Origin of the sequence: Tabrizicola flagellatus, from assembly GCF_046295235.1 — a bacterium.
GTDB lineage: Bacteria > Pseudomonadota > Alphaproteobacteria > Rhodobacterales > Rhodobacteraceae > Tabrizicola > Tabrizicola flagellata_A.
In genome coordinates, this window is record NZ_JBKBLV010000013.1 from 1 (window position 1) to 56,476 (window position 56,476).

At 67.9% G+C, this 56,476-nt stretch carries 52 protein-coding genes and 1 tRNA gene (1 of these 53 cut by a window edge); 27 read left to right on the forward strand and 26 right to left on the reverse strand.

The genetic code is table 11. The features are described from left to right. On the reverse strand, positions 1-826 hold an 826-nt coding region (locus ACK4IU_RS07380), incomplete at its 3' end, for an NAD(P)/FAD-dependent oxidoreductase (RefSeq protein ID WP_409733205.1). 159 nt (positions 827-985) lie between these two features. Here ACK4IU_RS07380 and ACK4IU_RS07385 point away from each other — a divergent pair. The 5 genes from ACK4IU_RS07385 (at position 986) to ACK4IU_RS07405 (ending at position 7,386) form a co-directional block, all read left to right on the forward strand. Next, positions 986-1,744 carry a DeoR/GlpR family DNA-binding transcription regulator gene (locus ACK4IU_RS07385; protein WP_409733207.1) on the forward strand — a complete coding sequence of 253 codons (759 nt, stop codon included), beginning with the start codon at positions 986-988 and terminating at the stop codon, positions 1,742-1,744. A gap of 19 nt (positions 1,745-1,763) precedes the next feature. Beyond that, a complete protein-coding gene (locus ACK4IU_RS07390) occupies positions 1,764-2,273 on the forward strand; it encodes a TRAP transporter small permease subunit (protein WP_409733209.1) in 510 nt (169 codons plus the stop codon). 1 nt (position 2,274) lies between these two features. Continuing rightward, positions 2,275-3,612, forward strand: coding sequence for a TRAP transporter large permease subunit (locus ACK4IU_RS07395; protein ID WP_409733211.1), 1,338 nt, complete (start codon positions 2,275-2,277; stop codon positions 3,610-3,612). Between the two features lie 45 nt (positions 3,613-3,657). Next, positions 3,658-4,746 carry a C4-dicarboxylate ABC transporter gene (locus ACK4IU_RS07400; RefSeq protein WP_409733213.1) on the forward strand — a complete coding sequence of 363 codons (1,089 nt, stop codon included), beginning with the start codon at positions 3,658-3,660 and terminating at the stop codon, positions 4,744-4,746. A 144-nt stretch (positions 4,747-4,890) separates the two neighbouring features. Beyond that, a complete protein-coding gene (locus ACK4IU_RS07405; protein WP_409733215.1) occupies positions 4,891-7,386 on the forward strand; it encodes a cation:proton antiporter in 2,496 nt (831 codons plus the stop codon). 12 nt (positions 7,387-7,398) lie between these two features. On the opposite strand, the gene ACK4IU_RS07410 is transcribed toward ACK4IU_RS07405, so the two are convergent. Both ACK4IU_RS07410 and ACK4IU_RS07415 read right to left on the reverse strand, forming a co-directional pair. Beyond that, a complete protein-coding gene (locus ACK4IU_RS07410; protein ID WP_409733217.1) occupies positions 7,399-9,645 on the reverse strand; it encodes a molybdopterin cofactor-binding domain-containing protein in 2,247 nt (748 codons plus the stop codon). Between the two features lie 2 nt (positions 9,646-9,647). Beyond that, positions 9,648-10,112: a (2Fe-2S)-binding protein gene (locus tag ACK4IU_RS07415; protein WP_409733220.1), complete on the reverse strand. Its 465-nt coding sequence runs from the start codon at positions 10,110-10,112 to the stop codon at positions 9,648-9,650. Between the two features lie 93 nt (positions 10,113-10,205). Here ACK4IU_RS07415 and ACK4IU_RS07420 point away from each other — a divergent pair, with 93 nt between their 5' ends. The 6 genes from ACK4IU_RS07420 (at position 10,206) to ACK4IU_RS07445 (ending at position 16,138) form a co-directional block, all read left to right on the forward strand. Next, the gene (locus ACK4IU_RS07420; RefSeq protein ID WP_409733222.1) at positions 10,206-10,802 is read left to right on the forward strand and encodes a TetR family transcriptional regulator; all 597 of its coding nucleotides are present in this window, start codon (positions 10,206-10,208) and stop codon (positions 10,800-10,802) included. Positions 10,803-10,884: 82 nt separating this feature from the next. Then, positions 10,885-12,324: a serine protease gene (locus tag ACK4IU_RS07425; protein WP_409733225.1), complete on the forward strand. Its 1,440-nt coding sequence runs from the start codon at positions 10,885-10,887 to the stop codon at positions 12,322-12,324. Positions 12,325-12,365: 41 nt separating this feature from the next. After that, the gene (locus tag ACK4IU_RS07430; RefSeq protein WP_409733227.1) at positions 12,366-13,499 is read left to right on the forward strand and encodes a DNA polymerase III subunit delta'; all 1,134 of its coding nucleotides are present in this window, start codon (positions 12,366-12,368) and stop codon (positions 13,497-13,499) included. A gap of 5 nt (positions 13,500-13,504) precedes the next feature. Further along, positions 13,505-14,323: a TatD family hydrolase gene (locus tag ACK4IU_RS07435; protein ID WP_409733230.1), complete on the forward strand. Its 819-nt coding sequence runs from the start codon at positions 13,505-13,507 to the stop codon at positions 14,321-14,323. Then, positions 14,323-15,126, forward strand: a complete 804-nt coding sequence (locus tag ACK4IU_RS07440; protein ID WP_409733232.1) for an MBL fold metallo-hydrolase — start codon at positions 14,323-14,325, stop codon at positions 15,124-15,126. Before ACK4IU_RS07435 ends, ACK4IU_RS07440 begins: the two co-directional genes overlap by 1 nt. A gap of 73 nt (positions 15,127-15,199) precedes the next feature. Beyond that, positions 15,200-16,138 (forward strand): AEC family transporter, encoded by a 939-nt coding sequence (locus ACK4IU_RS07445; protein WP_409733234.1) that lies wholly within the window; start codon positions 15,200-15,202, stop codon positions 16,136-16,138. Between the two features lie 75 nt (positions 16,139-16,213). Here the strand turns inward: ACK4IU_RS07445 and ACK4IU_RS07450 are convergent, their stop codons facing one another. The 6 genes from ACK4IU_RS07450 to ACK4IU_RS07475 form a co-directional block, all read right to left on the reverse strand. Next, positions 16,214-17,185: an ABC transporter permease gene (locus ACK4IU_RS07450; protein WP_409733236.1), complete on the reverse strand. Its 972-nt coding sequence runs from the start codon at positions 17,183-17,185 to the stop codon at positions 16,214-16,216. Positions 17,186-17,195: 10 nt separating this feature from the next. Beyond that, positions 17,196-18,449, reverse strand: coding sequence for an ABC transporter permease (locus tag ACK4IU_RS07455; protein WP_409733238.1), 1,254 nt, complete (start codon positions 18,447-18,449; stop codon positions 17,196-17,198). A 61-nt stretch (positions 18,450-18,510) separates the two neighbouring features. Beyond that, complete coding sequence (locus ACK4IU_RS07460) at positions 18,511-19,578, reverse strand: ABC transporter substrate-binding protein (protein WP_409733241.1); 1,068 nt, start codon at positions 19,576-19,578, stop codon at positions 18,511-18,513. A gap of 54 nt (positions 19,579-19,632) precedes the next feature. After that, on the reverse strand, positions 19,633-20,733 hold the full coding sequence (locus tag ACK4IU_RS07465) for an ABC transporter ATP-binding protein (RefSeq protein WP_409733244.1): 1,101 nt from the start codon (positions 20,731-20,733) through the stop codon (positions 19,633-19,635). A gap of 285 nt (positions 20,734-21,018) precedes the next feature. Then, a tRNA-Leu gene (locus ACK4IU_RS07470) sits at positions 21,019-21,105 on the reverse strand. Positions 21,106-21,191: 86 nt separating this feature from the next. Further along, positions 21,192-22,763, reverse strand: a complete 1,572-nt coding sequence (locus ACK4IU_RS07475) for a peptidoglycan-binding domain-containing protein (RefSeq protein ID WP_409733246.1) — start codon at positions 22,761-22,763, stop codon at positions 21,192-21,194. 18 nt (positions 22,764-22,781) lie between these two features. Between ACK4IU_RS07475 and lipB the strand changes: the two genes are divergently transcribed. From lipB to ACK4IU_RS07510, 7 genes are all read left to right on the forward strand, one after another. Then, positions 22,782-23,540, forward strand: a complete 759-nt coding sequence (gene lipB / locus ACK4IU_RS07480; protein WP_409733418.1) for a lipoyl(octanoyl) transferase LipB — start codon at positions 22,782-22,784, stop codon at positions 23,538-23,540. A gap of 93 nt (positions 23,541-23,633) precedes the next feature. Further along, on the forward strand, positions 23,634-24,044 hold the full coding sequence (locus ACK4IU_RS07485; protein WP_409733249.1) for a c-type cytochrome: 411 nt from the start codon (positions 23,634-23,636) through the stop codon (positions 24,042-24,044). A gap of 207 nt (positions 24,045-24,251) precedes the next feature. Then, positions 24,252-25,931, forward strand: a complete 1,680-nt coding sequence (gene ctaD / locus ACK4IU_RS07490; protein ID WP_409733251.1) for a cytochrome c oxidase subunit I — start codon at positions 24,252-24,254, stop codon at positions 25,929-25,931. Between the two features lie 74 nt (positions 25,932-26,005). Next, positions 26,006-26,956 (forward strand): alpha/beta hydrolase, encoded by a 951-nt coding sequence (locus ACK4IU_RS07495; protein WP_409733254.1) that lies wholly within the window; start codon positions 26,006-26,008, stop codon positions 26,954-26,956. A gap of 17 nt (positions 26,957-26,973) precedes the next feature. Then, complete coding sequence (locus ACK4IU_RS07500; RefSeq protein WP_409733257.1) at positions 26,974-27,459, forward strand: DUF2244 domain-containing protein; 486 nt, start codon at positions 26,974-26,976, stop codon at positions 27,457-27,459. A 73-nt stretch (positions 27,460-27,532) separates the two neighbouring features. After that, positions 27,533-28,302 (forward strand): IS5 family transposase gene (locus ACK4IU_RS07505; protein ID WP_409733259.1). Its coding sequence is split into 2 segments (ribosomal slippage): positions 27,533-27,869 and positions 27,869-28,302, totalling 771 coding nucleotides; the frame shifts between segments, so codons are not numbered across the junction. A 116-nt stretch (positions 28,303-28,418) separates the two neighbouring features. Next, complete coding sequence (locus ACK4IU_RS07510) at positions 28,419-28,811, forward strand: hypothetical protein (protein WP_409733262.1); 393 nt, start codon at positions 28,419-28,421, stop codon at positions 28,809-28,811. 72 nt (positions 28,812-28,883) lie between these two features. On the opposite strand, the gene ACK4IU_RS07515 is transcribed toward ACK4IU_RS07510, so the two are convergent. After that, positions 28,884-29,342 (reverse strand): GatB/YqeY domain-containing protein, encoded by a 459-nt coding sequence (locus tag ACK4IU_RS07515; RefSeq protein ID WP_409733265.1) that lies wholly within the window; start codon positions 29,340-29,342, stop codon positions 28,884-28,886. 181 nt (positions 29,343-29,523) lie between these two features. Between ACK4IU_RS07515 and carA the strand changes: the two genes are divergently transcribed. Both carA and ACK4IU_RS07525 read left to right on the forward strand, forming a co-directional pair. Next, entirely contained in the window at positions 29,524-30,678 is a 1,155-nt protein-coding gene (gene carA / locus ACK4IU_RS07520) for a glutamine-hydrolyzing carbamoyl-phosphate synthase small subunit (RefSeq protein WP_409733267.1), read from the forward strand. Between the two features lie 169 nt (positions 30,679-30,847). Further along, positions 30,848-32,620: a glycosyltransferase gene (locus ACK4IU_RS07525; protein WP_409733269.1), complete on the forward strand. Its 1,773-nt coding sequence runs from the start codon at positions 30,848-30,850 to the stop codon at positions 32,618-32,620. A 47-nt stretch (positions 32,621-32,667) separates the two neighbouring features. On the opposite strand, the gene ACK4IU_RS07530 is transcribed toward ACK4IU_RS07525, so the two are convergent. Then, positions 32,668-33,303 carry a GntR family transcriptional regulator gene (locus ACK4IU_RS07530; protein ID WP_409733271.1) on the reverse strand — a complete coding sequence of 212 codons (636 nt, stop codon included), beginning with the start codon at positions 33,301-33,303 and terminating at the stop codon, positions 32,668-32,670. Positions 33,304-33,399: 96 nt separating this feature from the next. Here ACK4IU_RS07530 and ACK4IU_RS07535 point away from each other — a divergent pair, with 96 nt between their 5' ends. From ACK4IU_RS07535 to ACK4IU_RS07545, 3 genes are all read left to right on the forward strand, one after another. Next, positions 33,400-34,047 (forward strand): pyrimidine 5'-nucleotidase, encoded by a 648-nt coding sequence (locus ACK4IU_RS07535; RefSeq protein ID WP_409733275.1) that lies wholly within the window; start codon positions 33,400-33,402, stop codon positions 34,045-34,047. Between the two features lie 70 nt (positions 34,048-34,117). Further along, complete coding sequence (locus tag ACK4IU_RS07540; RefSeq protein ID WP_409733278.1) at positions 34,118-34,369, forward strand: hypothetical protein; 252 nt, start codon at positions 34,118-34,120, stop codon at positions 34,367-34,369. A 64-nt stretch (positions 34,370-34,433) separates the two neighbouring features. Then, positions 34,434-35,639, forward strand: a complete 1,206-nt coding sequence (locus ACK4IU_RS07545) for a UbiH/UbiF family hydroxylase (protein WP_409733280.1) — start codon at positions 34,434-34,436, stop codon at positions 35,637-35,639. On the opposite strand, the gene ACK4IU_RS07550 is transcribed toward ACK4IU_RS07545, so the two are convergent. The 4 genes from ACK4IU_RS07550 to ACK4IU_RS07565 all read right to left on the reverse strand — a co-directional run bounded on the left by ACK4IU_RS07550 (position 35,636) and on the right by ACK4IU_RS07565 (position 38,906). Continuing rightward, entirely contained in the window at positions 35,636-36,760 is a 1,125-nt protein-coding gene (locus ACK4IU_RS07550) for an aminotransferase class V-fold PLP-dependent enzyme (protein ID WP_409733283.1), read from the reverse strand. The two genes, ACK4IU_RS07545 and ACK4IU_RS07550, sit on opposite strands and share 4 nt — an antisense overlap. 1 nt (position 36,761) lies before the next feature. Continuing rightward, positions 36,762-37,865, reverse strand: a complete 1,104-nt coding sequence (locus tag ACK4IU_RS07555; protein WP_409733285.1) for a mandelate racemase/muconate lactonizing enzyme family protein — start codon at positions 37,863-37,865, stop codon at positions 36,762-36,764. A 103-nt stretch (positions 37,866-37,968) separates the two neighbouring features. Further along, positions 37,969-38,451: an Lrp/AsnC family transcriptional regulator gene (locus ACK4IU_RS07560; RefSeq protein ID WP_409733287.1), complete on the reverse strand. Its 483-nt coding sequence runs from the start codon at positions 38,449-38,451 to the stop codon at positions 37,969-37,971. Further along, entirely contained in the window at positions 38,448-38,906 is a 459-nt protein-coding gene (locus tag ACK4IU_RS07565) for an Lrp/AsnC family transcriptional regulator (RefSeq protein ID WP_149589152.1), read from the reverse strand. Before ACK4IU_RS07565 ends, ACK4IU_RS07560 begins: the two co-directional genes overlap by 4 nt. Before the next feature lie 127 nt (positions 38,907-39,033). Between ACK4IU_RS07565 and ilvC the strand changes: the two genes are divergently transcribed. Together ilvC and ACK4IU_RS07575 are read left to right on the forward strand one after the other, a co-directional pair. Further along, positions 39,034-40,056, forward strand: a complete 1,023-nt coding sequence (ilvC, locus tag ACK4IU_RS07570) for a ketol-acid reductoisomerase (RefSeq protein WP_409733289.1) — start codon at positions 39,034-39,036, stop codon at positions 40,054-40,056. A gap of 103 nt (positions 40,057-40,159) precedes the next feature. Further along, positions 40,160-40,471, forward strand: a complete 312-nt coding sequence (locus ACK4IU_RS07575; RefSeq protein ID WP_409733291.1) for a hypothetical protein — start codon at positions 40,160-40,162, stop codon at positions 40,469-40,471. Here the strand turns inward: ACK4IU_RS07575 and ACK4IU_RS07580 are convergent. Beyond that, the gene (locus tag ACK4IU_RS07580; RefSeq protein WP_409733293.1) at positions 40,468-40,698 is read right to left on the reverse strand and encodes a hypothetical protein; all 231 of its coding nucleotides are present in this window, start codon (positions 40,696-40,698) and stop codon (positions 40,468-40,470) included. The two genes, ACK4IU_RS07575 and ACK4IU_RS07580, sit on opposite strands and share 4 nt — an antisense overlap. Positions 40,699-40,869: 171 nt before the next feature. Here ACK4IU_RS07580 and ACK4IU_RS07585 point away from each other — a divergent pair, with 171 nt between their 5' ends. Beyond that, entirely contained in the window at positions 40,870-41,646 is a 777-nt protein-coding gene (locus tag ACK4IU_RS07585) for a hypothetical protein (protein ID WP_409733296.1), read from the forward strand. A gap of 129 nt (positions 41,647-41,775) precedes the next feature. Here the strand turns inward: ACK4IU_RS07585 and ACK4IU_RS07590 are convergent, their stop codons facing one another. The 9 genes from ACK4IU_RS07590 to ACK4IU_RS07630 all read right to left on the reverse strand — a co-directional run bounded on the left by ACK4IU_RS07590 (position 41,776) and on the right by ACK4IU_RS07630 (position 53,301). Further along, complete coding sequence (locus ACK4IU_RS07590; protein ID WP_409733298.1) at positions 41,776-42,588, reverse strand: hypothetical protein; 813 nt, start codon at positions 42,586-42,588, stop codon at positions 41,776-41,778. A gap of 175 nt (positions 42,589-42,763) precedes the next feature. Next, positions 42,764-44,107, reverse strand: coding sequence for a phosphoglucosamine mutase (glmM, locus tag ACK4IU_RS07595; protein WP_409733300.1), 1,344 nt, complete (start codon positions 44,105-44,107; stop codon positions 42,764-42,766). Continuing rightward, positions 44,104-45,123 (reverse strand): dihydropteroate synthase, encoded by a 1,020-nt coding sequence (folP, locus tag ACK4IU_RS07600; RefSeq protein ID WP_409733302.1) that lies wholly within the window; start codon positions 45,121-45,123, stop codon positions 44,104-44,106. The genes glmM and folP overlap by 4 nt, the downstream gene beginning before the upstream one ends. 45 nt (positions 45,124-45,168) lie before the next feature. Further along, the gene (locus ACK4IU_RS07605) at positions 45,169-46,071 is read right to left on the reverse strand and encodes a dihydroneopterin aldolase (protein ID WP_409733304.1); all 903 of its coding nucleotides are present in this window, start codon (positions 46,069-46,071) and stop codon (positions 45,169-45,171) included. An 86-nt stretch (positions 46,072-46,157) separates the two neighbouring features. Beyond that, positions 46,158-46,781 (reverse strand): cell wall hydrolase, encoded by a 624-nt coding sequence (locus ACK4IU_RS07610; RefSeq protein WP_409733306.1) that lies wholly within the window; start codon positions 46,779-46,781, stop codon positions 46,158-46,160. Positions 46,782-46,957: 176 nt separating this feature from the next. Next, the gene (locus ACK4IU_RS07615) at positions 46,958-49,504 is read right to left on the reverse strand and encodes a putative PEP-binding protein (RefSeq protein WP_409733308.1); all 2,547 of its coding nucleotides are present in this window, start codon (positions 49,502-49,504) and stop codon (positions 46,958-46,960) included. A gap of 235 nt (positions 49,505-49,739) precedes the next feature. Then, positions 49,740-51,896: a glycine--tRNA ligase subunit beta gene (gene glyS / locus ACK4IU_RS07620; RefSeq protein WP_409733311.1), complete on the reverse strand. Its 2,157-nt coding sequence runs from the start codon at positions 51,894-51,896 to the stop codon at positions 49,740-49,742. 2 nt (positions 51,897-51,898) lie between these two features. Then, entirely contained in the window at positions 51,899-52,375 is a 477-nt protein-coding gene (locus ACK4IU_RS07625; protein ID WP_354001256.1) for a DUF6446 family protein, read from the reverse strand. After that, on the reverse strand, positions 52,372-53,301 hold the full coding sequence (locus ACK4IU_RS07630; RefSeq protein WP_409733313.1) for a glycine--tRNA ligase subunit alpha: 930 nt from the start codon (positions 53,299-53,301) through the stop codon (positions 52,372-52,374). The genes ACK4IU_RS07625 and ACK4IU_RS07630 overlap by 4 nt, the downstream gene beginning before the upstream one ends. A gap of 129 nt (positions 53,302-53,430) precedes the next feature. On the opposite strand from ACK4IU_RS07630, the gene ACK4IU_RS07635 reads away from it, so the two are divergent. Next, the gene (locus ACK4IU_RS07635; RefSeq protein ID WP_409733315.1) at positions 53,431-55,236 is read left to right on the forward strand and encodes a serine protease; all 1,806 of its coding nucleotides are present in this window, start codon (positions 53,431-53,433) and stop codon (positions 55,234-55,236) included. Between the two features lie 96 nt (positions 55,237-55,332). Here ACK4IU_RS07635 and ACK4IU_RS07640 read toward each other — a convergent pair whose 3' ends face one another. Next, on the reverse strand, positions 55,333-56,476 hold the 3' portion of the coding sequence (locus ACK4IU_RS07640; RefSeq protein ID WP_409733317.1) for a TrkH family potassium uptake protein. 305 nt of this gene lie beyond the right edge of the window; the window shows 1,144 of its 1,449 coding nt (coding positions 306-1,449); its start codon lies off the right edge, out of view; the stop codon is at positions 55,333-55,335.

The window sequence follows — 56,476 nt, forward strand, 5'->3', positions numbered from 1 at the left end:
CTTCGGCGGTCGGGCCGACGAGGAGGTTGCCGAAGGCGGTGCGGCAGACAACGATGCCCTTGGTGATCTTCGTCGGCACCGGCAAGAGGATGTGCCCGGCCAGCGCGGCGGCGGTCTTGTCGTAGACGACGAACTGGCCCTTGCGCGGCTTGATGGTGAACCAGCTTTCCCCGGTTACGCGACGGTCCACCTCGTCGCCGAAAAGCCCGGCGGCGTTGATGACCAGCCCCGCCGTCACCTGCCCCGCCGTGGTCGCCAGATGCCAGACATCGCCAGACCGCCGGCCGGTCAGCACCTCGGCCTGCCGCATCAGCACCGCGCCGTTGGCCAGGGCCTGCAAGAGATAGCCATGCGCAGCCGACCAGGGGTCGATCAGATGTTCGCTCGGCACACGGAAACCGGCAAGCACCCGGTCCGACAGCGCCGGCTCCAGCGCCCGCGCCTCGGCCGCCGTGACCGGGTGGATGTCCGTCACCCCATTCGCCAGCGCCTGATCCATCAGCGCCGGCAGGCCCGCGACCTCTTCCTCGGTCCAGGCCAGCACCATGGCGCCCGCCCGCACCAAGGGCAGGCCCAGCCTTTCGCGGATCTCGTGATAAAGCGTGTAACCCTCGCGGATGCAGGCCAGTTCCAGGCTGCCCTCGGGCGCGTCGAAGCCGGTGTGCAGGATCGCGCTGTTGCCCTTCGAGGCGCCGTCCAGGACCTCGACTGCCTTCTCCAGCACCACGACCCGGGCACCCGCCAGCGTGAAGGCGCGGGCAAGCGCACAGCCGACCACTCCGGCGCCGATCACCGCCACATCGTATCCGGGATGAGAGGCGCTCACGGAGTTCCCCAGAAGTCGGCTGTGCATTTCAACAGGAATTGACTGTTCGGTCATTCCTGTCAAGCTGCCCCAGACGGCAGTGCAGATTTTTCACCGTCCGGTCAAGAAACCTGTTGACCTGAGCGGTCGGGCTTGGTCGGCTGGCTTTTGGGGAAGGTCATGAAGCCGAACGAACGACAGCCTCAGATCGAGGCGATCATCCGGCGCGAAGGGGAAGTCTCGGTCGAGATGCTGGCAGCTCGCTTCGACGTTTCGGCCGAAACGATCCGGCGCGACCTGGGCCTTCTGGCCGAGCGCGGCCGGATCCAGAAGGTGCATGGCGGGGCGCGACGGCCGATGCTGGTGGTCGAGCCCAGCCATGGCGAGCGCGAGATCGCCTCGGCGGCCGAGAAGGCGATGATCGGCCACAGGCTTGCGGATGCCGTTGCGCCCGGCGAGACGCTGTTCATCGACACCGGCTCGACCACGCTGGCCACGGCGCCTGCGCTGGCGACGGTTCCCGGGCTGACGGTGATCACCAATTCCTGCCGCCTCGTCGAGCGGCTGGCGCAGGCGGGGTCGGATGCGGCGATCCATCTGCTGGGCGGCCGCTACGGGGCCGACAACGCCCAGACCATCGGCGGAACGACGATGGAGCAGATCGCCCAGTTCCGCGCCGACCGGGCGGTGTTGACGGTGGCGGCGGTGGATCCTGCGGTGGGGGCGATGGATGCAAGCCTTGACGAATCCCAGGTCGCCCGGGCCATGATCCGCCACGCCCGGACGGTCACGCTGCTTGCCGATGCCACGAAATTCGGCCGACACGCGGCTTTTGCCGTCTGCGGCATGGAAGAAGTCGATCTCGTGATCAGCGACGGTCGGTTGGACAAGGCGCACAGAGAGGCGCTGCAGGACAAGGGAGTGGAAGTGTGGATCTGATCGAAATGGTGGGTGCGACATGCCGCATCTGATCCGGGCCTATGTGCGGATCGTCGACAAGGTCTCGGACTATGTCGGCTACCTGGCCGCATCGCTGATCTTCTTCATGGGGGCGACGCTGCTTCTGGACGCGGTCACGCGCAACGTGCTGAACATCCCCGTCCACTGGGCGATCGAGCTGACCCAGTTCACGCTGGCGGCCTATTACTTCATGGGCGGGCCGATCACGCTGAAGAACAACGAACATGTGCGGATGGACCTGTGGTACGCAAACCTGTCGGACCGAGGGAAGGCGAAGCTGGATCTGGTCACCGTCTGGTGCATGATCTTCTACCTGGGCGTGATGCTGGTCGGTTCGATCTCGTCGCTGCAATACGCCATCCAGACCAACGAACGGCGGTTCTCGATGTGGAACCCTTCGGTCATCCCGATCAAGGCGCTTCTGACCGTCTGCCTCGTCCTCATGCTGCTCCAGGCCTTCTCGCTGGTGTTCAAGCACATCGCCACGCTGCGCGGAAAGCCGCTCTGACATGTCCTACGAACTGATCGCCCTTCTGATGTTCGCCACAATGGCGCTGCTTCTGGTCACGGGCCAGCGGGTCTTTGCCGCCATCGGCTTCGTCGCGGCCGGCGCCTCGCTGCTCCTCTACGGCAACGGCGCCATCGAACTGCCCTACAACCAGGTGTTCAAGCTGTTCAACTGGTATGCCATGCTGACCCTGCCCATGTTCATCTACATGGGCTACATCCTGGCCGAAAGCGGGATCGCCGAAGACCTCTACAAGATGATGCATGTCTGGTTCGGCCGCCTGCCGGGGGGCCTGGCCGTCGGCACGATCCTCGTCATGGTCATCATCTCGGCGATGAACGGGCTGTCGGTCGCCGGCATGGCCATCGGCGCCACCATCGCCCTGCCCGAAATGCTGCGGCGCGGCTACGACAAGGTGCTGATCTCGGGCGTGGTGCAGGGCGGCTCCTCCCTTGGCATCCTGATCCCGCCCTCGGTCGTGCTGGTGCTTTACGGCATGATCGCGCGCCAGCCGGTGTCGAAGCTGTGGTTCGCGGGCCTGGTGCCGGGCCTTCTGATGGCCGCCATGTTCATCGCCTACATCATGATCCGCGCCAAGCTGAACCCCAGGCTTGCCCCGCCGGTCCCGGCGGAGGAGCTGAACATGCCCTTCGGGCAGAAGCTGGCGCTTGCCCGCGCCGGGATCATCCCCTTCCTGATCTTCTTCTTCATGACCGGCCTATTCGTCAGCGGCTACACGAGCCTTGTCGAAAGCTCGGCCGTCGGCGCGACGGCGGCCACCCTTGCCGCCTTGGCGAAGGGACGATTCTCGTGGCGGCTGATCCGCGAGACCTCGATGAAGACGCTGGCCGTCTCTTGCATGTTCCTCTGGCTGATCCTGGCGGCGCTGGCCTTCGGCGCGGTCTTCGACGGGCTGGGCGCGGTCAAGGCGATCGAGAACCTGTTCATCGGCCAATGGCACATGGGGCCCTGGGCCATCATCATCATGATGCAGCTGAGCTTCCTGCTCCTGGGGATGTTCCTCGACGACACGGCCATGCTGGTCATCGTGGCACCGCTCTACATCCCGCTGGTGGCCAGCCTCGACCTTGGCTTCGAGAACCAGCTGATCTGGTATGGCGTCCTCTACACCATCACCTGCCAGATCGCCTACATCACGCCGCCCTTCGGCTACAACCTGTTCCTGATGCGCTCGCTGGCGCCCCGCGAGATCACGCTGCCGGACATCTACCGCTCCATCTGGCCCTTCGCGGCGATGATGGCGCTGACCATCGTGCTGTTGATGATTTTCCCGCAGATTGCGCTCTGGCTACCCGAGCAGATCAACGTGCGGGGCTGAATGACCAACCGGGCCAGAAGAGCCCAAGACAACAAGGAGACGACGATGACCGAGAAGAAACCGCAAAGCCCGTCCGAGGCGATCCTCGCCTCGCGCCGGAATTTCCTGCGCCAGTCCGTTCTGGGGGCGGGGGCTGCTGCCGGGGCGACGCTGGCCGCCCCTGCCGTGATCGCCCAGACCGGCCCGATCAAGTGGCGCCTGCAGACCTACTCCGGCGCCCCCCTTGGCGCGCATGTGATCAAGCCGCAGATCGATGCGTTCAACGCCGCCGCCAATGGCGAGATGGAGATCGAACTCTACTACGCCGACCAGCTCGTCCCGACCGCCGACCTGTTCCGCGCGCTGCAGAACGGCACGCTCGATGCCGTCCAGTCGGACGAGGCGACCATGGCCTCGCCGGTCGACATCTCGGTCTTCGGCGGCTACTTCCCCTTCGCCACCCGTTACAGCCTCGATGTGCCCGCGCTGTTCCGCTACTACGGGCTGAAGGAAATCTGGGAAGAGGCCTATTCCGAGGTCCCGGGCGTGAACTGGCTGTCCTGTGGCGCCTGGGATCCCCTGCACATCTTCACCGTGAACAAGCCGATCCGCAGCCTCGCCGACATGAACGGGCTGCGCGTCTTCGGGGTGCCGACCGCCGGCCGGTTCCTGGCCCGCTATGGCCTGATCCCGGTGACGATCCCGTGGGACAACGTCGAGGTCGCGATGCAGACCGGCGAGATCGACGGAGTGGCCTGGTGCGGCTTCACCGAAGCCTATGAGGTCGGCTGGGCGGACGTCTGCAAGTATGCGCTCACCAACTCGGTCACCGGCGCCTGGTTCGGCAGCTATTTCGCGAACACTGCCAGCTGGGAAAAGGTTCCGCCGCACCTGCAGGAACTGTTCAAGATCACCATCGACCAGTCGCACTATTACCGGAACGTCTGGTACTGGGGCGGCGAGGCCAAGCTGCGCGTCGAGGGCGAGAAGATGGAACTGACCTCGCTTCCCGATGAGGAATGGGCGCAGGTCGTCAGCGACGCCAGCGGCTTCTGGGACGAGGTTGCCGCTTCCTCGCCGCGCTCGGCCAAGGTGGTCGAGGCGTTCAAGAAATACGCCGACACCATGCAGAAGGCGGGCTATCCCTACCGCTAGGCCCACGGGCCGCCAGGGCGTCGCACCCGATCGGTGCGGCGCCCGCCCCGCATGCATCCGGGCATCTGCGAACTTGCGCAGATAATTTGCTGATAGTGCACGGAAACGGCTGAACTGGACGGCGGACTGCGCTAGACGGTTGGCATGGACGTCATCAGCCTTGTCGGCATCGTCGCCGCGCTTTTCATCGTCATCAGCCTCAGCGAGCCACTGGCCGACTGGTCGCGCCTGCCCTACACGGTGGTACTGGCCATCATCGGCGTGCTGATCGGCCTCGGCGCGGCCTACCTGATGCAGCACGAACCCGCCGTCGCCGATCTGGTTCCGGTGGTGGACGGTCTGGAGTTCGGCATCCGCGCCAATGTCTTCCTCTATGTCCTCCTGCCGACGCTCCTGTTCCAGGTCTCGCTGGGGCTGAACCTGCGGCGGATGGCCGAGGATTGGGTGCCGATCCTCGTCATGGCGGTAGTGGCCGTCGTGGTGGCGACCTTCGCCATCGGACTTGCGCTGCAACCCTTTACCGCCTTGCCCCTGGTGGCCTGTCTGCTGCTCGGCTCGATCGTCGCCACCACCGACCCTTCGGCCGTGGTCTCGATCTTCCGCAACATCGCCGCGCCGCAGCGGCTGACCCGCATCGTCGAGGGCGAGAGCCTTCTGAACGACGCCGCCGCCATCGCGCTGTTCGGCTTCTTCCTGACCTTCGTCATGCTGGGTGTGCCGAACCCGACGCTGCGCGATGCGCTGATCGGCTTTCCTACGCTGATCCTGGGCGGTCTCGGCATCGGCTGGCTGCTGGCCCGGCTCTGCCTTGGCATCCTGACCTGGCTCGCGCGCTTTCCGCTTGCGCAGGTCTCACTCAGCGTGGCCCTGCCCTATTTCGCCTATCTGGTGGCCGACCAGCTTCTCGGGGTGTCGGGCGTGATCGCGGTGGTGATGGCGGGCATGACGCTGAACTACCTCGGCCCCGGCCGGATGTCGCCGACCAACTGGACCAACCTTCGCGAGGTCTGGGACGTGCTGGCCCATTGGGCCGGCGCGCTGATCTTCCTTCTCGCAGCACTTCTGGTGCCGCGTCTCCTTGCCGATTTCCGGCTTTACGATCTCTTGCTGATCGGTATCGTCATCGCGGCCGCGATCCTGTCGCGGCTCTTCGTCCTTTACGTCATCCTGCCGGCGCTGACTGCACTGCGCCTGTCGCCCAGGATCAACCGGCCCTACCGCGTGGCAATCCTCTGGGGAGGCCTGCGCGGGGCGGTCACGCTGGCCCTGGCGCTGGCGGTGTCCGAGAACTTCCGCGTCCCCGCCGACGTCAAGCGCGAGGTGGGCATCCTCGCCACCGGCTTCACGCTCTTCACGCTCTTGGTGCAGGGGACGACCCTGCGCCGGGTGATCTCGCTCCTTGGCCTGGACAAGCTGGCGCCGATCGACCGGGCGCTGTCCAGCCAGGTTATCGCCGTGGCGCTACAGACCGTGCGCGAGGAAGTGGCCGAGACGGCCCGCAGCCACAACCTGTCGCATGACATCGTCCGATCTGAGGCGAAGCGGTTTGCGGAAAGGCTCGACCAGGCCATCCAGCGTGCCGAGGCGGCAGACGACATTCCCGACCGCGACCGGATCACGCTGGGTCTCGTGGCGCTGGCCGGACGCGAGCGCGACATGATCCTGGAGTCCTTCCGCGAACAGCTGATCTCGGCCCGGCTGGCCGAACAGATGCTGTCGGACGCCGACCGGCTGATCGAACGCACCCGGGCGGGCGGGCGCGAGGAATACCGCGCCTCTGGCCGCCTCAGCCTGGCCCGGGGCCGGGGCTACCGCCTGGCCATCCTGTTGCACAACCGGCTGCGCCTGTCGGGGTTGCTGGCCCGGCTGACCGCCGACCGGTTCGAGATCCTGCTGAACCTGCGCCTGATCCTGCGCGACCTGCATGGTTACATCGACAGCAAGATCCGCCGTATCCATGGCAAGCGGGTCGCGGACCTGCTGCACGAACTGGTCCGGCGGCGCGAGGATGAGACGGCAACCGCGCTGGAAGGGCTGCGCCTGCAATACCCGGGCTACGCCGAGGAGACCGAGCGCCGCTTCCTGCGCCGCACCTCGCTCCGGCTGGAGGAACGCGAATACGACGCGCTTTATGCCGACGGCCTCATCGGCAGCGAGCTGCACATCACCCTGAAACAGGAGCTGGCCGCCAAGCGGCGCGCCTTCGACGTGCGGCCGCCGCTCGATCTCGCGGTGCAGAAGACCGAGCTCGTCCGCCAGTTCCCGCTGTTCGACACGATGAACGAAAGCAACCGCCGGCAACTCGCCAAGGCGCTGCGCACCCGTTACGTCCAGCCGGGCGAGGTTCTCCTGCGCAAGGGCGACACCCCGCGCGAGGTCTATTTCATCGCCTCGGGTGCGGTGGAGTTCGAGACGGCGGGCCAGAAGTTCCGCCTCGGCCGGGGCGAGATGTTCGGCCAGCTCTCCTTGCTCAGCCGCCAGACCCGCCGCACCCAGGCGACGGCGATCAGCCACACCACGCTGCTGGTGCTGGACGAAATCCGCTTCCGCCGGCTTCTGAACCGCAACCAGAAACTCCGCGCAGTGGTGATCGAAAGCGCCCGGAAGCGCGGCCTCGACATCTCGACGCTGGAGTTCTGAGGCGCCCGCGCCTCAGCCCGCGAAGCTGAACTGCCGGTTCAACGGCAACTCGCGGGCACGGATGCCGGTCAGGTCATACAGCGCATTGACAAGGGCCGGGGCGGCAGGGGGCGTCCCCGGTTCCCCCACCCCGCCGATATGGCCGAAAGTGCCGTTGTTCTGCAGGATCGCCACCTCGAAGGCCGGGGTCGTCGGCATACGCAATGCGTCGTAATCGGGGAAGTTGCGTTCGACCACCTGCTGGTCGGCAAAGGTGATCGCGCCGTGGATCGCCGCCGACAGGCCATAGACCATGCCGCCGGTCATCTGCGCATCGACGATGCCGGGATCCATCGCCAGTCCGGGATCGCAGGCGATCCAGGCGCGCGTCAGGCGGATCCCGGCATCGGTCTGTTGCACCTCCAGCACCTCGGCCACGGGTGTGCCGAAGGAATAGCAGAAAGCCACCCCGCGCCCGAAGCCGGGCCGCTTCAGCCGGTCCCAGCCGGACATCTCGCGCACCTTTTCCAGAAGCTGCGCCGAAGGGGCATGGGTGTCCCGCATCAGGTCCAGCCGGAAGGCCAGCGGATCGGCGCCCGCGGCATGGGCCAGTTCGTCGATGAAGCTTTCCAGGAAAAAGGCGTTCATCGAATTGCCGACCGACCGCCAGAAGCCCAGCGGCACCGTCAGGTCGGCGACATGGCCGTCGTAGCGATAGTTCGGCAGGCCGTAGGGCTGATCGAACCCGCCTTCGACCGAACCGCGATCGGCACCCGGAGGCGCAAAGCCCACCAGCCGCGCCAGCGCGTTGCGCGTGGCCGAGGGCGTGGCGGTACGTCCCCAAAGGGCCGTGGCCTTGCCGCCCTCGATCCGGCCCGACAGGCGGGCGATGGCGGCGGGACGGTAGTAATCCTGCGTCAGGTCCTCTTCCCGGCTCCAGGTCACCTTGACCGGGGTGCCGGGCATCGCGGCAGCAACGCGCGCGGCCAGCACCGCCGGCACCGGGTCGGTCCGCCCACCGAAGCCGCCCCCCATGACCGGGACGTGCAGCGTGACCTTCTCCGCGTCGATCCGCAGCGCCGCCGCACAGGCGTCGCGCGTCATTATTGGCGCCTGGCAGCCGCACCAGACCTCCAGCGAGCCGTCCTCCTTCAGCCAGGCGGTGGCGTTCAGCGGCTCCATCGCCGCATGGGCCAGGAAGGGGACGCGGTATTCGGCCTCGATCACCCCGTCCTTCGCAAGTTCCGCCTCGACATCGCCGTCGTCGCGCATCCGCGAATCCGGCCTGGTGGCGAAGGCGGCCTCGATCCGCGTCATCATCGCCTCGGTGTCGGCCGGATAATCGGCCTCGGCCCAGTCGATCTTGACCGCCTCGGCGGCCTGCATCGCGGTCCAGGTATTGTCGGCAACGACGGCGATGCCGCTGCCCAGGCCGATCACCTGCGCCACCCCCGGCATCGCCAGCGCCGGGGCCGGGTCGAAGCCCTTCATGGCCCCGCCCCGCCGCGGGTTCATCCGCACCGAGGCGAACTTCATCCCCGGCAACCAGGTGTCGATGCCGAAAACCTCGGTCCCGGTGGACTTGGCCACCATGTCAAGCCGCGGCATCGCCTTGCCGACATAGCGCCAGGTCGAAGGGTCGCGCAGTTCCACGTCGCCGGGCACCAGGTCTGCCGCCTCGGCGGCAAGCTCGGCATAGGTGAAGGTCTTCTCCCCGATCACCTTGCCGCCTTCGGTCTTCAGCGTGTCGGGCGACACCCCCAGCCGCTTCGCCGCCGCCGCCTTCAGCGCCTCGCGCGCGCCGGCCCCGGCCAGCCGCATCTGCACGAAGCCGCCGATCGCGCCGGTCGAGCCGCCGGTGATCTGAAGCGAGAATATTTTCGGCACCGCCGCAAGGATTGCATTGTGCGACTTGGGGCGTTGCGAGACCATGAAATCCGGCTCGTTCGACATCCGGTCCACGAAGCCCGCGTTGAAATAGGCCTGCGCCGGGGGGCCGTGCAACACCCGGACCTGCTGCCAGTCCACGTCCAGCTCTTCGGCCACCAGCGCGGCAAGGGTGGTCGAGATCCCCTGCCCCATCTCGGCCCGGGGCGCGATCACCGTGACGCCATCGGCGTTGATGATGACCCAGGGGTTCAGCGGGACCGAATCCGGGCCGGGCACCAGCGGATTGGCCGGAACCTCGGTGATCTTCCAGGCGGCAAAGGCCGCACCGCCGGCCACGGCAGCACCGAGGACCAGGAACGAGCGGCGGGTGATCGTCTTCCAGCTTGCCATCGTCAACCCGCCTTCATCATCGCTGCGGCCTCGTGGATCGCGGCCCGGATCCGGGGATAGGTGCCGCAGCGGCAGAGGTTGCCCTGCATCGCCGCGTCGATGTCCTGATCCGTCGGCTCGGGGTTCGCCGCCAGCAAAGCCGCCGCCTGCATGATCTGGCCCGACTGGCAATAGCCGCATTGCGCGACCTGGTGCCTGACCCAGGCCGCCTGGATCGGCGCCAGGTTGTCCGGCTGGCCCAGACCTTCGATCGTGGTGATCGCCCCGGTCACCTCGCCGATCGGCAGCTGGCAGGACCTGACCGCCTCGCCATCGACCAGCACCGTGCAGGCCCCGCAGGCCGCGATGCCACAGCCGAACTTGGTTCCCGTAATGCCCAGCCCGTCGCGCAGCGCCCAGAGCAGGGGCACCTCGCCGGGCAGGTCCACTTCATGTGGCTTTCCGTTGATCTGCAGGGTAATGCTCATGACCGGCCTCCGCTTTCTGACATATTTGACTCATTTTGTCATGGTGTCAATCCGCGAATTGACGCCGGGACAGCGCTCTGCGATACCGGAGGCATGCAGTTCTGCGACGATCCCAGCATCGACCCGAAAGAGGCCGCCATCCTGCAATCGGCCTTCGTCGCCTTTGCACGCTATGGTCTTCGGCGCACCTCGATGGCCGACATCGCCGAGGGCGCGGGCATGTCGCGGCCGGCGCTCTACCTGCACTACGCCAACAAGGAAGACATCTTCAACCAGCTGATCCGCATGCATTTCCGCCGTTCGGAACAGGCAGTCGCCCGCGTTCTGGCCGAGGACGGCCCCCCGGCCGAACGGTTGCTGGCCGCGATGCAGGCGGTGGATGGCACGGCGGTCGAGGCGATGCTGAACTCGCCGCACGCCGACGAGATCCTTTCGGCCGACCAGCCCTTCGCCCAACCCGAAGTGCAGGAGGCCCATGCCCGGATCATCGGCCATGTCGCCGACTGGATCGCCCGGGGGGTCGCGGCCGGGCGGCTGAGCCTTGCGGGTCTCGATGCCTCGCCGGAAGAGATCGCGGCCACACTGATGGCCGCGAAGTTCGGCATCAAGGCGCATGCGCAGGACTTCGCCGGCTACCGCGCGGCGCAGGCGCGGCTGGCGGCGATCTGGGGCAAGGCGCTCGGCGGCTGAGGCGGGGCGAGCCGCCCGGCAACCCGCTTGACGGAATCGCGCCGCCACCGTCTCATGGGACCGATTGATCCCGGGGTCTGTCGTGCTGCGCTTTTCACTGGCCTTTGCCACACTGCTTCTTTTCGCCGCCCCCGAGGCGTGGGCCTTTCGTGCCGACGAGATGCAGCGCGAATTCGACGCCCGCGTGCTGACCGCAGACGAGAAGCGGTTCCTCCAGGCGGGCCTCGCCTTCGCCAATGCCTACAACGGGTTGATCGACGGAGCCTGGGGCGCCGGCAGCCAGCGCGCGCTGGAGGCCTACGAAATCCGCAGTGGCCGCACCGCCTTTGTCACCAATGCCGACGTGCTGTTCCTGGCACTGGAAACCTACGAGACCATCGAACGTCACGGCTGGGTGCGCCAGTACAATTCCGGGCTCGACATGTCCTTCCTGGTGCCGACCGTCGGCTTCCGGGACGGCGCGCCCTCCGACAGTTTCGTCAACCTTGAGCTTGACGGCACCAGCCTCGGCTATTCCCTGACCATCGGCACCGGCCCCCAGACCGAACGCCTGCACCGGTACACCGCCGAGGAATCGGTGATGAACGTCTATCAGGTCCGTCGCCCGAACCTCTGGATCACCTCGGGCCGGACGCAGGCCGGGGTCACGCTCTACACCCGCTCGGACTACCGCCGCGGCGCCTGGTCCACCATCATGCTTTCCGCCGCCGACCGCGACGCGGGGCTTCTGGCCGCCGTGACCGGCAGCATCGAGCCCGGCTATGCGCCGCAGATCGGCATTTCCCCCGGCGTCCTGTCCCAAGGCATCGAGACCCTGGCCGCCATGGCCGAGGACGAGGCCCCCGCGCCTTCGCCCGCCGCCCCTGAGGTTCCGGCTCCGGCGGTGTCCGACAGCACACCCTCGACCGGCGGGGCGCAGGGCTTCGGGACCGGCTTCCTCGTTTCGGACCGGGGCGACTATCTGACCAATAACCATGTCGTCCGGGGCTGCCGGACACTGACGGTCGGCGGCCAGCCGGCCACGGTGACCGCGACCGACGAGGGCTTCGACCTCGCCCTCCTGCGCACCAGCGCGCCACCCGAGGGCGCCCCGGCGCAGTTCGCCGCCAGGCCCGCGCGGCTCAATTCCGACGTGACGGTGGTCGGCTACCCGCTGCCCGACCTTCTCGGCGGGGTGAACGTCACGCGCGGCTCGGTCACCAGCCTGAAGGGCATCGCCGGCGACGGGGTGCGCATGCAGATCTCGGCCCCCGTCCAGCCGGGCAACTCCGGCGGGCCGGTGGTCAACGCCGCGGGCCAGGTGGTGGGCGTGGTCGTCGCCAAGCTCGACGCGCAGATGGTGGCCGAAGCCACCGGCGACATCCCGCAGAACATCAACTTCGCCATCCGGGGCGAGATCGCCAAGCTCTTCCTCTACCAGAACGGCGTCGAACCGGCGGAAGCCACCGACGCGGCCGCGCTGCCGCCCGAGGATCTGGCCGACCTCGCCCAGGGCTTCACCCGCCTCATCACCTGCGACTGAGGCCCTTCCCCCCGCCCCCCGCCCCGTGCAATCTGCCGGCCATGGCCGATCCGAAAGACCCGCTTCCCGAACCCGACCGCCTGGAAGGCGCCCCCCACCCGCGCGAGACGCCCGTGCTGCGCGGCCAGTCCGCCGCCGAGGCCGAGTTCCTGCGCGCCTGGCGCTCGGGCCGGCTGCACCACGCCTGGATGCTGACCGGACCGAAGGGCGTGGGCAAGGCGACGCTCGCCTGGCGGCTGGCCCGGTTCCTGCTGGCCACCCCGCCCGACGACGGCGGCATGTTCGCCCCGCCCCCGCCCGAGACGCTGGACATCCCCGCCGATCACCCCGTCGCCCGCCGCCTCCTGCAAGGCGCCGAGCCGCGGCATTTCCTGCTGCGGCGCGGCCCGAACGAGAAGGAAACCGCCCTCTCCCAGGTGATTTCGGTCGAGGAGGTGCGGAAGATGAAAAGCTTTTTCGCCCTCTCCGCCGCCGATGGCGGGCAGCGCACCGCGATCATCGACAGCCTCGACGAGATGAACCCCTCCGCCGCCAACGCGCTGCTGAAGCTGCTCGAGGAACCCCCCGCCAACGTCACCTTCCTCCTGGTCGCCCACCAGCCCGCCCGCCTTCTGCCGACGATCCGCTCGCGCTGCCGCGAGTTGCGCCTTGCAGCCCTCGCACCGTCCGACCTCGCTGACGCCCTCACCCAGGCCGGCGGCGAGATCGCGCCCGAGGACCGCACCGCGCTGGCGGAACTCTCCGGCGGCTCGGTGGGCGAGGCGTTCCGGCTTACCAACCTCGACGGGCTGAAGCTCTACGCCGCGCTGGTCCGCCTTTTCTCCACCCTGCCCCGGCTCGACCGCCCGCAGGCCCTGGCGCTCGCCGACCTTGCCGCGGCGCGGGGGGCGGCGGAAACCTTCGACCTTCTCGTCACCCTGATCGACCTCTTCCTCGCCCGCCTCGCCCGCCGCGGCGTGACCGGCCTCACCCCGCCCGAGGCCGCGCCAGGCGAGGCGCAGCTTCTCGCCCGCCTCGCCCCCGATCCGCTCTCTGCCCGCGCCTGGGCGGATCTCGCGCAAAGCCTTGCCGCCCGAGCCCGGCGCGGCAAGGCGGTCAACCTTGACCCCGCCGCGCTTCTGATGGATATGCTTCTCAAGCTCGACGAGACGGCGGGAAGCCTCGCCCAGAGGTAAGCCGGATGCCCCCAACCGACACCGACCTGCCCGATCTGGTGGACAGCCACTGCCACCTGGATTTCCCCGACCTGATCGGCGAAACCGAGGCCATCCTTGCCCGCGCCCGCGCCGCCGGGGTGAACCGGGTGGTGACGATCTGCACGCGGCTCAGGAACGAACCCACCGTCCGCGCCCTTGCCGAGACGCATCCCGGCGTCTTCTACGCCGCAGGCACCCACCCGATGAGCGCGCACGAAGAACCCATGGCCACGGTCGAGGCGCTGGTCGCCCTAGCCCGGCATCCCCGCTTCGTCGGGATCGGCGAAACCGGGCTCGACTACCACTACACGGCCGAGACCAAGGCGATCCAGCAGGTCAGCCTGCGCCTGCACATCGAGGCCGCGCAGGAAACCGGCCTTCCGCTCATCATCCATGCCCGCGATGCGGACGAGGACATGGAACGGATCCTCGGCGAAGGCATGGCGCGCAAACCCTATGCTTGCGTGATGCACTGCTTCTCCTCCGGCCCGCGCCTGGCCGAGGCCGCGCTCGAGATGGGTTTCACCCTCTCGATCTCGGGCATCGCCGCCTTCCCGAAAAGCCAGGCCTTGCGCGACATCTTCGCCCGCGCGCCGCTCGACCGGCTGATCCTGGAAACCGACAGCCCCTATCTCGCCCCGCCCCCCTTCCGCGGCAAGCGGAACGAGCCGGCCTATGTTGCCCACACCGCCCGCGCCCTGGCACCGGTCTTCGGCCTCGGCCTCGGCGAATTCGCAGCGATCACCACGGCGAACTTCGACCGGCTCTTCCCCCGCGCGGCCCGCAGCGCAAAGGCGGCGTGATGGCGAAACTCACCTTCACCGTGCTCGGCTGCGGTTCCTCGGGCGGCGTGCCCCGCCTCGGCGGCATCTGGGGCGACTGCGATCCCTCGAACCCGAAGAACCGCCGCCGCCGCTGCTCGCTCCTCGTCACCCGCGAAGCGGCCGAAGGCACGACGCGCGTGCTGATCGACACCTCGCCCGACATGCGCGACCAGCTTCTGGATGCCGGCGTGGGCGCGCTGGACGGGGTGGTCTATACCCATTCCCACGCCGACCACATGCACGGCATCGACGACCTGCGCCAGGTCGTGTTCAACCAGCGACAGCGCCTGCCGGTCTGGGCCGACGGCCCGACGCAGGAGGCGCTGCTCTCGCGCTTCGGCTATGCCTTCGTCCAGCCCGAGGGCTCGCCCTACCCGCCGATCCTCGACCTGCACACCATCGCCGGCCCCGTCAGCGTGCCGGGCGCGGGCGGCCCCGTCACCCTGATCCCCTTCCGCGCCGACCACGGCAGCATGGACGCGCTCGGCTTCCGCATCGGCCCCCTCGCCTACCTCCCCGACGCCGTCGCGATCCCCGAGGACAGCTGGCCCATCCTCGACGGCCTCGACTGCTGGATCGTCGATGCGCTGCGCCGCAAGCCGCACCCGACGCACGCCCATCTCGACCTGACGCTGTCGTGGATCGCCCGCGCCCGCCCCGCCCGCGCCGTGATCACCAACATGCACATCGACCTCGACTACGACACGCTTCGGGCCGAGCTTCCCCCCCACATCGCACCCGCCTTCGACGGGATGACCCTCACCTACGACAACCAGCCCTGACCTTGGGGCTTGCCCTTTACCCAAATACTCCACGGGGGTCCGGGGGTGTGAAACCCCCGGTCCGACAGCGGCCATGAGCGCACTCCTCGATGTCATCCTCCCCGTCTTCCTGGTGATCGGCTTCGGCTATGCCGCGGTCCACGCCGGCTTGCTCGCGGAAACTGCCATCGACGGGCTGATGCGCTTTGCGCAGAACTTCGCCGTGCCCTGCCTCCTCTTCCGCTCGATCGCCCATCTCGACCTATCGGCCGCCTACGACCCCGGCCTGATGGTCAGCTTCTACGCCGGCGCCTTCGCCGGCTTCTTCGCCTGCTTCGCCGGCGCCATGCTGATCTTCCACCGTGCCATGCCCGATGCCGTGTCCATCGGCTTCGCCGGCCTGTTCTCCAATTCCCTGCTCCTCGGCCTTGCCATCACCGAACGCGCCTACGGCACGGCGGCACTGGAGGGCAACTACGCCATCATCTCGCTGCACGCCCCCATGCTCTACGGCTTCGGCATCGCGCTGATGGAATGGGCGCGGACGCGCGGCCACGGGCTCTCGGGCGCGGCCCTTCTGCGCCAGATCGGCCGTGCAATCCTGTCGCAGTCGCTGGTGATCGGCATCCTGCTCGGCTTTGCGGTCAACCTGGCCGGCAACCCCCTGCCCGAGGTATTCTGGTCCGGCATCGACATGATCGCGCGCTCGGCCATCCCGGTGGCACTCTTCGGCCTCGGCGGCGTCCTCGTGCGCTACCGGATCGAGGGCGACATCGGCCCGGTCCTCATGGTGACGCTCGCCTCGCTGATCCTGCACCCGGCAGTGACCTGGGCGCTTGGCACGCAGGTCTTCCACCTCGGGACCGACGCGCTCCGCTCAGCCGTGGTGACCGCCGCCATGGCCCCCGGGGTCAACGCCTACATGTTCGCCCACATGTATGGGGTGGGCAAACGGGTCAACGCTTCAAGCGTGCTGGTGGCAACCGCCGCCTCGATCCTGACCGCCTGGGGCTGGCTGCACCTCCTGCCCTGACCGCTCGTCGATGACTGCGTCACTCCTCGCTGACCACCCGCGAGGAGAAGCCGCAGGCGCACGACGAGCCCCCCCTCAGCGCCCCGTCACCCCGCGCACCCGGTCCGACCGCCGCCGCAACAGCTCGACCGTGGTCAGAAGTGCCACCGAGATCACCACCAGGATCGTCGCCACCGCCAGGATCGCCGGCGAGATCGCCTCGCGGATCCCGTTGAACATCTGCCGCGGAATCGTCTGCTGGTCGGGCCCCGCGATGAACAGCACCGCCACCACCTCGTCGAACGAGGTGACGAAGGCGAACAGCGCCCCCGAGATCACGCCCGGCAGGATCAGCGGCATGATGACCTTGAAGAAGGTCGTGCGCGGATTCGCCCCCAGCGACTGTGCCGCCCGGATCAGCGACTGGTCAAAGCCCGACAGCGTCGCCGTCACCGTGATGATGACGAAAGGGATCCCCAGCACCGCATGGGCCATGATCACCCCAAGGTGCGAGTTCGCGAGACACCCCTTCTCGGACAGGGCCCAGCCGAACAGCATGCCCATGGCGCTGTCCGGCGCCACGCAGGCCTTGGCGAAGAAGAAGCTCATCCCCACCGCGATGATGATGATCGGCACGATCATCGGGCTGATGAGCAGCGCCATGATCAGCCGTCGGTAGGGCATCTCGGGCCGCGACAGGCCGAGGGCCGCGATCGTGCCCAGCGTCGTCGCGAGGATCGTGGCCCAGATCCCGACCCAGAAGGAATTCTTCGCCGCCTGCACCCAGGTCGCCCGCTCCCACACCGTGGACCACCACTCCGCGTCGCGCGGTGCCTCGGCATTGGGATGGCCGAAGGTCAGCAGTGCGTCGTACCAGCGCAGGCTGTAGCCTTCGGGATCCAGCGTCAGCATCTTCTCGGTGAAGGTGAAATAGGGCTCGACGTTGAACGAGAGCGGGATCACCACCAGGATCGGCGCGATCAGGAACAGGAAGATCAGCGTGCAGATCACGCGGAAGGCGTAGTACCAGATCCGTTCCAGCGGCGTGGCGTAAGTGGGAAGGGCCATGGCGGTGTCCTCAGCCGAACTTCAGGCGGTCGATGCCGATCAGCCGGTCGTAGAGCCAGTAGAGCAACAGGATCGCCGCCAGGAGCATCGCGGCGATGGCGGCGGCCAGCGACCAGTTCGACTTCGTCATGTGGAAGCTGATCAGGTTCGAGATCAGCTGACCGTCCGCGCCGCCGACCAGCGCCGGGGTGATGTAGTAGCCGACTGCCAGGATGAAGACCAGGAGCGACCCGGCGGCGATCCCCGGCAGCGTCTGCGGCAGGTAGATCCGGCGGAATGTGGTCCAGCTGGTCGCCCCCAGCGACCGCGCCGCACGGGCATAGCTCGGCGGGATCACCCGCATCACCGAATACAGGGGCAGGATCATGAACGGCAAGAGCACATGCGTCATCGCGACGATGGTGCCGGTCATGTTGTACATCATCTGCAATCGGCCGTTGGTGTCGATCAGCCCCATGCCGACCAGGAGGCTGTTGACCACCCCCTGCTCCTGCAACAGCACGATCCATGATGTCGTGCGCACCAGCAGCGAGGTCCAGAACGGCAACAGGACCAGGATCATCAAGAGCGAGGACTTCGCCATCGGCAGGGTCGCGAGAAGATGGGCGACCGGAAAGGCCAGCAACAGGCAGAGGACAGTGATGATCGCCGAGATCAGGAAGGTCTTGAAGAACAGGTACAGGTAGATCCGGTCGCGCTCGGGCGCGCGCTGCCAGCCGTCATCGGTCAGCTTCATGTCCGAGGCAACGCGGTAAAACTCGGGCGTGTAGACGTGGCTTGCCGATTCCATGCCGCGCCAGAGGGCCGGCTTCGCCCAGTCGGGGTCGAGCGCGACCAGCGACTCCTTGTAGGGCGGGGAAAGGGTCGCAGCCTCGCGCGCGCCCTTCTTGAACAGGCTGATCGTGCCGGGGACCGAATAGTTTATCCGCGTCCCGGCGGTGCCGGTGGTCTTTTCCACCTGCATCCGCGCCAGGTCCTGCACCAAAGCGGCATAGGCCGCTTCCGGCGGGTCGGCGGGATCGAAATCGGGATTGGCAGCGAACCACTCGACCAGAGCCGGTGCCGAGGCGGCAAAGCCGTCATGTTCGAAGGACCGTTTCAGCATGTAGCCGATCGGGATCAGGAAAGTCAGCAGGACGAATGCCAGCAGCGGCAGAACCAAAAGCAAGGCCCGCCGGCGTGCCCTCGCCTGCGCCGCCGCAAGGGCCTCGCGCAGTGGTCGCCCGTCGGCGGTGGTCAGGGGTTGGGCGGTCTGTTCGGCCATGCCTGCCTCTTCTTGCGGACGTCCGGGCGCGGCGAGATCGCACCGCGCCCGGGACCATCGGTTACTGGCTCAGCCAGGCCTGGAAGCGCTCGTTCAGTTCCGCGTCATGATCGACCCAGAACTCGGAAGAGGTCTCCAGCGCGTTGGTCATGTTCTCGGGCGCGGTCGGCAGATGCGGCGCCATCTCGGTCTTTCCGTCCTTGAAGATGATCGGCTCGGCCATCGACGACTTGCGCGCCGGACCGTAGGAGATCTGCTGGGCCGAGGCGCGCAGGCCTTCGGTCGAGGTGGCGAAGGCGACGAACTCCATCGCATCGGCCAGGTTCGGGGCACCCTTCGGCACGACGAACATCTCGTTCTCGTAGATCTGGCCGTCCCAGACGATCTGGAAGGGCTTGCCCTCGTTCATCGCCGCCGCGAAGATCCGCCCGTTGTAGGCGGTGGTCATTGCGACCTCGCCGTCGGCCAGCAGCTGCGGCGCCTGGGAACCGGCTTCCCACCAGACGACCTGGCTCTTGATCGTGTCGAGCTTGGCAAAGGCGCGATCAACGCCCTCGGGGGTGCTCAGCACGTTGTAGACTTCCGAGGCCGGAACCCCGTCGCCCATCAGCGCCAGTTCCAGCACCGCCTTGGCGCCCTTGCGCAGGCCACGCTTGCCGGGAAACTTCTCGAGATCGAAGAAGTCGGCCACGGTCTTGGGGCCTTCGGGGAACTTGGTGGTGTCATAGGCAAAGACGTTCGACCAGATGTCGGTCGAGACGCCACATTCCGTCACGGCGCCGGGCAGGAAGTCTTCCATCGCCGGGGTGCCATCGGTGCCTGCCGGCAGTTTGGCGGCGTCGATCGGCTCCAGGATGCCTTCGTCGCACAGGCGGATCGCGTCGGCATATTCCAGCGAGGCGACATCGACGGTCACGTTCCCGGCCTCGACCATCGCCTTGATCGCGGGGGCCGGGTTGTCGCTGTCGACCATGACCGTCGGCTTGCCGGTCGCGGCAATGAAGGGCTTCACGAAGGCTTCGGTCTGGGCCTCGCCATAGGCGCCGCCCCAGGACATCACGGTGATGTCGGCATGCGCGGCAAAGCCGAAGCCTGCCAGCGCGGTGGAAAGGATGAGGGTCTTCTTCATGTCTTGCTCCCTGTTCTGGTTCACTGGTCACGGGCCGGGATCACCGGCCCTTCATCAAGGGTCCAGCGCGCGGGCATCCTGGGGATGCCAGCCCACCTTGATCTTCTGGCCGGGGGTCAGCCTGGTCTGCCCCAGCGTGTTGCGCATCTTCATCACGAAGTCGTCCGACCCCGCGACCTTCAGGACCGCGCGCAGGATGTCGCCCATGTAAATGATCTCGACCACCTCGGCATCGATGGTATGGGCGCCCGCAGGCATCATCTCGGGCTTGAACTCAACCCGCTCGGGCCGGATCGAGACAAGCGTCTTGTCACCCTTCTGCTTGACGTTCACGGCCGTCGCGTCGATCAGCTCTCCGGTCGCGAGACGGACCAGCGCCTTGTCGCCGGAAAGCTCCTCTATGGTGCCGAGAAGCTTGTTGTTCTCACCGATGAACTGGGCCACGAAGCTGTTTTCCGGGCGCTCGTACAGGTCGGCGGGCGGGGCAAGCTGCTGGATCCGGCCGTCGTTGAACACGGCCACGCGGTCCGACATGGTCAGCGCCTCGCCCTGGTCATGGGTGACGTAGACCACCGTGATCCCGAGGTTCTCGTGCAGGTGCTTGATCTCGAACTGCATGTGTTCGCGCAGCTGCTTGTCCAGCGCGCCCAGGGGTTCGTCCATCAGCACGAGCTTGGGGTCGAAGACGAGCGCCCGCGCCAGCGCGATCCGCTGCTGCTGGCCGCCCGACAGCTGCGCGGGGCGGCGATTGGCAAACGCGCCCATCTGCACCATGTCCAGTGCGCGCTTGATCTTCACCTCGCGCTCGTCCTTGCCCATGCCGCGCACTTCCAGCGGAAAGGCCAGGTTCTCGCCCACCGTCATGTGCGGGAACAGCGCGTAGTTCTGGAACACCATGCCGATCCCGCGCTTGTGCGGCGGGACCTGGTTGATCGGGCGTCCGTCCAGCCGGATCTCGCCATGCGTCGCGGTCTCGAAGCCGGCAAGCATCATCAGGCAGGTCGTCTTGCCCGAGCCGGACGGGCCGAGCATCGTCAGGAACTCGCCCTTTCCGATGGAAAGGTTCAGATCCTTCACGACCAGCGATACGCCATCATAGCTTTTCTGGACGCGCTCGAAAGCGACGAAAGCGTCGTTGCGGGGCTCAACCGTCACCCGTGTCTCCCTGATGGTTCCGAGGCTTTACGCCTTCTGACTTGATTCGACTAAACCGAAACGCGCCCCCCAATGCAACGCACTTTTTCGACGCCAAACGGCACTTTGGCGACCTGTTTGAGCCGCTTTGCGCCGCTGCGGGAAGTTGGCACAGCATTCGACATCCACGCAGTCGATCTGCCTGCAATCTGCGCAAGAAAAGGAGACAATCCTGCCGCAGCAAGAGGCCTGAAAGGCAAAGGGCGCGAGGTTTCCCCCACGCCCCTGGCTTCGTCCTGCGGACCCTGGTGCGGATGAAAAGACTCGAACTTTCACTCCGGTTAAGGAACAGCGACCTCAACGCTGCGCGTCTACCAATTCCGCCACATCCGCATGTGGGCCCGGTCCGGACGCCCGCTATCTAGCGACTGGCGCGCGGGATGAAAAGGGGCATTTTCATCCCGCGCCCCCGCTACGGATCAGTTGCTGGAAAACAGCATGAACGGCAGCCGCGCCGCCATGATCGCCGCCTGCGCGCCGGTGTTCATGATAGAGGCGTCCGGCGTTGTCGGCAGGGCGACCGGAGCGGCGGCGGCGGTCTCCTCCACCGGAGCGGCCGGCGCGACACCCGCGACATCCGTCGGGGCCGCAGCGTCCCCGGGCGCGGCCGCCTCGGGCACCAGATCGAAGACCGGCAGGGCGGCCTCCTGGATCACCGGCTCGGGCTCCAGCTCGTGGGCCCGGCCGTTGATCGTGTACGAGGCCTTGCGGATCACCGCGTCGCGCCCGGCCATGCCTGGGGCCACGACCATCTGGCCCTGCTCCATCGCGTCGAGCGACATCCGGTACCAGTCCATCGCCAGGTCGGGACGCTCGGTGGCGCCGAAGCCCTGGCTCAGGTGGTGGCCCAGAAACTCGGCATAGCCCCGCTCGCCCATCGCAGCCAGCAGAAGGGCCGAACCGATGGCGACGCCCAGGTCATCCCGCGCATAGCCGACCCCGAGGCAGACTTTCGCCGTCCCCGACAACTGCGCCGGAGACATGCCCGATTCCAGGACAAAGCCCTCCACCCCCTCCAGGACGGCCGCCGCCGGTTTCAGCGACAGCGCCGCGACGTGGTCCTTGAGCGCCGGCCCGAAGGCGGCGCATTGCCCGGCGATCTGGTCGGGCGTGTACCCGGCGATCTGCGCGGTCAGCTCGTCGCTTTTCGAAATGGCGAAACTGCGCGCCAGGCAGAACTGCTCGCCAAGCGCAAAGCTGGCGTCCTGCATCGTCTCGGCGGTGACCATCCCGCCATTGGCCGTGGTCGTCAGGCCGATCCGGTTGCACTCCGACGCCAGCGAGCCCTTGGCCCCGGCCTCGCTCATGAACGAGGGCAGACCCGGCTCGGCGGCGGCTTCCTCGACCTCCGGTTCCACGACCGGGGCCAGGGCCACCGGCTCGACAGGGGCAAGTGTCGGCAGGGCCGCCGCCGCGGCCGCGGCCACCGACCCCGGCGCGGGCACCCCGTTCGCGGCCATGCCGCCCGTTGGCGCGATGCCGGCCAGCTCGTCGCGCTGGGCGACCAGAACCGCCTTCAGGCCATAGGGGCTGCCCGCCACGGTCGAGGCGATCATCGGCCCGCCCGCGACTGCGCGGTGATAGGAGGTGACAAGGATGGTGCGCTCATGCTCGGTCAGCTGGCCGGTCGGCGCGTATCCGAGAAAGGCCTGGTAACTGCTGATCGCCGCGCGCGACTTCGGTCCGATCGCGCCATCCGGCGTGCCGACGTTGTAGCCGAAATAGTTCAGCGCGGTCTGCACCTCGCGGTTTTCCTCGCGCTGGGCGGAACTTATCGAGGATTTAGTGGACTTGGTCTTGGTCCGCGTGGTGGTCGCCACCCGCTTCTTCTTGTTGTTCTCGTTGGCGACCGCTCCGCCGATCAGGCCGCCGATGATGGCGCCGGCAATGAAATCCTTGCCGTCGGCACGGGCGGGCGTCGAAACGGGCGAGATCGGGGAAAGGGCAACCGAGGTCACAAGTGCGGCGGTTGCGAAAGTCCTGGCCTTCATCACATCACCTCAAATGAAATACATTGCGGCTACCAGCCTACCACGGGTTCGGCATATGAGAAGTCGGGATTTCTTCCACAATCGAGCGAACGGAGACCTCAGATGGTCGACTGGACCCACATCCCCGGCCTGGCCCCCTACCCCGAGACTCTCGCGGCGATGGAGGCTCATGTCGCCGCGATGAATGCCGGGACCGCGGGCGAGGCGATCTGGCTGCTGGAGCATCCGCCGCTCTACACCGCAGGCACCTCGGCCAGGCCGGCCGACCTGATCGCACCGGACCGCTTCCCGGTCTTTCCCGTCGGTCGCGGCGGGCAATACACCTATCACGGCCCGGGCCAGCGCGTGATCTACACCATGCTTGACGTGAAGGCGCGCGGGCAGGACGTGCGCTGCTTCGTGCGCGAGCTGGAACGCTGGGTCATCGATACCCTGGCGGAGTTCAACGTGAAGGGCGAGATCCGGCCCGGCCGCGTCGGGGTCTGGGTCACCCGGCCCGACAAGGCGCCGAATCCCGACGGCAGCCCGCGCGAGGACAAGATCGCCGCCATCGGCATCAAGCTGCGCCGCTGGGTCAGCTTCCACGGCATCTCGATCAACGTCGAGCCCGACCTGTCGCATTTCGACGGCATCGTCCCCTGCGGCATCCGCGACCATGGCGTGACCAGCCTTGTGGACCTGGGCCTTCCCGTGACGATGGCCGATCTCGACGCGGCTCTGATGGCCACCTTTCCGCGCCGTTTTCAGGGCCGTTGCGCCGCACAGGATGTCGCATAGCACCAAGATGCTATTGCATATCACGCGCAGCAGGCCCCATGTTCCGGCCGTGGAGGCGCCAGGCAAGGGCGCTCCGGGACACATGAGGACACCATGAAGAAATTCATCCTGCTTGGCTTGAGCGTCGCTTCGCTTGCGGCACCTGCCTTCGCTGGCGACCCTGCCGCAGGCGAGGCGGAATTCAAGAAGTGCAAGGCCTGCCATTCGATCGTCGCGCCGGACGGGACCGAGATCCAGAAGGGCGGCCGCACGGGGCCGAATCTCTATGGCGTCATCGGCCGGGGCATCGCCTCGGACCCGGACTTCAAGTATGGCGAGTCGCTCGCCGCGCTCGGCGCGACCGGGGCCGTTTGGGACGAGGCAAGCCTCGCGGCCTACACCGCGAATCCCGTCGAGTACCTGAAGACAGCGCTTGGCGATCCTGCGGCGAAATCCAAGATGTCGTTCAAGCTGGCCGCGGGCGGCGAGGACGTGGCGGCCTACCTCGCCTCGGTCGCCCAGTAATTCCGCAGCCCTTCGGCAGCCCATTCGGGCGCGGCACCGGTCACGGGCCGCGCCCTTTGCATTTTCCTCGCAATTTCTGCCGCCTGCGGCAAAGTCGTGCATTGCGACCTGTCCCGCGCACCGCTAAAGACTGAAGCATAAGGGAACCGGGCAACCTGCGTGCGGGTCGCTAACGGGAAAACGGAACGACGCAAGCGGAGGACGCCAATGGCAGACGCAGCCATCCATGGCCACGAACACCACAGACCCGGGTTCTTCACCCGCTGGTTCATGTCGACCAACCACAAGGACATCGGGATCCTTTATCTGTTCACGTCGGGCGTGGTCGGCCTGATCTCGGTCATCTTCACCGTCTACATGCGGATGGAGCTGATGGAGCCCGGCGTGCAGTACATGTGCCAGGAAGGCGCGCGCTTCGTCGCCGATTCCGCGGCCACCTGCACCCCGAACGGGCATCTGTGGAACGTGATGATCACCTATCACGGCGTCCTGATGATGTTCTTCGTCGTGATTCCCGCGCTGTTCGGCGGCTTCGGCAACTATTTCATGCCGTTGCAGATCGGCGCGCCGGACATGGCCTTCCCGCGGATGAACAACCTGTCCTACTGGCTTTACGTCGCCGGGACCTCGCTGGGCGTGGCCTCGATGCTCTCGCCGGGCGGTGGCGGCGACCTCGGGCCCGGCTCGGGCGTGGGCTGGGTGCTCTACCCGCCGCTGACGACGACGGCCGAAGGCGGCTATGCGATGGACCTGGCGATCTTCGCCGTCCACCTGTCGGGTGCCTCGTCGATCCTGGGCGCGATCAACATGATCACCACCTTCCTGAACATGCGCGCGCCGGGTATGACCCTGCACAAGGTGCCGCTCTTCGGCTGGTCGATCTTCGTGACCTCGTGGCTGATCCTCCTGTCCCTGCCCGTGCTGGCCGGGGCCATCACCATGCTGCTCACGGACCGCAACTTCGGCACCACCTTCTTCACGCCCTCGGGCGGCGGTGACCCGGTGCTCTACCAGCACATCCTGTGGTTCTTCGGCCACCCGGAAGTCTACATCATCATCATCCCCGCCTTCGGGATCATCTCCCAGGTCATCTCGACCTTCTCGCGCAAGCCGATCTTCGGCTACCTTCCGATGGTCTACGCGATGGTGGCTATCGGCGTCCTCGGCTTCGTCGTCTGGGCGCACCACATGTACACCGCCGGCATGTCGCTGACCCAGCAGTCCTACTTCATGCTGGCGACCATGGTCATCGCGGTGCCTACCGGCATCAAGATCTTTTCGTGGATCGCGACGATCTGGGGCGGGTCGGTGGAGTTCAAGACCCCGATGCTCTGGGCCTTCGGCTTCCTGTTCCTGTTCACCGTCGGCGGCGTGACCGGGATCGTCCTGAGCCAGGCCCCGGTGGACCGTGCCTACCATGACACCTACTATGTCGTCGCGCACTTCCACTATGTGATGTCGCTGGGTGCAGTGTTCGGGATCTTCGCCGGCATCTACTTCTGGATCGGCAAGATGTCGGGCCGGCAGTATCCGGAATGGGCGGGCAAGCTGCACTTCTGGATGATGTTCATCGGCTCGAACCTGACCTTCTTCCCGCAGCACTTCCTGGGCCGCCAGGGCATGCCGCGCCGCTACATCGACTATCCGGAAGCCTTCGCCTACTGGAACTGGTTCTCCTCGGTCGGTGCCTTCATCTCCTTCGCCTCCTTCGTGTTCTTCATCGGTGTCGTCTTCTACACGCTGCGCTTCGGCCAGCGCGTGACCGAGAAGAACTACTGGAACGAATACGCCGACACCCTGGAATGGACCCTGCCCTCGCCGCCGCCCGAGCACACCTTCGAGCAGCTGCCCAAGCAGTCCGACTGGGACAAGAGCCACGCGCACTAGGCGCATGACCTGATCAGGGGGCCCCGGGCTGCAGGCGCACCCGGGGCCCTTTCCTTTCCTGAAGGGGCCTTCCGATGCGAATCGTCGTCTTTCTGGTGGTGCTCGGGCTTGTGGCACTCCTCGGCTATGTGGGCATCACCGGCTACTTCCTCGCCCATGCCGCCGCGGGCCTCCTGAAGGTCGGCCCCGTCGCGGCCGTCCTGGCCACGGCGGAGCCTCCCGGCGACCCGCAGGCGCTGGGATACCGTGGCGACCCGATGCAGGCGCTGTCACTGCCCTTCAGCACCGTGGACATCGAGACGCCCCTCGGCACCGCCGAGGCCTGGCTTGTCCCCGCCGCCGGTCCCGAGACCGGCCGCGCAATCTATGTCCACGGCATCGCCGGCGCGCGCGAGGACGGCTATCGCATCCTCTCCCTTCTGCACGAGGCGGGCTGGTCGGTGCTTCTGATGACCTACCGCAATGACATCGGCGCACCGACCTCGCCCGACGGAAGCTACGGGTTCGGGCTCAGCGAATGGCCCGACCTTCAGGCCGCAGTGGCGCAGATGGCCCCCGACGAGAGCACGCCCGGCCTGTTGGTCGTCGCCGACTCCATGGGGGGCGCGATCCTGGGGCAGTTCCTCGGGCAAAGCCCGCTGGCCGGACGGGTGCGCGCCGTGGCGCTGGACAGCCCGGCGCTCAGTTTCGCGGCGGTTGTCGACCATCTCGCGGCACAGGGGGACAAGCCCCTGCGCAGCGTCATCGCCTGGACGGCCAGGCAGATCCTGCCTTTTCAGTCCCCCCTGCCCCTCGCCCAGGCCGAGGTCGGCGCGACCTTCCAGGCGTTTGCCGGCCCGATGTTCATCGCCCATGGGACGGGCGACCGCATCGTGCCGGTCGGACCGAGCCAGGCGCTCGCCGCCGCGCGGTCGGCTCCGACCGTCAGCCTCTGGACAGAGGCCGGCCACCTCGGCTCATATGCCGGGGATCCGGCTGCCTACCGCGCCGCATTCACCGACTTCCTGAAACGCATCACTCCCTGACGCCCCTTGATCCGCCCATGCCCTACGAATGGCTCCCCGCCGATGGCCCGGAACAGCGCCTGCACCTCTGGCCGTACCGCTCCCTGACCCAGCGCGGCTTCGTCTGGTTCATCGGCGCGACCGCCGCCCTGATCGCCGTCCCGCTGATCGGCACCATCGGCAGCCCGGTGCTCTGGGCGCTCCTGCCCTTCCTCTTGGCGGCGATCTGGGCGATCTGGTTCGCGCTGCGCAAGAACGGCCGCGACCGCGACATCGTCGAGGACCTGGTGCTCGCCCCCGGCCAGGTCACGCTGACCCGCCACGGACCGAGGGGCCGCCGCCAGGACTGGGAGGCCAACCCCTACTGGCTGCGGGTGACGCTGCACAAGACCGGCGGCCCGGTGCCGAACTACCTGACGCTGAAGGGCGAAGGCCGCGAGGTCGAACTGGGCGCCTTCCTGTCGGAAGAGGAACGCATCGCGCTGAAGGAAGAGCTGACAAGCCGGCTTCTGGCCCTGCGTTAGGGTCAGGACCCGTTAATCGTCTTGAGGTCGCCCGGCGCGCGTGATTCATGCTCCCGAACTGACGGGGGTGATGATGACCAACTTGTTCTGGCTGACCGACGAGCAGATGGAGCGGTTGAAGCCGTTCTTCCCGAAAAGCCATGGCAAGCCGCGGGTCGATGACCGACGTGTGCTAAGCGGCATAATCTTTATCAATCGCAATGGGTTGCGGTGGTGTGATGCGCCCCATGAGTATGGTCCACCCAAGAGCCTCTACAACCGCTGGAAGCGGTGGGGCGACATGGGGGTGTTCGCCCGGATGATGGAGGGGCTGGCCTCCGAAGGCGGCGAACAGAAGGTCGTCATGATCGACGCGACCTACCTGAAGGCGCATCGCACGGCCTCGAGCCTGCGGGCGAAAAAAGGGGGGCCGACGATCAGCGCGGGCGCCTGATCGGGCGCACGAAGGGCGGGCTGAACACCAAGCTGCATGCCGTCACCGACGCGAAGGGTCGTCCGCTGAAGTTCTTCATGACCGCAGGCCAGGTGAGCGACTACACCGGCGCGGCGGCCCTGCTGGGCAGTTTGCCCGCAGCGGAATGGCTGATCGCAGATCGGGGCTACGATGCCGACTGGTTCCGGGACGCGTTGAAAGACAAGGGGATACGTCCCTGCATCCCCGGCCGGAAGTCTCGCGGGAAGACTGTCCGCTACGACAAGCGACGTTACAAGCGACGCAACCGGATCGAGATCATGTTCGGTCGTCTGAAGGACTGGCGCCGGATCGCGACCCGCTACGACAGATGCGCAAAGACCTTCCTCTCCGCCGTGGCCCTCGCAGCAACCGTCCTGTTCTGGCTTTGAACATCAATGAGTCTGGAGCCTAGGGGAATTACCTTGCCCCACAAATGTAATGGCGCCTCCAAGCTTTTGCCGCACGGCGGGATCACCGCTATTTGAGCACAACCCATGGAAACGCCATGATCCGACTCGCCCTTGTTGCCGCCGCCTTTCTCTCCCTCGCAGCCCCCGCGACGGCGTTCGAAATCGCCTTCACCTGGGACGGGCTAAAATCCTGCACCTCGGGAAATCCCAATACCGTCGTCAATCCGCGCTTCATCCTGAAGGATGTGCCGGAGGGGACCAAGTTCATCCGCTTCAAGCTGGTCGATACCAATGTGCGCGAATTCGACCACGGAGGAGGAGTAGTTACCTACAATGGCGAAAGCGTGATTGAGCCGGGCGCATTCAAGTACAAGAGCCCATGTCCCCCCAGCGGGTCGCACAAGTACGAGTGGACCGCTACGGCGCAAAGCAAGAAGTCGGGCGGGAAGCTGGGCATCGCCAAAGCGGCGCGGCGCTATCCGGAATAGTGCGCTCAGGCGAACGGGTTGCCGGGGCTGACTGATCAGCCCCGGTCACGCTGGCGGGAGGGCGTCGCCGGTCTACCCCAGCCGCGCCTTGACCAGCGCGCCAACGGCACCGAAGTCCATCTGCCCGGTATGGCGCGCCTTCAGCGCCGCCATCACCTTGCCCACGTCGCGGATGCTCGCGGCGCCCGTCTCGGCCACCGCCGCATCCACCGCCGCGGCGACCTCGGCCTCGTCCATCTGGCGCGGCAGGAATTCCTGGATCACCGCGATTTCCGCCAGTTCCTTCTCGGCCAGCTCCAGCCGCCCGCCTTCCTCGTAGGCCCGGGCCGATTCCTGGCGCTGCTTCACCATCTTGCCCATGATCTGCAGGATCTCGGCCTCGCCCACCTCGCCCGCGTCGCCTTCGCCCCGCAGGGCGATCTCGCGGTCCTTGATGGCGGCGTTGATCAGGCGCAGCGTCGAGAGGCGGTCGGCCTCCTTGGCCTTCATGGCCTCCTTGAGGGCCGTCTGCAGACGGTCGCGCAACAGCATGGCAGGTCTTTCCGATAGTTTCCCCAAGTTGTCCACAATACCCCGAAGCGGCCCCGACCGCAACCTCAGCTGGATTTGTCAAGGCATTGATATAAATACATAATCCTTTTCGCATCCGCCCTTGACCCTGCCCCGCCCACCCCTTAGTTTCCGCGCAATTTCGCCCACAGGAGAGTCGCCCATGCCCGCCCCGCGCGATGCTACCGCCTGCCTCGCCCTGGCCGATGGCACGATTTTCTACGGCAAGGGCTTCGGCGCCACCGGCGAGACGGTCGCGGAACTCGTGTTCAACACCGCGATGACCGGCTACCAGGAGATCATGACGGACCCCTCCTATGCCGGCCAGGTCGTCACCTTCACCTTCCCCCATATCGGCAATGTCGGCGTCACGCCCGAGGATGACGAGACCGGAACCCCCGCCGCCGCCGGCATGGTGGTGAAATGGGACCCGACCGAGCCTTCGAACTGGCGCGCGACCGGGGAACTGACCCAGTGGCTCGCGAAGATCGGCCGCATCGGCGTCGGCGGGATCGACACCCGGCGCCTGACCCGCGCGATCCGGCAGCAGGGCGCGCCGCATGTGACGCTGGCGCATGACCCCGAGGGCAAGTTCGACATCGAGAAGCTCGTGGCCAAGGCCCGGGCCTGGAAGGGCCTCGTCGGCCTCGACCTCGCCAAGGAGGTCACCTGCGCGCAAAGCTATCGCTGGGATGAGAAACGCTGGGCCTGGCCCGAGGGCTATACCCGCCGCGAAGGCCCGGGCTTCAAGGTCGTTGCCGTCGACTACGGCGCGAAGCGCAACATCCTGCGCTGCCTGGCCTCGGTCGGCTGCGACGTTACCGTCTTGCCGGCCACCGCCACCGCTGAGGACGTGCTGGCGCTGAACCCCGAGGGCGTGTTCCTCTCGAACGGCCCCGGCGATCCGGCCGCGACCGGCGCCTATGCCGTGCCGATGATCCAGGGCGTCCTCGCGCGCGACCTGCCGCTCTTCGGCATCTGCCTCGGCCACCAGATGCTGGCGCTGGCGCTCGGGGCCAGGACGCGCAAGATGAACCACGGCCACCACGGCGCGAACCATCCGGTCAAGGACCTGACCACCGGCAAGGTCGAGATCACCTCGATGAACCACGGCTTCACCGTCGACGCAGACACCCTGCCGAAGGGCGTGTCCGAAACCCACGTCTCGCTCTTCGACGGCACTAACTGCGGCATCGCGGTGGATGGCAAGCCTGTCTACTCGGTGCAGTACCATCCCGAAGCCTCACCCGGGCCCCAGGACAGCTTCTACCTGTTCGAACGCTTTGCCGCCGCCATGCAGTCCCGCCGCGCCGCCTGAGACGGAACCGGCAGGATTAACCGCCCTTTAACCAGACGCACGCAGACTGGGCTCCACAAGCTGGGAACCCGGTATGGCGCTTGCCCGACGTGCAATCGAAGATCGCTCCTCCGCCCCGGTCCGGGGACCGCGCCGGTTTGCCGTCGGTGCATCGCTCTTGCGCGAAGGCGTGGTCGCACCCGATGACATGCTGTCCGTCCTGTCGCATCAGGGGCGCGAGGCCGGGCGCCTGCCCGACGTGCTGCGCGCGCGCGGGCTGGTGGTCGAACGCGATCTACTCGGCGTCGATGCCCGCAATCACGGCATCCGGCTCGTCGATCTGGACAGCGCGCTGCCCGATCCCCGCCTGATCGACGCGGTTGGCGTGCAGGACTGCCTGCGCCACGGGCTTGTTCCCTGGCAGCAGGTCGGCGACGTGACCATCGTCGCCACCTCGCGGCCGGCCGAGTTCGAGCGCCTCCGCCCGATGCTCGAGGCGCGGCTCGGCCCTGTCGCCGCCGGCATGGCGTCGGGCAGGTCGATCCTCGACGCGATCCATGCCCGGCGCGGGGACCGGCTGGCGCGCGCCGCCGAAAACCGTGTCGCCGCCGCCGAAAGCTGCCGCTCCTGGCCACGGCTGCACCAGGCACCGCTGGCAATGGCCTGCCTGGGTCTGATCCTCGCCGGGCTGATCTTCGCCCCCCTCGCCACCGGCCTTTTCGCCCTGACCTTCGCGGTCGTGTCGCTGGCCTGCCTGACCGCCCTGAAGATTGCCGCCACCCTGGCCGCGCTGCGCCCCGCCGGTGCGGCACCCGATCCCGCCAGCGATGCGATCCCGCCCGTCGTGTCGATCATCGTGGCGCTCTACCGCGAAGGCGACATCGCGCCGCGCCTCGTCCGCCGCCTCGCCCGGATCGACTACCCGGCCGAGCTGCTGGATGTCATCCTCGCGGTCGAGGCCGAGGATACCGTCACCCTCGACGCGCTGGCGCAGGCCGAGCTGCCGCCCTGGATGCGGGTGGTCGTGGTGCCGGACGGCCAGGTCAAGACCAAGCCGCGCGCGCTGAACCATGCGCTCGACCATGCGCGCGGGGCCATCATCGGGGTCTATGACGCCGAGGACGCGCCCGAGCCCGACCAGCTGCGCAAGGTCGTCGCCCGGTTCCAGCGGTCGGGGCCCGAGGTCGCCTGCCTGCAAGGCGTGCTCGACTATTACAATCCCCGTACCAACTGGCTGTCGCGCTGCTTCACCATCGAATATGCCGGCTGGTTCCGCCTGGTGCTGCCGGGGCTGGCGCGGCTGGGGCTTGTCGTGCCCCTCGGCGGCACCACGCTCTTCTTCCGCCGCGACGTGCTCGACCGTCTCGGCGCCTGGGATGCCCACAACGTGACCGAGGATGCCGATCTCGGCATCCGCCTCGCGCGGCACGGCTACCGGACCGAACTGATCGGCACCGTCACCCACGAAGAGGCGAACTGCCGCCCCCTGCCCTGGATCAAGCAGCGGTCGCGCTGGATCAAGGGCTACATGATGACCTGGGTCGTGCACATGCGCGCGCCCCGGCAGCTCTGGCGGCAACTCGGGCCGCGCGGGTTCCTCGGCTTCCAGGTCCTGTTTCTCGGCACCATCGCGCAGTTCCTGCTGGCACCGCTCCTGTGGTCCTTCCTGCTCCTGTCCTTCGGTCTTGCACACCCGCTGTCGGCCGTCCTGCCCACGGCAGCGATCTGGGCCATCGCCGGGATCTTCTTCCTGTCCGAGGCGACCAACATCTTCGTCGGCGCGCTTGGGCTCAGCCGGACAAGGCATGACCTCAGCCTGCTCTGGGTCCTGACACTCAAGGTCTATTACCCGCTGGCCTCGCTTGCCGCCTACAAGGGCCTTCTGGAACTGGCCACCCGCCCGTTCTACTGGGACAAGACCACGCACGGCCTCTTCGATCATGCGGTCGGCGACAAGGACTGACCCGGTCCGAGGCAGAAACCCGGTTGCCCGACCAGCCGTCCTCTGCCTCAGCGCATGCGCAATTCGCCCGCGTCCACCCGCAGCCGGGTCTCGAAGGCCTGGCTGATATGCGACTTCAGCGCCTGATAGGCCGCCTCGCCATCGCCCGCCTCGATCGCCGCGACGATCTGGGCATGTTCGGCCAGCGCCACCTCGTCGCGGCCCTCGGCAGCAAAGGAGGTGTTCGCCATCAGCGCCATCGACCGATGCACGAGGTCCAGCTGCTGCACCAGAAAGCGGTTGTGGCTCGCGAGGTGGATCTGCTTGTGAAACCGCTTGTTCGCCCGGCTCAGCGCCTTGGGGTCCCCGCCCAGAAGCGCGCGGTCCTCGGCGACCATGCTTTTCAGCACCCGCACCTCCTCGGGCGTGGCATGGCGCGCCGCCAGCCGCGCGGCCAGCCCCTCCAGCTCGGTGCGGACGGCATAAAGCTCGGCCAGCTGGTTATGGTCGAGGCTCGCCACGATCAGGCTCCGCCCGTCGCGCGTCAGCATCGCCTGCGTCTCCAGCCGCTGCAGCGCCTCGCGCACCGGGGTGCGGCTGACCCCCAGCCGCTCGGCCAGCTCGCTTTCGACCAGCCGGTCGCCGGGCTTGTAGACCCCGGCCTCGATCGCTTCCATGATCAGCGTATAGGCGTCTTTCTGCACCAGTTCCGTCCCCCCTGCGCGGCCCGGACCATAAGCCGCGCCGCACCCCGCGATCAACCCTTCCCAATGCCGCAGCCCCGCACTACACCCAGACCCATGCCGAAACAGGATTTCGCCCACGTCACCACCTGGGTCTTCGACCTCGACAACACGCTTTACCCGCCCGAGATGCGGCTCTTCGACCAGATCGAGGTCCGCATGACCGACTGGGTGATGCGGGCGCTGAAAATCGATCGCGCGCGGGCCGACCACCTGCGCGCCTATTACTGGCAGACCTACGGCACCACGCTCGCGGGGCTGATGCGCGAACACGACGTGGACCCCGGCCCCTATCTGACCGAGGTGCATGACATCGACTTCTCGGTCCTGGCGCCCGATCCGCGGCTGGCGCGCGCCATTGCCGGCCTTCCCGGTCGCCGGATCATCTACACCAACGCCTGCGCGCCCTATGCCGAGAAGGTCCTGGCCGCTCGTGGCCTCGCCGGCCTGTTCGACGCGATCTACGGCGTCGAGCATGCCGATTTTCACCCCAAGCCCGATGCGCAGGCCTTCGCCACCGTCTTTGCCCGCGACGGCCTCAACCCCGCGCGCGGCGCGATGTTCGAGGACGACAGCCGCAATCTCGCCGTGCCGCACGGCCTGGGGATGAAGACCGTCCATGTCGCACCGGCACCGCAGCCCGCCGACCACATTCATCACCACACCGACGACCTCGCTGCCTTCCTGGTCCGACTTGCGGGGTGACAACCGGTCACATCCCCTCGCTGTGCGGCTGCCCTAAATAGCAGCTGGATACAACAGCACAGGACGCCCGATGACCCTTGCCACCACCGACCTCGCCCGCCGCCCCTCCCTGCCCGGCCGGATCGCCCGCAGCCTTCCCGTCGTCGGTCCCGTGATCCGCGACATCGAACGCGAGGCCGACAGCCTCTTCTACCTGTTCGTGATCGCCCTGACCGCGCTCGTCCTGGCGATCAAGACCTGGGGCCTGCCCGCGCTGGTGCTGACGGCGGTCGGCTTCGTGCCGGTGATGTTCGTCATCCTCGTGATCCTCGCGCGGCCCTGAGACGACCTGTCCACTGGCCCCCCGCAGCCCGCTGACCTATGCTGTTGACCAGAGGGGGGCCTTCATGCGCGAAACCACCGACATCCTGATTTCCGGCGGCGGCGTGGCCGGCCTGACGGCCGCCTGCGCCTTCGGCTCTGCCGGCTTCCGCGTGATCTGCGTCGATCCCGCGCCCCCGGTGACCGCCGCCGACGACGATGGCGCCGATCTGCGCACCACGGCCTTCCTGCAACCCTCGATCCCGGTGCTGCGCGCCTCGGGGCTCTGGTCGCGCCTCGAACCCCATGCCGCGCCGCTTCAGGTGATGCGCATCATCGACGCCGGCGGCCCCGAGCCCGAGGCGCGCCTGACGCGCGACTTCGACGCCGCCGACATCTCGGACGCGCCCTTCGGATGGAACCTGCCGAACTGGCTTCTCCGGCGCGAGATGGTCGCGCGCCTTGCCGAATTGCCGAATGTCAGCTTCCGTCCCGGTGTCGGTTTCGCCCGCATGCTGCCGCGCGAGGCGGAAGCCCTAGTCACCCTGACCGATGGCACGCAGGTCTCGGCCCGGCTGGTGGTCGGCGCAGACGGCAGAACGTCTCCGGTGCGCGAAGCCCTCGGGATCGCAGCGCAAACCATCCGCTACGGCCAGAAGGCGCTGGCCTTCGCCGTGGCCCACGACCTGCCGCACCAGAACGTCTCGACCGAGGTCCACCGGACCGGCGGCCCCTTCACCCTCGTCCCCCTGCCCGACCGCGACGGCCGCCCGGCCTCGGCCGTCGTCTGGATGGACAGAGGACCGGAGATCGCCCGCCTGGCCACGCTTCCCGTCCCCGCGTTCGAGGCCGAGATGACCGCCCGTTCCGCCCATGTCCTCGGGCCGCTTACCCTGATCTCGCGGCGCTCGGTCTGGCCGATCATCAGCCAGCTGGCCGACCGGCTGTCCGGCCCGCGCGCGGTGCTGATCGCCGAGGCCGCGCATGTCGTCCCGCCGATCGGCGCGCAAGGCTTGAACATGAGCCTCGCCGACCTGGCCGCGCTGCTGGCTCTGGCCGAGTCGCACCGCGAAGATCCGGGCAAGGCCGCGGTCACCGATGCCTACCACCGCCAGCGCCACCTAGAAGTCCGCGCCCGCGTGACCGGAATCGACCTTCTGAACCGCGCCTCGATGGTCGGGGCGCCTGCCCTGCGCGACCTGCGGGCGAAGGCTCTGGAAACGCTGCACTCTGTCCGGCCCGTGCGACAGATCCTGATGCGGGCTGGCCTCGGGGCCGGCCGACCGGGCTAAAGCACCGCGTCGACCGCCCGCTTCAAGCGTGCCACCGTCGCGTCGACGTCCTTCAGCTTGTCCAGCCCGAAAAGCCCCAGCCGGAAGGTCTTGAACTCCGGCCCCTCGCCGACCTGCAAGGGCACCCCGGCCGCGATCTGCAAGCCCTCGCCCCGGAACTTCGCACCGTTCTGGATCTCCGGGTCCGCGGTATAGCTGACGACCACCCCCGGCGCCTGAAAGCCCTCTGCCGCGACCGATGGAACCCCCTTCTCGGCCAGCATGGCCCGGACCGCCCGCCCCAGCGCCCATTGCGCGGCCTTGGCGGCCTCGAACCCCATCGCCTTCGTCTCCACCATCGCGTCGCGGAAGCCCAGGATTGCGTCGGTCGGCATCGTCGCGTGATAGGCATGGCCGCCCTTCTCGTAGGCCTCCATGATCGCGCGCCACTTCTTCAGGTCCAGCGCAAAGCTGTTCGACGCGGTCTCGGCCAGCCGCGCCTCCCCCGCCGGGGACAGCACCACGACCCCCGCGCTGGGAGAGGCCGACCACCCCTTCTGCGGCGCCGAGATCAGCACATCGACCCCCGTCGTGGCCATGTCCACCCAGATGCAGCCCGAGGCGATGCAGTCCAGCACCATCAGCGCACCCACCTCATGCGCGGCCCCCGCCATCTGGGCGATGTAGTCGTCGGGCAGGATGATCCCCGCCGAAGTCTCGACGTGCGGGGCGAAGACCGCCTCGGGGCGGACCTCGCGGATCTTCGCCACAACCTCCTCGATCGGCGGCGGGGCGTAGGGCGCCGTCGCACTGTTCCCGGTCTGCCGGGCCATGACCACCGTCGTCTCGGCGGCGAACCCGCCCGCCTCGAAGATCTGCGTCCAGCGATAGCTGAACCAGCCGTTGCGGACGATCAGCACCCGGCCCTTGCCGAACTGCCGCGCGACGGCCTCCATCGCATAGGTGCCGCCCCCGGGGACCAGCGCAACAGCCGATCCCGCGTAGACCTCTTTCAGCATGCCCGAGACATCGCGCATGACCTGCTGGAACCGCGCCGACATGTGATTGAGCGAGCGGTCGGTGAAGACGACCGAAAACTCCTCCAGCCCCTCGGGGTCGATGTGCGCATGCAGTCCGGGCATCTCAGGTCCTTTCCGAAACCTTGTGGCGGGCGCGGGCCAGCCAGTCGGGGTTGATCTCCACCCCCCAGCCGGGGGCCTCCGTCACCGTGGCATGGCCGTCCTCGATCCGGTAGGGGTCGCCGAGGAACAGGCCGTCCTGCCACGGATAGTAGTCCAGCCCCTCGATGGAAAACTCAAGGTACTTGCCGGGGTTCGGGATCGACCGCAACAGGTGCATGGTGCACAGCGTCACCAGCCCGAGGTTCGCCGCATGGGGCGTGATCGGCAGACCCGCAGCCTCGCCCATCCGGCACACCTCCAGCGTTCGGCAGATGCCGCCGAGATACAGGATGTCCGGTTGCAGGATGTCCACCGCCTTGTGTTCGATCGCCAGCTGCCAGGCGGTAAACTCGCAATCCTGCTCGCCGCCCGCCACGTCAAGGGTCAGCGCGGCGCGGACCTCGGCGGTCTGGTCCACCTCCCAATAGGGACAGGGTTCCTCGAAATGGCCGATGCCGTGATCTTCCAGCATCCGGCCGACCTCGATGGCGCGGGCCGGGGAATAGCAGGAATTGCCATCAACCAGTTTCTCAACTGTCGGCCCGAGCGCCTTGGAAACAATGGGAATTACCGCTTCGGTCCGCCCCGGCCATTCGTCCTGGTCGCGCCCCACTTCCGCCCCCACGCGCCACTTGAAGGCGGTGAAGCCATGCGCGTCGCGCAGACGCCGGAAACGCTCCGCCTCGGCCTCGGGCGTGATGTCGCGCTTCATCGACGACGCATAGGCTCGCACCTTTCCCGGGCTTCCGCCCAGCAGCGAGACCACCGGCTTCTCCGCGACCTTCCCCCGCAAATCCCAGACCGCCGTATCCAGCCCCGCCTGCGCCCGGCGGAGGTAACTGCCGGGGAACTTGTGCTCGCGCTCGAAGATGCGGCGCAGCGTGTCCTCGAGGTCCTCGACCCGAGTGCCAAGCGCATAGGGGGCCACCTGCCGGTGGAAGATTTCCGCCGTGATGTCCGCCTGATAGGTCGAACACTGGCCCCAGCCCACATCGCCGGTATCCGCCGTGACCTTCACGAAGCAGACGTATTGCGTATCGAAGGTTTCCAGCTTCGCGATCTTCATGGCCTCTCCCGGGTTCCGCTCGTCGTGCGCCTTCGGCTTCTCCTCGCCAGCGACGAGCGCATGAAATGCGACGAGGAGCGGCCCCGACCCTAGCCGCCAAAGATCACGCTTTCCCGACCGTTTCCGCCACCCCGAGGGGTCCGGGGCGACGTTCCTCGGTCAGAAGCACGTTGGCCTCGACGTTCCCAACCCCCGGCAGCGTCATGATCCGCCGCCGCAGCACGCGCTCGAAATCCGCGATGTCGCGGGCCGCGACCCGCAGGCGGTAGTCGAACAGTCCCAGCACATGCTGCACCACCTGCACCTCGGGAATCGCCTGCACCGCGCGCTCGAAATCCTCAAGGCTCACCCGGCCCTTGGTGGCAAGCTTGACGCCAAGAAACACCGTGACCCCGAAGCCCAGCGCCGCGCGGTCCACCTCGACCGCCAGCCCCTGCAAGACCCCCGCCTCCTCCAGGCGCCGCACCCGCCGCCAGGCCGCAGGCTGCGACAGGCCGAGCCGCCGCCCCAACTCCCCGGCCGACAGCGTGCCGTCCGCCGCCAGCGCCCGCAGGATCGCCCGGTCGGTGTCGTCGAGATCGATCACAGCGGAAGCCCCCCCGTCTCCTTGATCGTCGCCACCAGCATCAGCGCCTCGACCTCGGCGATATGCGGCAGGGTCAGGATCCGGTCGCGGTAGATGCCGGTCCAGTGGCCCATGTCGCGGGCGATCACGTTCAGCCGCACATCCACCCGGCCGAGGAAGGTCTCGATCCCGATGACCTCGGGCACCTCGCGCGCCGCCGCGATGAATTCGTCGAAGGCGCGCGGGTTGGTCTTGTCCAGCGTGAAGCGAAGCGAGACCTCGACCGCATAGCCCAGGGCCCGCCAGTCGATCCGCGCCCCTTCCGACCGGATCACGCCGCCCGCCCGCAGCCGGTCGAGCCTGCGCCACAGCGTCGCGGGCGTCACGCCCGCGCGCTCGGCCAGCACCGCGCGCTCCAGCCCCGGCTCGGCAAGCCAGTGGCGCAGGATGCGGCGGTCGGTGTCGTCGATCTGCATGAAATTTCCGTCGAATGGCGTTTTCAGGAATGATCCTTCGCACATTCTCCGGTAATCGTCAAAGATTGCACGGGTTGCGCGGCGGAAATCCCTATTGTCGCGCCATCGACACCAAGGAGGACGCCCGATGCGCGTTTACTACGACCGCGACTGCGATGTGAACCTGATCAAGGACAAGAAGGTCGCCATTCTCGGCTACGGCTCCCAGGGCCATGCCCATGCGCTGAACCTGCGCGACAGCGGCGCGAAGAACGTCGTCGTCGCCCTGCGCGAGGGCTCGCCCAGCGCAAAGAAGGCCGAGGCCGAGGGCCTGAAGGTCATGGGCATCGCCGAGGCCGCCAAGTGGTGCGACCTGATCATGTTCACCATGCCGGATGAACTCCAGGCCGCGACCTACAAGCAGTATGTCCACGACAACCTGCGCGAAGGTGCGGCCATCGCCTTCGCCCATGGCCTGAACGTGCACTTCGGCCTGATCGAGCCGAAGAAGGGCGTCGACGTCATCATGATGGCGCCGAAGGGCCCCGGCCACACCGTGCGTGGCGAATATGTCAAGGGCGGCGGCGTGCCCTGCCTTGTCGCCGTCCACCAGGACGCGACCGGCAAGGCCATGGAAATCGGCCTCTCCTACTGCTCGGCCATCGGCGGCGGGCGTTCGGGCATCATCGAGACCAACTTCCGCCAGGAATGCGAAACCGACCTCTTCGGTGAGCAGGCCGTGCTCTGCGGCGGCCTCGTCGAACTCATCCGCATGGGCTTCGAAACCCTGGTCGAGGCCGGCTACGAGCCGGAGATGGCCTATTTCGAATGCCTGCACGAGGTGAAGCTGATCGTGGACCTGATCTACGAAGGCGGCATCGCCAACATGAACTACTCGATCTCGAACACGGCCGAGTATGGCGAATATGTCTCGGGTCCGCGCATCCTGCCGCGCGAAGAAACCAAGCGGCGGATGAAGGAAGTTCTGCACGACATCCAGACCGGCAAGTTCGTCCGCGACTTCATGCAGGAAAACGCCGTCGGCCAGCCCTTCTTCAAGGCGACCCGCCGGCTGAACGACGAACACCAGATCGAGAAGGTGGGCGAAAAGCTCCGCGCCATGATGCCGTGGATCGGCAAGGGCAAGCTGGTGGACAAGGCGCGGAACTGATCCCGGCCTCGCGGCAAGGAAAAGGGCGCCCCGCGGGCGCCCTTTTTCGTTGCCCCCGGCCGCGCGACGGGCTTTACCGGAGCGGAGAGACGGAAGGCCGAAGATGCGCAGATGGATCCCCGTAGCCCTGATCGCCCTGGCGATCCTGTGGTTCGTCCTGACCAATGTCGGGGCCTCGATGGCCCTGAACGACCTCGCCAGCCGCCCGATCACCGGCTTTGCCCGCGAGGGCGCGACCATCCCCGTCCAGCCCAGCGGCCGCGCGCCCTTGCCGGGCGAGGCGCGCGGGGTCGCAGGACAGGGCACGATGTTCGGCCTCAGCCTCGTCTTCGCCCTGCCCGACGGCGGCCTCGTCACCTGCACCCAGCGGTTCACCCGCCTCAGATGCAGCGACGGCTGGCAGGCGCTCCGCTAGACCAGTGGCACGACCCGGCGCCGCAGCATCTCCACCCGCCGCGCCCGCACCTCCAGCGGCAAGAGGAACGCCACGCCGCCATATTTCCCGTCCTTCGCCAGGGTCGAGACCGGCGCATTCGGGTCGCGCATCCGGTCCCTGGTCCGCTCCTTCGAGATCAGCGCCAGCACGGCCACCGCCAGCAGGGTGAACAGCGACAGGAATGGCACGATGGCTCCATCAATCATCTTCGCCTCCATGGGTCAGGGGCACCCCATCGGTGCCCGTCACCGGGTCAACGGCGCCACCGGCTTCGGGTTCCCTCCCCCATCGCGCGCCCATCGTTTGCCCATCGCTTGCCTTGACAAGTCCCGGCCGCGCCGCGAACCCTTGGCCACCCAACGGCGAGCGCCCGACGCATGACCACCCTGATGATCCTGATGCCCACCGGCGGACAGATCGACACCCCCGCCGTCCACAGCCTGCTGGGCCTGTCCCAGGCCTTGCAGCGCCGCGGCATCCCCTTCGCGCTCAAGACCTACGAATGGTCCGACCTGGTGATCTCGCGCAACTACCTCGTCTCCTGCTTCCTCGCCGACAGGCGGTTCACCCATGCGCTGCTTCTCGACAGCGACATGAGCTACCAGCCGCAGCTCTTCTTCGACCTCCTCGACTTCGACGCCGATTTCACCGTCGCCGCCTACCCCCAGCGCCAGATGCGCTGGCGCGAGTTCCGCGCCGCCATCGAACGCGAGGCCGCAAAACCCGAGGCCGAGCGCGCCTCGACCGCCGATCTTCTGGCCGAGACCTTGCGCTACAACGTCTCCGAGGTGTTCGAGACGGGCGAGCCCTGGCCCTACGAGGTCCGGGGCGGCTTCCGCAAGGTGCCGGGCGCGGGCACCGGCTTCATGCTGATCCGCCGCGCCGTGCCGGAACGGATGGTCGCGGCCGGGGTGGCCCTGCCCGTGCCCGGCTTCAACGGCCCGGGCTATCCGGGCGCCGATTTCCACGATTTCTTCAGCCACCTGCGCGGGCGCGGCGGGGCGGTCATGCACGGCGAGGACACCTCGTTCTGCCGCCGCTGGATCGCCGGCTGCGGCGGCGAGATCTGGTGCCACGAAACCGCGCAGATCACCCATCACGGACTGCTCGCCTATCGCGGCGACTACGCGCTGGCCACCAAGCCGAAAGGCTGACCCGGACGGACCGCTCGTCGGCGACTGCGTCCCTCCTCGCTGCACCCGCCCCCCTGGTCAGGGGACGGATGGGGGTCCGCCCCCGACGAGAAGACGCGGTCGCACGAGGAGGCGTCCGCTCGCCGCCCCTCACTCGCCCGACGGGCTGGGCAGCGCCGCCAGCGCCTCGGCGGGCCAGAGGGCGCGGTCGGCCGGCCAGAGCCGCGGTTGCGCCTCGCCCACCACCGCCCAAGCCGCGAACACGCCCTGATCGACAGGATCGAGGTAGAGGACCGCCCAGTCCTCGTCGCAGGAATACTTCAGGCAGGCCTGCCCCAGATAGCCCGTCGCCGTCCGGTCGCCCGACCCGAGGTCCGAGATCCGCTCGGCAAAGGCCGCATAGTCCGGCCCCAGCCCCGCCTGCAACGCCTCCAGCACCGGGGTCAGCTTCAGCGCCTCGACCGGGTGCTGCCCGGCCAGGCTGTCGAAGGCGTCCCAGCCCAGGCTGCCGGAAAAGGCCACCGGCGGCCCCTGCACGAACCCCTCCGCCGGGGTCCAGGTCCAGACCTCGCCGGGCTCCGAGGGCAGCGGTTCGGTGGAAAAGACCAGCGCATCGGGCCTGACCTCCAGCGCGAACTCCCGGCAGCCCTCCAGCGGGCCGTAGAGCCCCGCCTTGCCGCCCTCGGGCAGCGCCAGCACGAAGGGCGCCGCGCCGCAGGCATTGCCACCCGATCCCGCAACCCCGGTCAGCACGCTCAGCCCGCCCAGCGCCTGCGCGGCCTCGTCCAGGAAGATCACGCCGTTCTCGTGCAGGACCTCGCCATCGACGACCAGCGTGGCGCTGCCCATCCCGTCCTCGGCGACCGTCACCCGGTGGCCTGCGACCTGCCGCTCCTCGGCCAGAGCCGCCGTGGCCCAGACCACCGCGACCAGCGCCAGCCCCCCCGCCCGATCATGCAGCATCCGCGCCTCCCGTCGTTGCAAGCCCCCGGACCCTGCCCGCCCCGCCATCCCCGCGCAAGGCCGGAAAGCCGGAGGGTGGCGTCCGCGAACAAAGCTTGAGACCAGGTTAATGGAAAATCACAAAAACTTGATTTTGCTTTGAAATCCGGAAATGTCCACCGTGGACAGACCCGGCTCAGACCGCCGCTTCCACCGCGCCGACGATCTCGTCCACCACCGCGACCAGCAGCGCCTCGTCCTCGCATTCGGCCATCACCCGGATCAGCGGCTCGGTCCCCGACTTGCGGATCAGGATGCGCCCCCGCCCCTCGATCCGCCGCTCGGCGCCCTCGATCACCTGCCGGACCGAGGCAACCTCCAGGGGCCGCGCTCCGGCCGAAAAGCGGACGTTCTTCAGAAGCTGCGGTACCGTCTCGAAGCTGCGGGTCAGCTCCGATGCGCGCCTGCCGGTGCGCACCATCTCGGCCAGGAATTGCAAGCCGGCAACCAGCCCGTCGCCGGTGGTGGCATAGTCGGTCATCACGATGTGGCCCGACTGCTCGCCGCCCAGGTTGAAGCCGCCCTCCCGCATCCGTTCCACCACATAGCGGTCGCCGACCGCCGTCCGCTCCAGCCGAAGGCCGCGGGCCGCGAGGAACCGCTCCAGCCCCAGGTTCGACATCACCGTCGCGACCAGCGCGCCGCCCTGCAAGCGTCCCTCGTCCGCCCAGCGCGCCGCCAGCAACGCCATGATCTGATCCCCGTCCGCCACCCGGCCGGTCTCGTCCAGGATCATGATCCGGTCGGCATCGCCATCCAGCGCCAGGCCCACATGCGCGCCATGGGCCACCACCGCCTCGGCCGCCGTGTCGGTATGGGTGGATCCGCAGCGGTCGTTGATGTTGGTTCCGTTCGGCGCCGTCCCGATCGGGATGACTTCGGCGCCCAGCTCCCACAGCACCTCGGGCGCGGTGCGGTAGGCCGCCCCGTTCGCGCAGTCCACCACCACCTTCAGCCCGTCCAGCCGCAGGCCGGTCGGGAAGCTCGTCTTGACGAACTCCTCGTACCTGCCCCGCCCGTCGTCGATCCGCTTGGCTCGACCGATGTTTTCCGGCTTTGCGGGGGCGATTTCGCCCTCGATCATCGCTTCGATCTCGGCTTCGGCGGCATCCGACAGCTTGAAGCCGTCCGGGCCGAAGAACTTGATCCCGTTGTCCTGGTGCGGGTTGTGGCTGGCCGAGATCATCACGCCGACATCGGCCCGCATCGACTTGGTCAGGAACCCGACCGCCGGCGTGGGCATCGGGCCCAGAAGCAACACGTTCATGCCCGTGGAACAGAATCCAGCCGTCAGCGCGTTTTCCAGCATGTAGCCGGAAAGCCGCGTGTCCTTGCCGATCACCACCCGATGCGCGCCCGACCCGTCACGGCGGAAATAGCGCCCCGCCGCCGCGCCCAGTTTCAAGGCCAGCTCCGCCGTCATCGGCCAGCTGTTGGCCCGGCCCCTCACGCCATCGGTGCCGAAAAGCTTGCGGCTCATGCCTCGTCCTCCAGATGATCGGTGTTCAACGCCTGCCACAGCCGCAGCGCCTGCCGCGTCTCGGCCACGTCATGCACGCGCAGGACCTGCACCCCCTGCGCCACCCCGGCCAGCGCAGTGGCAATCGAGCCCGGCGCGCGAGTCTCGGGCGCCTCGGCCCGGCCGATCGCGCCGATGAAGCGCTTGCGAGACGTTCCCAGCAGGATCGCACAGCCCAGGCCGTGAAACAGCGACAGCCCGCGGATAAGCGCCAGATTGTGGGCCTGCGTCTTGCCGAAGCCGATGCCGGGGTCGAGCACGATCCGCGTCCGGTCGATCCCCAGCGCCTCGGCCCGTGCCAGCCGCTGGGCCAGCGCGTCATAGACATCCAGAAGCACGTCGCCGTAGAGCGGATTGTCCTGCATCGTCGCGGGCACGCCCTGGGCATGCATCAGGACGACCGGCGCCTCCGACCTGGCGACCAGCGGCCCCAGCGCCGGGTCGAAGTCGAAGGCCGAGACATCGTTGACGATGGTCGCCCCCGCCGCCAGCGCCGCCTCGGCCACCGGCGCCTTGCGGGTGTCGATGCTGATGGGGGCGCTCAGACCCCCGTCCCGCAGCGCCCGGATCACCGGGGCGGTGCGGGCGATTTCTTCCTCCACCGGCACCTCGGCGGCGCCGGGGCGGGTGCTTTCGCCCCCCACGTCGATGATCTCGGCCCCCGCGGCCATGGCCTGCGCCTGCGCCAGCGCCGCCTCGGGCGCAAGGAACCGTCCGCCGTCCGAGAAACTGTCCGGCGTCACGTTCAGGATGCCCATCAGCCGCGGGCGGTCCAGCGTCAGCCCGGCAAAGGCGGGGCGCGGCGCGGTCAGCCGGTGCAGGACCGGCGCGGGCACCTGGGCAGCCGGGATCACCCGGCCCTGGGCCGCGCGCGACAGCAACTCGACCCGGTCGAACCAGCACCAGCCGCCGGCCAGCGCGAAGGCCCCGGCAGGCCGGGCCGGATCGGTCATCGCAATCGGGCGAAAGTATTCCATGGCCCCGGAGTGGCCGAAGCCCGCCGGCTTTTCAAGGGGGAAGCCTCAGGCCCGCCGCACCGGAACGCGGCTTCCCGCCGGGACTGCAACCTCTCCGTGAACGACGAGCGCCGTGGCCGACATCGTTTCCGCAAGCCAAAGCGCCAGGCCCACCGGATCGGTCCCCTTCGGCCCATCCACCGCGTCCAACACCAGTTTCGAGGGCGCCCAGACCACCGTCTGCCCGCGCTTCATCGCCCAGTCGATCTCGGTCCGCGTCGCCACCACCACGCAGCGCGGATCGCGCGCGGCGAGCGTCCAGGCGTTCTGCTCGATCGCCAGAAGGTCCACCCGGCGCTGGGTCGGCTTGTGCCCGGTCACCGGGCGGGCGAGGTCCGGCAGGCCCACGGTCAGGATCATTGGCAGCCCCTCGGCCTGCAGCGCATCCAGCTGCGCCGACAGGTCCGGCGCCAGAATCGTGGCATTGTCCAGATGAACGACCAGCGGATGCACCGCCTCCATCCCGTCGCGCCCGGCCCGCTGCACCGGGATCTCGGCGCGCGAGCGGGCGATCTCCACCCCCAGGGCATAGGGGCCGATGTCGAGCTTCTCGATCCGGATGAAGACCCGCATCGCGGCAGGTTCGGCCAGGATCCGTTCCGCCACGCGCTCGGCCAGCGTCTCCAGCAGATTCAACCGCTCGGCGGCGAGTTCCGCGGCGATGGCCTCGGTGATCCGGTCGTAGGACAGGATCCGGTCCACGTCGTCCTCAAGCGGCCCGGTCACCGGGCGCACCTCGACCACCACGTTGAAGCGCAGGCGCTGCTTGTGGCCGCGTTCCTTCTGGAAGGCGCCGATCTCGGCCTCGACGATGTGGTCGCGCAAGCTGATCCGGTCGCGCGGGGCCGCCCCGGCGGACGCTTCGGCCCGATCCTCGGGATGGGCGAAAGCCAGTTCAATGTCGCTCATCGGGGTCCTCCGCCGTTCGGCCCGTCATAGCACGCGCGGCGCGCGGGCCAAGCGGGAAGGCGTCAGGGAAGCCGCGATTGGCGACATCACCCGCGCGAGCCGGGCTGGCGGTAGAACACATGCGCCCCGATCGAGGCGGTGCGGGGAAAGCGCTTGGACCAGCCGGGCCTCACGCCCCTTGTATGGAAATGGGTGGCCCCTTCGGTCAGCAGGCGCGGCGCCCCGTCCAGCATGGCGCGGGCGATCCGGCCGGCAAGGTCCGCCGCCTCGCGTTCGCGCATCTTCGTGCGGCCGTTGCAGACGTACGAGAACTGGCAGTCGCTGCCCACCCGCTGCCTGACCACGCCGCAGACCGTGCGCGGGTAAAGCGGGCTGTCCTTCCGGTTCAGGATCACCTCGGCCACGGCGATCTGGCCTTCCAGGCTTTCGCCGCGCGCCTCGAAATACAGCGCCTCGGTCAGGCATTGCCACTCGGCATCGCCCGAAGGCGCGGGCTGGGCCATCAGCCAGTCCTCGGTGATGCCCCCGGTCAGGGCATCGGCCCGCAGCGTGGCCGAAAGATCGGGGGCCGGCAGGCGCTTCAGCTCGGTGCCGTAAGAGGCCGGAATGGGCGTCAGGCCGAACATGCTGGCCTTCCAGCCGGTTTCCGCCATCGCCGGGCCGATCGCCAGGCCCAGGGCCAGCACCAGCGTCGCTAGGTTGAGATTCATTCTGCTCTTCCGTCTTTGGTTTCCCGGCGGAAGTACCCCCGCCTTGGCAAGCAGCGGGGCAGTTAGGCGAAGCGGCGGGTCGGGTCCACCACTGTTGCAGAATTACAACGGAAATCCATGCTGCATGAGCGAAATACCGCCGAAAACAATCAAGAATTTTCTACAATCAACTGTTTCTAAACGGTTTTCTTTCGATCTGCCAGCGCAAGGTGCGCCGCGGCCAGCCGGGCCATGGGCACCCGGTAGGGCGAGCAGGAGACATAGTCGAACCCGGCACGGCGGCAGAAATCGATGGATTCCGGGTTACCGCCGTGTTCGCCGCAGATCGAAAGTGTCAGGTCTTTCCGTGTCTTGCGCCCGCGCTCGGCCCCGATGTGCAGCAGCTCTCCCACCCCGTCCACGTCGAGGATGTGAAACGGATCCTCGGGGAAGACGCCCTGCCGGACATAGGTGTTCATGAACCGGCCCGCATCGTCGCGGCTCAGGCCATAGGTCATCTGCGTCAGGTCGTTGGTGCCGAAGGAGAGGAAGGCCGCATGCTGGGCGATGTCGCCCGCCCGCAGCGCCGCGCGCGGGGTTTCGACCATCACGCCCAGCTTGAAGTCGAAACCGGCCCCGGCCCTGGTGCGCACCATGGCGGCGACGGCGTCGATCCGGGTCTTGATCAGTTCCACCTCGCGGCGCGCGCTGACCAGCGGGATCATGATCTCGGGCACGACCGGCGCGCCGCGGCGGGCCGATTCCAGCGTCGCCTCGAAGATCGCCTGCGCCTGCATGTCGTAGATTTCCGGCAGCACCACCCCCAGCCGCACGCCGCGCATCCCCAGCATCGGGTTCACTTCGGTCAGCGCCTCGGCCCGGCGGGTGACTTCGGACAGCGGGCGGTCCAGCGCCTCGGCCAACTCGCGCAGGCCCTCGCGCGTCTGGGGCAGGAATTCGTGCAGCGGCGGGTCGAACAGCCGGATGCACACCGGCAATCCCTGCATGATTTCAAACAGTTGCACGAAATCCGCCCGCTGCATCGGCAAAAGCCGCGCCAGCGCCGCCGCCCGGTCGCCCGGCGCATCGGCGAAGATCATCTCGCGCATGACGACCAGGCGGTCCTCGTCGAAGAACATGTGTTCCGTGCGGCACAGGCCGATGCCTTCCGCCTCGAACTTGCGCGCGGTCTCGGCGTCCGAGGGCGTGTCGGCATTGGCGCGCACCCCGATGTCGCGCACCTCGTCGGCCCAGGAGAGGAGCCGGCGGAAACTGTCGTCCAGCGCCGGGGGCAGCATCTCGGCCGCGCCGGCCAGCGCCTCGCCCTTGGAGCCGTCCAGCGTCACCACGTCGCCCTCACGGAAGACCCGCCCGTCCGCCGCGACCATCTTGCGGTCGCGCGCATCCAGCCGCAGGTCCGAGGCCCCCACCACGCAGGGCAGCCCCAACCCGCGCGCGATCACCGCCGCGTGGCTGGTCATGCCGCCGCGTTCCGTCAGCACCGCCACCGCCGAATGCATGCCGCGGATGTCCTCGGGCGCAGTCTCGCGACGGACGAGGATGCAGGCCTCGCCCCGCGCCGCCGCCGCCTGCGCCGCGCTGGAGGAAAAGACCAGAACCCCCGTCGCCGCGCCGGGCGAGGCCGCGATGCCCCGCGCGATCACGTCGCGTTCCCCGCGCGGATCGACCTGGTGGTGGAGAAGCTCGGACAAGGCGCTGGGTTCGACCCGCAGGACGGCCTCTTCCTTCGCGATGATCCCGTCCTCGGCCAGCGCCACGGCGATCCGCAGGCCCGCCCGGGCCGACCTCTGCACCTTCACCGCGTCCAGCACCGCAAGGCGCCCATCCTCGATGGTGAACTCGATCTGCATCTCCTCGCGCAGGCGGGTGCGGCAGATGGCTCCGTATTCGACCAGCGTCGCGAAGATCTCGGGTGCCACGTCCTCCAGCGACGGCCCGCGCGGGTCGCGCGTCAGATACAGCGCCTCGGTGGTCTTCAGCGCGTCGCGGCCCTGGCTTTGCCCCAGGTAGCGCCCGGTGATCTGCGGCAGGCCGGTGACCGGATCGACGAACTGCATCACGCCCGACCCGCTGATCCCCTGCCCGATCCCCTGTGCCATCTCCTGCACGACAAGGCCCAAGGCCGCCTCCTCCGGCGCGCCCTTGGCCTGGCGCAACAGGCGCGCCGATGTCCCCTCCCAGGCCCGCGCCATCGACCGCAGAACCTCGGCCAGTTGCCGCGCAGGATCCTGCGGGAAGGGTTCGTCGGTCTCGACCTCGTATTCCCGCAGGGCCTCCTTCAGCGCCCCCGGCCCCGGCTTCAGCCCGTCGAACACGTCGGGGTCCAGCCGTGCGACATGGATCGCATAGGCCTGGACAAAGCGCAGATACAGCGCGTCCGCCGCCGTCTCGCCATGGGTTTCGGCCAGCCGGGCATGGCGCTTGGCATTCAGCCCGATGTTCAGAATCGTCGCCGGCCCGCCCCAGTCGGGGTTGGCGGGGCTGGGCCGGACGCTGATCAGCGGCCCGTCGCCGAAATGGTCGAGGATCCCCTGCACATCCACCCCGTGCCCCGCCGCGATGGCCCGCACGGTCGAGGCCGGCAGCGCCACCGACTTCGGCACCGGCAGGTCCAGCCGGACCAGCCGCTGCAGGCATTTCGCCCGCCAGCCATGCGTCGCCGTCGCGATCTGCGCCGAGGACGTGATCCGGGCGAATTCGGCGATGGGATCGTATTTCTGCACTGCGGCACCCGATGTTCAGGTGCAGCATACGCCGAAAGGACCGTCACGCAAGCGTGACATGTCAGCCGCGTGACGATTCTTTGGGCAACACGCGAACCGGATAATGCAAGCGCCTCCCCTCCCCCTCGTGGGGAGGGGATGGGGGTGGGGGGACGACGCGACAGGCCCCCCACCCTCTCCCTCCCCCAAGAAGGGGGGAGGGAAGCGCCCCTGCCTGCGGCGTCTTCGCGGAAGATCAGCCCTCGATGCGGCTCAGGTCCGCAACGCCGGAACAGACCGCCCGGATCCGGTGCAGCAGGTTCAGCCGGTTGCGCCGTACCACCGGATTGTCGCTGTTCACCTGCACGGCGGTGAAGAAGGCGTCGATCGGGCCCCGCAGGGCGGCCATCGCGGCCATGGCGGCGGCGAAATCCTCCCGCGCCATGGCCGGGGCAATCGCCGCCTCGGCCTGATCGAGCGCCGCGAACAGCGCGCGCTCCTCATCGGTCTCGGCAAGCTTCACATCTGCGCCGAAGGAGTATTCGACGCCGTCCTTCTGTTCCGCCTGGGCCAGGATGTTGTTCGCCCGCTTGAAGCCCTGCAGCAGGTTCGCCCCGTCCTCAGTCTTTAGAGTCTCGCTCAAGGCCGTCGAGCGCCTGACCAGCAGCAGCAGATCATCGCTGCCCGGCATGGCGAGGCAGGCGTCGATGACATCGTGGCGGATGCCCTGATCCTTTAGATGGACCTTCAGGCGGTCGTGGAAGAAGGAAAGCAGGTCGAGCACGGCCGACATTCCGTGATGTCCTGCGGCGGGGTGACAGGCGATTCCCTGGCCCAGCATGCCGGCCAGCGAGGCCCGCACCCCATTCGCCAGCACCAACCGGATCACCCCCAGCGCCGCGCGGCGGAGCGCGAACGGGTCCTTCGACCCCGTCGGCTTCTCGTCGATGGCCCAGAACCCGGTCAGCGTGTCGATCCTGTCGGCCAGCGCCACGGCGACCGACACGGGCTCGGACGGCACCGAGTCGCTCTCCCCCTTCGGCCGCCAATGGTCGCGCGCGGCATCGGCGATTGCGGATACCCGCCCCGGACTTGATCCGGGGCCTCTCTCTGACCCCGCTACGCCCCGGATCAAGTCCGGGGCGGGGTTTTCCTGCAACGCTGCCTGCGCATAGTAGCGGCCCATCACGCCTTGCAGCTCTGGGAACTCCCCCACCATCGACGACCGCAAGTCCAGCTTGGCAATCCGCGCCGCATAATCCGCATCACCTGCATCCGCGCCCACCAAAGGCGCGATCTTGCGAGCCAGCGCCGCGATGCGCTCGATCCGCTCCGCCTGAGACCCCAGCTTGTTGTGGAAGGTCACGGCCTTCAGCCCTTCCACCCACTCGCCCATGCCCGCCTTCGCCACCCGCAGGTCGTTCTCCCAGAAGAACTTCGCGTCCGACAGGCGGGCGGCCAGCACCTTCTGGTTCCCCTTCAGGATCACCGCGCCGCCGTCCGGGGCCTCGATGTTGGCCACCGTCACGAAGCCCTCGATCCGCCCCGTCTTCGGGTTCCGCACCGAAAAGAACTTCTGATGCTCCTTCATCGAGGTCTGCAAGACCTCGGGCGGCAGCGACAGGAAATCGTCCGCGATCCGCCCCATCAGCGGCACCGGCCATTCCACCAGCCCCGCGACCTCGGTCAGGAGGCCGGGGTCGGGCACGACCTCCATTCCGGCGGCAAAGGCCAGGTTCTGCGCGCCCTGCCAGATCGCCGCCTCGCGCTCGGCGCTGTCGAGCACCACCTTCGCGCGCTTCAGCTTGACCAGATAGTCGTCGAAGCCCGTGACGACGAAGCGCCCGTTGCCCATGAAACGGTGGCCCTCGGTCGTGTTGCCGGCCTTAATGCCATCGACTTCCAGCGGCACCACATGCGCCCCGCCCTCGTCCGACAGGATGCACAGGATCGACTGCAACGGCCGCACCCAGCGCAAGGACCCCGAGCCCCAGCGCATCGACTTCGGCCAGGGGAAACTGCGGATCGTGGCGTCCAGAACCTCGGCCACGATCTCGGGCGCCTTGCGGCCGGGCTTCTCGATCACGGCATAGAAGGTCTCGCCCTTCTTGTCCGCCCGCCGCTCCAGCTGGTCCAGCGTCAGGCCGGTGGACCGCAGGAAGCCCTCGATCGCCTGCTGCGGCGCGGTCGTGGCCGGACCCTTGCGCTCCTCGCGCACCGGGCGGCTTTCGGCCGTCAGCCCCTCGACCGACAGGACCAGCCGGCGCGGAGAGGAGAATGACCCGGCCGAGGCATATGTCAGCCCGGCCTCGACCAGCCCGTCGGTGACCAGCTTGCGCAGATCGTCGCGGGCCTTGCCCTGCATCCGCGCCGGGATTTCCTCGGAGAAAAGCTCGATCAGCAGGTCGGGCATGGTCAGTCCTTCAGAGAGGCGTTGGTCTGCTGCCAGGCATAGGCGCGGCCATCGGGAAAGACCGCGACGACGCGGTCCACGCCGGGGTGGATCTCGGGTTCGGACAGGAAGGCCAGCGCCTCGCCGGTCTCCAGCGCCCGGCCGATGGCGGCGGCGTCGAAACAGGGGAAGTTTGACGGCGCGACCAAGGGCTCGGCGCCCTCGTAGATCCGGTAGGTCTCGCTCAGCATGGCCAGGCTCAGCGGCGTGGTGAAACAGGCGCGGAACTTGATCGGCGAGGAGGCCGCGTCGATCCCCTCGATCCCGTTGACCACGATCGCCTCGGGCGGGCCGCCGGCGACGGGAACCAGCCGGATCTCGGCGCCGGGCTGGAAGGCCACGGGCTCGTAATAGGCGCGTTCGGCGGTGTACCACAGGAACCCGCCGGCGATCAGGGCGACGATCACGATGGCCCCCACGATGATCTTGCCGGCATTCACTGATCCGCCCCCGCCTCGGTCTGCCGGAAAGCATCGGCGCATTTCTTCGCCAAGGCCCGCACCCGGCCGATATAGGCCTGCCGTTCGGTCACGCTGATCACGCCCCGTGCGTCCAGAAGGTTGAACAGGTGGCTGGCCTTGATCGTCTGGTCATAGGCGGGATGGGCCATGACGATGCGCTTGCCGGATTTCGGGTCCTCGGCGGGGAAAGCGAGCAGCCGTTCGCATTCGGCTTCGGCATCCTCGAAGTGACGCAACAGCATCTCGGTCGTTGCGCCGTCGAAGTTGTGGCGGCTGTATTCCTCTTCGGTCTGGCGGAAGATGTCGCCATAGGTCAGCGGGATCGGCGCATCGGGATCGTTGAACGGCATGTCCATCACATGGTCGATGCCCATGACATACATCGCCAGCCGCTCCAGCCCGTAGGTCAGTTCGCCCGAAACAGGCCTGCAATCATGCCCGCCGACCTGCTGGAAATAGGTGAACTGGCTGACCTCCATCCCGTCGCACCAGACCTCCCAGCCCAGGCCCCAGGCGCCGAGGGTCGGGCTTTCCCAGTCGTCCTCGACAAAGCGGATGTCGTGAAGGCCCAGGTCGATGCCGATGGCGGCGAGGCTGCCGAGGTAAAGCTCCTGCAGGTTCGCCGGGCTTGGCTTGATGATGACTTGGTACTGGTAATAGTGCTGAAGGCGGTTCGGGTTCTCGCCATAGCGCCCGTCCGTGGGGCGGCGCGAGGGCTGGACATAGGCCGCGGCCCAGGGCTTCGTGCCAAGGCTTCTCAGCGTGGTGGCCGGGTGGAAGGTGCCCGCGCCGACCTCCATGTCATAGGGTTGCAGCACGGCGCAGCCCTGACCGGCCCAATAGCTCTGGAGCCGCAGGATGATCTCCTGGAAACTTCTGGGCGTGGTCGAGGTGGCGTCGGACATCGGGGACCCCGGGACAGAGGCGAAACTCGCGCCTTCCCTATCCGGCGGGCAAGATAGGGTCAATTCCGGAAAGAACCTGCGCAATCGTGACCTGATCCGCGCCGGTTCGCCCTTGCCGCGGCGCGCTCCATGGCTAATGTCGGCGCGATCCTCTACCGGCTTCGGGACCCGTTCATGTTCAGACCTTTTGCGTTTGTTGCCCTTCTCCTCGCCGCGCTGAGCCTTGCGCCCGCCCGGCACGCCGACGCGCAGGAGGGCCGGGTCTGGGTCCAGGTCGAGGCGCATCCCGACCTTGCCACGGCGCTCGACCGCGCACGCGCCTATGCGTCCGAATTCCCTGAAACCGTCGGCTTTGCGCTCGGGTCGGGCTGGTATGGCATCGCACTCGGCCCCTACCCCGAGGACGAGGCGCCGATCCGTCTGGGACTTCTCAAGCGCGACCGCCGCATCCCGTCCGACAGTTTCGTTGCCGATGGCGCCCGCTATGGCGACCGGTTCTACCCCGAGGACGGGGCGGCCCTCGCGATCCCCGAAGCACTGACCGCTTACGAGCCGGCAGCATCACCTGCCGAGCCCGCCCCCGCACCGGACCCCGTCTCCCTGCCCGACGAGACCCGCCAGGAGGCCCGCGACAGCGAGGCGCTGCTGACACCCGAGGAACGGCGCGAGCTCCAATCCGCGCTGCAATGGTTCGGCTTCTACACCAGCGCCATCGACGGCGCCTTCGGTCCCGGCACCCGCAACTCGATGGCCGCCTGGCAAGAGGCGCAGGGGCTCGAGCCCACCGGCATCCTGACCACCCGCCAGCGCCGGGCACTCCTGGACGCCTGGTCCGCCGAACGCGCGGCCTTCGGCTTCACCGAGGTGGTCGAGGCCGAATCCGGCATCACCGTCACGCTGCCGCTGGGCCTGGTCGAACTCGACCATTACGAGCCGCCCTTCGTTCACTACCGCGGGAAAACCCCGGATGCCCCGAAGATCGTGCTGATATCGCAGCCGGGCGACCAGGCCGCACTATACGGGCTTTACGATGTGCTCCAGACGCTGGAGCAGGTGCCGCTCGACGGCCCGCGCGAGCGCAACGAACGCGGCTTCCGCATCCGCGGCACCTCGGCCAAGGTGGACACCACGATCTCGGCACAGCTGAAGGGCGGGCGGATCAAGGGCTGGATGCTGATCTCCACCCCCGGCAATGCGGCCCGCGACGCCCGGATCGTCAAGGCGATCGAGGACAGCTTCTCGCCCGATGGCGCCTCGGTGCTCGATCCCGGCATGGCGCCGATGGCTGCCGAGACCCGCGCCGGGCTCCTCGCGGGGCTCGAAGTCCGGAAACCGCGGCTCAGCCGGACCGGCTTCTTCGTCACCCCGGACGGCGCGGTCGTCACCACGACCGAGGCGGTCGAGGGCTGCACCCGCGTCACCATCGACCGCACGACCGAGGCGACCGTCAGGCTGTCGGACCCGGCCAGCGGCCTTGCGCTCCTGACCCCGAACGCCGCGCTCTCGCCGCGCGTGGTGGCGGGCCTCGCCACCTCCTCGACCCGGCCGGGGGCCGAGATCGCCGTGCCAGGCTATTCCTACGAGGACCGCCTGCCCGCCCCGGTCATCACCTTCGGCAGCTTTGAGGATGCGACCGGCCTGAACGGCGAGACCGCGATCAGCCGGCTGGCGCTGCAGGCGCTGCCGGGCGATGCCGGCGGCGCGGTGCTGGACGGGTCGGGCAGCGTGATCGGCATGCTTCTGCCTCCGCGCCCCAAGGGCGGCAAGCTGATGCCCGCGGGCGTCGCCTTCGCGCTTTCGGCGGCCGAGATCAACCGCCTCCTCGCCCCGGCAGGGGTCACGCCCGCCCCCACCACCTCGACCGCCCCGCTTACCCCCGCGGCCCTGTCCGAGACCGGCATCGGCATGACCGCGCTCGTCTCCTGCTGGGACTGATCGGGCGCGGGCTGCGGCTCCTCGGTGACCTCGTCCCTCGGCGCGGCGCCCCCCCGACGAGAAGACGCAGTCGCACGAGGAGGGGTGGCCAGCGCACTACCGCCGCCAGAAGCTCGGCAGCACCATTACCAGAATCGCCAACAGGCCCAGCCGGCCCAGGATCATGCACAGCGTCATGATCGCGATGGCGCCGGGCGGAAAGTCGATGAAGGTGCCGGTGCGCTCGACCAGGGGGCCGAAGCCGTAGCCGATGTTGCCCAGCGCGGTCCAGACCGCGAACAGCGCCGAAACCGTGTCCACACCGAGAAGCGTCATCGCCACGCTCATCACTCCGAGGATCAGGATGAAGCTCGATACGAAGAGGATGAGCGCGTTCAGCACGTCGTCCTCGACCGCGCGCCCCTGGTAGCGGATCGGATCGACGCTGGAGGGGCTGCCGATCCGCCGGATCTCGCGGCCGAGGACGGCGATCACCAGCTGCACCCGGAACACCGACAGCCCCGCCGCCGACGAGCCTGAACAGGCCCCGATCACGCCGACCACGAAAGCCACGACCAGCATGAACCCGCCCCAGCCGGCGAAGCTGCCCGCGCCGTAGCCGGTCGAGGACATGATGGAGGCCAGGTTGAACAGGCTTTCGCGGAAGGCCTGCTCGAAGCCGGTGTTCGTCGTCCAGGCCCGCCAGATCGCCACCGCCAGCACCGCCATTCCCAGCCAGCGGGCGTAGGCGCGGACCTGGGCATCCTGCCACAGCGGCAGCGCGGTTCCGTTCATCAGCTGCACATAACGGATGTAGGGCAGGCTGGCGAGGAACATGAACAGCGCCGCCGCATAGTGGATCGGCGGGGCATAGACGGAAAACGAGGCATCGTTGGTGGAAAAGCCGCCCGTCGCGACCGTGGTCATGCCATGCACAACAGCCTCGAAGGCCGGCATGCCGAGCATGGCATAGACGGTCATCGTCACCACCGTCAGCGCCAGATAGACGATCAGAAGCTGCTTGGCGATGTCGGTCGCCCGCGGCAGCACCTTGCCGAATGTGTCGAAGCCTTCGGTCCGGAAGAACTGCATGCCCCCGATCCGCATCAGCGGCAGGAAGATCATCGCGATGAAGGCGATGCCGAGGCCCCCCAGCCAGTTCAGCATTCCGCGCCAGAGGTTCACGCTCTGCGGCTGTTCCGCGAGGCCCGTGATGACCGAGGCCCCGGTGGTGGTGATGCCCGAGACCGCCTCGAAATAG

Coding starts and splice junctions, on each gene's coding strand:
- ACK4IU_RS07450 (WP_409733236.1), bottom strand. CDS start 17,185: ATGGCCCTTCCCACTTACGCCACGCCGCTGGAACGGATCTGGTACTAC.
- ACK4IU_RS07475 (WP_409733246.1), bottom strand. CDS start 22,763: ATGAAGGCCAGGACTTTCGCAACCGCCGCACTTGTGACCTCGGTTGCC.
- ACK4IU_RS07385 (WP_409733207.1), top strand. CDS start 986: ATGAAGCCGAACGAACGACAGCCTCAGATCGAGGCGATCATCCGGCGC.
- ACK4IU_RS07495 (WP_409733254.1), top strand. CDS start 26,006: ATGCGAATCGTCGTCTTTCTGGTGGTGCTCGGGCTTGTGGCACTCCTC.
- carA (WP_409733267.1), top strand. CDS start 29,524: ATGCCCGCCCCGCGCGATGCTACCGCCTGCCTCGCCCTGGCCGATGGC.
- ACK4IU_RS07435 (WP_409733230.1), top strand. CDS start 13,505: ATGCCCCCAACCGACACCGACCTGCCCGATCTGGTGGACAGCCACTGC.
- ilvC (WP_409733289.1), top strand. CDS start 39,034: ATGCGCGTTTACTACGACCGCGACTGCGATGTGAACCTGATCAAGGAC.
- ACK4IU_RS07455 (WP_409733238.1), bottom strand. CDS start 18,449: ATGGCCGAACAGACCGCCCAACCCCTGACCACCGCCGACGGGCGACCA.
- ACK4IU_RS07405 (WP_409733215.1), top strand. CDS start 4,891: ATGGACGTCATCAGCCTTGTCGGCATCGTCGCCGCGCTTTTCATCGTC.
- ACK4IU_RS07565 (WP_149589152.1), bottom strand. CDS start 38,906: ATGCAGATCGACGACACCGACCGCCGCATCCTGCGCCACTGGCTTGCC.
- ACK4IU_RS07545 (WP_409733280.1), top strand. CDS start 34,434: ATGCGCGAAACCACCGACATCCTGATTTCCGGCGGCGGCGTGGCCGGC.
- ACK4IU_RS07635 (WP_409733315.1), top strand. CDS start 53,431: ATGGCTAATGTCGGCGCGATCCTCTACCGGCTTCGGGACCCGTTCATG.
- ACK4IU_RS07510 (WP_409733262.1), top strand. CDS start 28,419: ATGATCCGACTCGCCCTTGTTGCCGCCGCCTTTCTCTCCCTCGCAGCC.
- ACK4IU_RS07415 (WP_409733220.1), bottom strand. CDS start 10,112: ATGAGCATTACCCTGCAGATCAACGGAAAGCCACATGAAGTGGACCTG.
- ctaD (WP_409733251.1), top strand. CDS start 24,252: ATGGCAGACGCAGCCATCCATGGCCACGAACACCACAGACCCGGGTTC.
- ACK4IU_RS07540 (WP_409733278.1), top strand. CDS start 34,118: ATGACCCTTGCCACCACCGACCTCGCCCGCCGCCCCTCCCTGCCCGGC.
- ACK4IU_RS07430 (WP_409733227.1), top strand. CDS start 12,366: ATGGCCGATCCGAAAGACCCGCTTCCCGAACCCGACCGCCTGGAAGGC.
- ACK4IU_RS07390 (WP_409733209.1), top strand. CDS start 1,764: ATGCCGCATCTGATCCGGGCCTATGTGCGGATCGTCGACAAGGTCTCG.
- ACK4IU_RS07590 (WP_409733298.1), bottom strand. CDS start 42,588: ATGCTGCATGATCGGGCGGGGGGGCTGGCGCTGGTCGCGGTGGTCTGG.
- ACK4IU_RS07500 (WP_409733257.1), top strand. CDS start 26,974: ATGCCCTACGAATGGCTCCCCGCCGATGGCCCGGAACAGCGCCTGCAC.
- ACK4IU_RS07555 (WP_409733285.1), bottom strand. CDS start 37,865: ATGAAGATCGCGAAGCTGGAAACCTTCGATACGCAATACGTCTGCTTC.
- ACK4IU_RS07515 (WP_409733265.1), bottom strand. CDS start 29,342: ATGCTGTTGCGCGACCGTCTGCAGACGGCCCTCAAGGAGGCCATGAAG.
- ACK4IU_RS07420 (WP_409733222.1), top strand. CDS start 10,206: ATGCAGTTCTGCGACGATCCCAGCATCGACCCGAAAGAGGCCGCCATC.
- ACK4IU_RS07585 (WP_409733296.1), top strand. CDS start 40,870: ATGACCACCCTGATGATCCTGATGCCCACCGGCGGACAGATCGACACC.
- glyS (WP_409733311.1), bottom strand. CDS start 51,896: ATGCCCGACCTGCTGATCGAGCTTTTCTCCGAGGAAATCCCGGCGCGG.
- ACK4IU_RS07395 (WP_409733211.1), top strand. CDS start 2,275: ATGTCCTACGAACTGATCGCCCTTCTGATGTTCGCCACAATGGCGCTG.
- ACK4IU_RS07410 (WP_409733217.1), bottom strand. CDS start 9,645: ATGGCAAGCTGGAAGACGATCACCCGCCGCTCGTTCCTGGTCCTCGGT.
- ACK4IU_RS07575 (WP_409733291.1), top strand. CDS start 40,160: ATGCGCAGATGGATCCCCGTAGCCCTGATCGCCCTGGCGATCCTGTGG.
- ACK4IU_RS07630 (WP_409733313.1), bottom strand. CDS start 53,301: ATGTCCGACGCCACCTCGACCACGCCCAGAAGTTTCCAGGAGATCATC.
- ACK4IU_RS07440 (WP_409733232.1), top strand. CDS start 14,323: ATGGCGAAACTCACCTTCACCGTGCTCGGCTGCGGTTCCTCGGGCGGC.
- ACK4IU_RS07400 (WP_409733213.1), top strand. CDS start 3,658: ATGACCGAGAAGAAACCGCAAAGCCCGTCCGAGGCGATCCTCGCCTCG.
- ACK4IU_RS07460 (WP_409733241.1), bottom strand. CDS start 19,578: ATGAAGAAGACCCTCATCCTTTCCACCGCGCTGGCAGGCTTCGGCTTT.
- ACK4IU_RS07580 (WP_409733293.1), bottom strand. CDS start 40,698: ATGATTGATGGAGCCATCGTGCCATTCCTGTCGCTGTTCACCCTGCTG.
- ACK4IU_RS07610 (WP_409733306.1), bottom strand. CDS start 46,781: ATGAATCTCAACCTAGCGACGCTGGTGCTGGCCCTGGGCCTGGCGATC.
- ACK4IU_RS07485 (WP_409733249.1), top strand. CDS start 23,634: ATGAAGAAATTCATCCTGCTTGGCTTGAGCGTCGCTTCGCTTGCGGCA.
- ACK4IU_RS07605 (WP_409733304.1), bottom strand. CDS start 46,071: ATGAGCGACATTGAACTGGCTTTCGCCCATCCCGAGGATCGGGCCGAA.
- folP (WP_409733302.1), bottom strand. CDS start 45,123: ATGGAATACTTTCGCCCGATTGCGATGACCGATCCGGCCCGGCCTGCC.
- ACK4IU_RS07535 (WP_409733275.1), top strand. CDS start 33,400: ATGCCGAAACAGGATTTCGCCCACGTCACCACCTGGGTCTTCGACCTC.
- glmM (WP_409733300.1), bottom strand. CDS start 44,107: ATGAGCCGCAAGCTTTTCGGCACCGATGGCGTGAGGGGCCGGGCCAAC.
- ACK4IU_RS07445 (WP_409733234.1), top strand. CDS start 15,200: ATGAGCGCACTCCTCGATGTCATCCTCCCCGTCTTCCTGGTGATCGGC.
- ACK4IU_RS07550 (WP_409733283.1), bottom strand. CDS start 36,760: ATGCCCGGACTGCATGCGCACATCGACCCCGAGGGGCTGGAGGAGTTT.